This is a genomic window from Paracoccus sp. R12_2, assembly GCF_017744015.1.
Classification (GTDB): Bacteria; Pseudomonadota; Alphaproteobacteria; order Rhodobacterales; family Rhodobacteraceae; genus Paracoccus.
The window spans coordinates 1-50,106 of sequence record NZ_JAGHRA010000021.1; the positions used below are offsets into that span (position 1 = coordinate 1).

General features: G+C 62.3%; 47 protein-coding genes. 20 read left to right on the forward strand and 27 right to left on the reverse strand.

Translation table 11 applies throughout. From position 1 onward, the window contains the following. Positions 1 to 123: phosphate acyltransferase (locus tag J7359_RS17950; RefSeq protein WP_280637529.1), on the forward strand; the 123-nt coding region annotated here is incomplete at its 5' end. 10 nt (positions 124 to 133) lie between these two features. Here the strand turns inward: J7359_RS17950 and J7359_RS17955 are convergent. Beyond that, positions 134 to 1,537 (reverse strand): ATP-binding protein, encoded by a 1,404-nt coding sequence (locus J7359_RS17955; protein WP_209058678.1) that lies wholly within the window; start codon positions 1,535 to 1,537, stop codon positions 134 to 136. Next, positions 1,530 to 2,234 (reverse strand): response regulator transcription factor, encoded by a 705-nt coding sequence (locus J7359_RS17960; protein WP_209058679.1) that lies wholly within the window; start codon positions 2,232 to 2,234, stop codon positions 1,530 to 1,532. Before J7359_RS17960 ends, J7359_RS17955 begins: the two co-directional genes overlap by 8 nt. 188 nt (positions 2,235 to 2,422) lie before the next feature. Here J7359_RS17960 and J7359_RS17965 point away from each other — a divergent pair, with 188 nt between their 5' ends. From J7359_RS17965 to ugpC, 4 genes are all read left to right on the forward strand, one after another. Next, entirely contained in the window at positions 2,423 to 3,664 is a 1,242-nt protein-coding gene (locus tag J7359_RS17965; RefSeq protein WP_247740511.1) for an ABC transporter substrate-binding protein, read from the forward strand. Between the two features lie 67 nt (positions 3,665 to 3,731). Next, complete coding sequence (locus tag J7359_RS17970; protein ID WP_209058680.1) at positions 3,732 to 4,604, forward strand: sugar ABC transporter permease; 873 nt, start codon at positions 3,732 to 3,734, stop codon at positions 4,602 to 4,604. Positions 4,605 to 4,611: 7 nt separating this feature from the next. Next, a complete protein-coding gene (locus J7359_RS17975; protein WP_209058820.1) occupies positions 4,612 to 5,451 on the forward strand; it encodes a carbohydrate ABC transporter permease in 840 nt (279 codons plus the stop codon). 4 nt (positions 5,452 to 5,455) lie between these two features. Beyond that, complete coding sequence (ugpC, locus tag J7359_RS17980; protein WP_209058681.1) at positions 5,456 to 6,562, forward strand: sn-glycerol-3-phosphate ABC transporter ATP-binding protein UgpC; 1,107 nt, start codon at positions 5,456 to 5,458, stop codon at positions 6,560 to 6,562. 43 nt (positions 6,563 to 6,605) lie between these two features. Here the strand turns inward: ugpC and J7359_RS17985 are convergent, their stop codons facing one another. From J7359_RS17985 to J7359_RS18015, 7 genes are read right to left on the reverse strand one after another with little or no spacing between them, the layout of a single operon-like run. After that, a complete protein-coding gene (locus tag J7359_RS17985) occupies positions 6,606 to 7,658 on the reverse strand; it encodes a glycosyltransferase family 4 protein (protein ID WP_348524418.1) in 1,053 nt (350 codons plus the stop codon). After that, entirely contained in the window at positions 7,655 to 9,211 is a 1,557-nt protein-coding gene (locus tag J7359_RS17990) for an ABC transporter permease subunit (RefSeq protein WP_247740512.1), read from the reverse strand. Before J7359_RS17990 ends, J7359_RS17985 begins: the two co-directional genes overlap by 4 nt. Continuing rightward, positions 9,208 to 10,002 (reverse strand): ABC transporter ATP-binding protein, encoded by a 795-nt coding sequence (locus tag J7359_RS17995; protein WP_209058682.1) that lies wholly within the window; start codon positions 10,000 to 10,002, stop codon positions 9,208 to 9,210. The genes J7359_RS17990 and J7359_RS17995 overlap by 4 nt, the downstream gene beginning before the upstream one ends. After that, on the reverse strand, positions 9,995 to 10,981 hold the full coding sequence (locus J7359_RS18000; protein WP_209058683.1) for an ABC transporter substrate-binding protein: 987 nt from the start codon (positions 10,979 to 10,981) through the stop codon (positions 9,995 to 9,997). Before J7359_RS18000 ends, J7359_RS17995 begins: the two co-directional genes overlap by 8 nt. Next, positions 10,981 to 11,931, reverse strand: a complete 951-nt coding sequence (locus J7359_RS18005; protein ID WP_209058685.1) for a lysylphosphatidylglycerol synthase transmembrane domain-containing protein — start codon at positions 11,929 to 11,931, stop codon at positions 10,981 to 10,983. Before J7359_RS18005 ends, J7359_RS18000 begins: the two co-directional genes overlap by 1 nt. Beyond that, positions 11,928 to 13,469 (reverse strand): sulfatase-like hydrolase/transferase, encoded by a 1,542-nt coding sequence (locus J7359_RS18010; RefSeq protein WP_209058687.1) that lies wholly within the window; start codon positions 13,467 to 13,469, stop codon positions 11,928 to 11,930. Before J7359_RS18010 ends, J7359_RS18005 begins: the two co-directional genes overlap by 4 nt. After that, the gene (locus J7359_RS18015; protein WP_247740513.1) at positions 13,466 to 14,173 is read right to left on the reverse strand and encodes a CDP-alcohol phosphatidyltransferase family protein; all 708 of its coding nucleotides are present in this window, start codon (positions 14,171 to 14,173) and stop codon (positions 13,466 to 13,468) included. Before J7359_RS18015 ends, J7359_RS18010 begins: the two co-directional genes overlap by 4 nt. A 136-nt stretch (positions 14,174 to 14,309) precedes the next feature. Between J7359_RS18015 and J7359_RS18020 the strand changes: the two genes are divergently transcribed. Together J7359_RS18020 and J7359_RS18025 are read left to right on the forward strand one after the other, a co-directional pair. After that, the gene (locus J7359_RS18020; protein ID WP_209058691.1) at positions 14,310 to 14,864 is read left to right on the forward strand and encodes a cytochrome b/b6 domain-containing protein; all 555 of its coding nucleotides are present in this window, start codon (positions 14,310 to 14,312) and stop codon (positions 14,862 to 14,864) included. 99 nt (positions 14,865 to 14,963) lie between these two features. After that, positions 14,964 to 15,722, forward strand: coding sequence for a gamma-glutamylcyclotransferase (locus J7359_RS18025; RefSeq protein ID WP_209058695.1), 759 nt, complete (start codon positions 14,964 to 14,966; stop codon positions 15,720 to 15,722). A 13-nt stretch (positions 15,723 to 15,735) separates the two neighbouring features. Here the strand turns inward: J7359_RS18025 and J7359_RS18030 are convergent, their stop codons facing one another. The 5 genes from J7359_RS18030 to J7359_RS18050 are packed head-to-tail and all read right to left on the reverse strand — an operon-like array spanning position 15,736 to position 21,302. Continuing rightward, positions 15,736 to 16,695 carry an ABC transporter substrate-binding protein gene (locus J7359_RS18030; protein ID WP_209058698.1) on the reverse strand — a complete coding sequence of 320 codons (960 nt, stop codon included), beginning with the start codon at positions 16,693 to 16,695 and terminating at the stop codon, positions 15,736 to 15,738. A 17-nt stretch (positions 16,696 to 16,712) separates the two neighbouring features. Further along, positions 16,713 to 17,681 carry an ABC transporter permease gene (locus J7359_RS18035; RefSeq protein ID WP_209058699.1) on the reverse strand — a complete coding sequence of 323 codons (969 nt, stop codon included), beginning with the start codon at positions 17,679 to 17,681 and terminating at the stop codon, positions 16,713 to 16,715. Next, positions 17,678 to 19,162 (reverse strand): sugar ABC transporter ATP-binding protein, encoded by a 1,485-nt coding sequence (locus J7359_RS18040; protein WP_209058702.1) that lies wholly within the window; start codon positions 19,160 to 19,162, stop codon positions 17,678 to 17,680. The genes J7359_RS18035 and J7359_RS18040 overlap by 4 nt, the downstream gene beginning before the upstream one ends. Then, on the reverse strand, positions 19,159 to 20,253 hold the full coding sequence (locus tag J7359_RS18045) for a Gfo/Idh/MocA family oxidoreductase (RefSeq protein ID WP_209058712.1): 1,095 nt from the start codon (positions 20,251 to 20,253) through the stop codon (positions 19,159 to 19,161). Before J7359_RS18045 ends, J7359_RS18040 begins: the two co-directional genes overlap by 4 nt. Further along, positions 20,250 to 21,302 carry a sugar phosphate isomerase/epimerase gene (locus J7359_RS18050; RefSeq protein ID WP_209058714.1) on the reverse strand — a complete coding sequence of 351 codons (1,053 nt, stop codon included), beginning with the start codon at positions 21,300 to 21,302 and terminating at the stop codon, positions 20,250 to 20,252. Before J7359_RS18050 ends, J7359_RS18045 begins: the two co-directional genes overlap by 4 nt. A gap of 92 nt (positions 21,303 to 21,394) precedes the next feature. Here J7359_RS18050 and J7359_RS18055 point away from each other — a divergent pair, with 92 nt between their 5' ends. Next, entirely contained in the window at positions 21,395 to 22,411 is a 1,017-nt protein-coding gene (locus J7359_RS18055) for a LacI family DNA-binding transcriptional regulator (protein WP_209058717.1), read from the forward strand. On the opposite strand, the gene J7359_RS18060 is transcribed toward J7359_RS18055, so the two are convergent. From J7359_RS18060 to J7359_RS18075, 4 genes are read right to left on the reverse strand one after another with little or no spacing between them, the layout of a single operon-like run. Next, on the reverse strand, positions 22,412 to 23,041 hold the full coding sequence (locus J7359_RS18060; RefSeq protein WP_209058720.1) for an ABC-type transport auxiliary lipoprotein family protein: 630 nt from the start codon (positions 23,039 to 23,041) through the stop codon (positions 22,412 to 22,414). A 7-nt stretch (positions 23,042 to 23,048) separates the two neighbouring features. Beyond that, a complete protein-coding gene (locus J7359_RS18065; protein WP_209058723.1) occupies positions 23,049 to 24,284 on the reverse strand; it encodes an MlaD family protein in 1,236 nt (411 codons plus the stop codon). A 4-nt stretch (positions 24,285 to 24,288) separates the two neighbouring features. Next, positions 24,289 to 25,068 carry an ABC transporter ATP-binding protein gene (locus tag J7359_RS18070; protein WP_348524419.1) on the reverse strand — a complete coding sequence of 260 codons (780 nt, stop codon included), beginning with the start codon at positions 25,066 to 25,068 and terminating at the stop codon, positions 24,289 to 24,291. Further along, positions 25,065 to 26,099, reverse strand: a complete 1,035-nt coding sequence (locus J7359_RS18075; protein WP_209058830.1) for an ABC transporter permease — start codon at positions 26,097 to 26,099, stop codon at positions 25,065 to 25,067. The genes J7359_RS18070 and J7359_RS18075 overlap by 4 nt, the downstream gene beginning before the upstream one ends. A 321-nt stretch (positions 26,100 to 26,420) precedes the next feature. On the opposite strand from J7359_RS18075, the gene J7359_RS18080 reads away from it, so the two are divergent. The 4 genes from J7359_RS18080 to J7359_RS18095 all read left to right on the forward strand — a co-directional run bounded on the left by J7359_RS18080 (position 26,421) and on the right by J7359_RS18095 (position 30,451). Beyond that, entirely contained in the window at positions 26,421 to 26,660 is a 240-nt protein-coding gene (locus J7359_RS18080; protein WP_209058725.1) for a WGR domain-containing protein, read from the forward strand. Between the two features lie 52 nt (positions 26,661 to 26,712). Beyond that, positions 26,713 to 27,687, forward strand: a complete 975-nt coding sequence (locus J7359_RS18085) for a siderophore-interacting protein (protein WP_209058727.1) — start codon at positions 26,713 to 26,715, stop codon at positions 27,685 to 27,687. A gap of 509 nt (positions 27,688 to 28,196) precedes the next feature. Continuing rightward, entirely contained in the window at positions 28,197 to 29,288 is a 1,092-nt protein-coding gene (locus tag J7359_RS18090) for an AAA family ATPase (protein ID WP_209058729.1), read from the forward strand. A gap of 917 nt (positions 29,289 to 30,205) precedes the next feature. Further along, entirely contained in the window at positions 30,206 to 30,451 is a 246-nt protein-coding gene (locus tag J7359_RS18095; protein WP_209058732.1) for a DUF1413 domain-containing protein, read from the forward strand. A gap of 92 nt (positions 30,452 to 30,543) precedes the next feature. Here J7359_RS18095 and J7359_RS18100 read toward each other — a convergent pair whose 3' ends face one another. The 4 genes from J7359_RS18100 to J7359_RS18115 form a co-directional block, all read right to left on the reverse strand. Further along, positions 30,544 to 33,813, reverse strand: coding sequence for a DEAD/DEAH box helicase (locus tag J7359_RS18100; RefSeq protein WP_209058735.1), 3,270 nt, complete (start codon positions 33,811 to 33,813; stop codon positions 30,544 to 30,546). After that, on the reverse strand, positions 33,806 to 34,696 hold the full coding sequence (locus J7359_RS18105; RefSeq protein WP_209058738.1) for a hypothetical protein: 891 nt from the start codon (positions 34,694 to 34,696) through the stop codon (positions 33,806 to 33,808). Before J7359_RS18105 ends, J7359_RS18100 begins: the two co-directional genes overlap by 8 nt. Positions 34,697 to 35,111: 415 nt before the next feature. Beyond that, positions 35,112 to 35,255 carry a VOC family protein gene (locus J7359_RS18110; protein WP_209058741.1) on the reverse strand — a complete coding sequence of 48 codons (144 nt, stop codon included), beginning with the start codon at positions 35,253 to 35,255 and terminating at the stop codon, positions 35,112 to 35,114. An 858-nt stretch (positions 35,256 to 36,113) separates the two neighbouring features. Next, a complete protein-coding gene (locus tag J7359_RS18115; RefSeq protein ID WP_209058744.1) occupies positions 36,114 to 37,286 on the reverse strand; it encodes an MFS transporter in 1,173 nt (390 codons plus the stop codon). Positions 37,287 to 37,349: 63 nt separating this feature from the next. Between J7359_RS18115 and J7359_RS18120 the strand changes: the two genes are divergently transcribed. Next, a complete protein-coding gene (locus J7359_RS18120; protein WP_247740514.1) occupies positions 37,350 to 37,874 on the forward strand; it encodes an Lrp/AsnC family transcriptional regulator in 525 nt (174 codons plus the stop codon). Positions 37,875 to 38,062: 188 nt separating this feature from the next. Further along, on the forward strand, positions 38,063 to 38,272 hold the full coding sequence (locus tag J7359_RS18125; protein ID WP_209058747.1) for a hypothetical protein: 210 nt from the start codon (positions 38,063 to 38,065) through the stop codon (positions 38,270 to 38,272). A gap of 106 nt (positions 38,273 to 38,378) precedes the next feature. On the opposite strand, the gene J7359_RS18130 is transcribed toward J7359_RS18125, so the two are convergent. The 5 genes from J7359_RS18130 to iolD are packed head-to-tail and all read right to left on the reverse strand — an operon-like array spanning position 38,379 to position 44,166. Beyond that, positions 38,379 to 39,512: a Gfo/Idh/MocA family oxidoreductase gene (locus J7359_RS18130; RefSeq protein WP_209058837.1), complete on the reverse strand. Its 1,134-nt coding sequence runs from the start codon at positions 39,510 to 39,512 to the stop codon at positions 38,379 to 38,381. A gap of 20 nt (positions 39,513 to 39,532) precedes the next feature. After that, a complete protein-coding gene (locus tag J7359_RS18135; protein ID WP_209058749.1) occupies positions 39,533 to 40,594 on the reverse strand; it encodes a sugar phosphate isomerase/epimerase in 1,062 nt (353 codons plus the stop codon). A gap of 2 nt (positions 40,595 to 40,596) precedes the next feature. Further along, positions 40,597 to 41,409 (reverse strand): SDR family oxidoreductase, encoded by an 813-nt coding sequence (locus J7359_RS18140; protein ID WP_209058751.1) that lies wholly within the window; start codon positions 41,407 to 41,409, stop codon positions 40,597 to 40,599. Beyond that, positions 41,406 to 42,302: a myo-inosose-2 dehydratase gene (gene iolE / locus J7359_RS18145; protein WP_247740515.1), complete on the reverse strand. Its 897-nt coding sequence runs from the start codon at positions 42,300 to 42,302 to the stop codon at positions 41,406 to 41,408. The genes J7359_RS18140 and iolE overlap by 4 nt, the downstream gene beginning before the upstream one ends. Before the next feature lie 4 nt (positions 42,303 to 42,306). Continuing rightward, positions 42,307 to 44,166, reverse strand: a complete 1,860-nt coding sequence (iolD, locus tag J7359_RS18150; protein ID WP_209058754.1) for a 3D-(3,5/4)-trihydroxycyclohexane-1,2-dione acylhydrolase (decyclizing) — start codon at positions 44,164 to 44,166, stop codon at positions 42,307 to 42,309. A gap of 116 nt (positions 44,167 to 44,282) precedes the next feature. On the opposite strand from iolD, the gene iolG reads away from it, so the two are divergent. The 6 genes from iolG to J7359_RS20070 all read left to right on the forward strand — a co-directional run. After that, positions 44,283 to 45,290, forward strand: coding sequence for an inositol 2-dehydrogenase (iolG, locus tag J7359_RS18155; protein ID WP_209058776.1), 1,008 nt, complete (start codon positions 44,283 to 44,285; stop codon positions 45,288 to 45,290). Next, positions 45,290 to 46,720 (forward strand): NAD-dependent succinate-semialdehyde dehydrogenase, encoded by a 1,431-nt coding sequence (locus J7359_RS18160; RefSeq protein WP_209058778.1) that lies wholly within the window; start codon positions 45,290 to 45,292, stop codon positions 46,718 to 46,720. The genes iolG and J7359_RS18160 overlap by 1 nt, the downstream gene beginning before the upstream one ends. Positions 46,721 to 46,733: 13 nt before the next feature. Beyond that, positions 46,734 to 47,540, forward strand: a complete 807-nt coding sequence (locus J7359_RS18165) for an aldolase/citrate lyase family protein (RefSeq protein ID WP_209058792.1) — start codon at positions 46,734 to 46,736, stop codon at positions 47,538 to 47,540. After that, positions 47,540 to 48,508, forward strand: coding sequence for a hydroxyacid dehydrogenase (locus tag J7359_RS18170; protein ID WP_209058795.1), 969 nt, complete (start codon positions 47,540 to 47,542; stop codon positions 48,506 to 48,508). The genes J7359_RS18165 and J7359_RS18170 overlap by 1 nt, the downstream gene beginning before the upstream one ends. A 242-nt stretch (positions 48,509 to 48,750) precedes the next feature. Continuing rightward, positions 48,751 to 49,875 (forward strand): Gfo/Idh/MocA family oxidoreductase, encoded by a 1,125-nt coding sequence (locus J7359_RS18175; RefSeq protein WP_209058798.1) that lies wholly within the window; start codon positions 48,751 to 48,753, stop codon positions 49,873 to 49,875. 106 nt (positions 49,876 to 49,981) lie between these two features. After that, positions 49,982 to 50,106: biotin carboxylase N-terminal domain-containing protein (locus tag J7359_RS20070; RefSeq protein ID WP_247740256.1), on the forward strand; the 125-nt coding region annotated here is incomplete at its 3' end.

A 50,106-nucleotide genomic window follows, 5' to 3' on the forward strand; every position in this document is an offset into this window, starting at 1 on the left:
GACGCCATCGGACCCATCCTGCAAGGCCTCGCAAAACCCGCAAACGACCTGTCGCGAGGATGCACAACAAAAGACATCATCAACGCCGCAGTCATAACAAATATACAAACAATCAGGAAATGACGCGAGAACCTCAGGACCAGAACCGGCAAAGCTGAAGACGCGCAGAAAGGCCCGCGTCCGCGCGTTGAAAACGCAGATCGCCGCCATGCTGAGAGGCGACCGTGGACACGATGGCCAGTCCCAGCCCCACGCCCGATGCATCCGCACTGTTGCGGCCACGCTGGAAGGCGCCGGTCAGCCGGTCGAGATCGTCCCCGGTCAGGACCGACCCGCGATCCGTGACGGTGATCCACGCGTCGTCGGCATCGCCGTCCACTGCGACCTCGGCCTCGCGGCCGTATTTCAGGGCGTTGTCGATCAGGTTCGACAGCGCACGTCGCAGTGCGGTCGGCTGACCGCGCATCAGGATCGTATGGGGATCGGGCATCTCGCGCGACGCGGCACGCGCGAACAACGTGCCGGCGCCGGTGCGTCGCGCGGGCGGCGCGACCATCCGGACCGGCAGGCCGACGTCCTGATAATCGGCGACCACCGCCTCGACCAGAGAGTTGAGCGACAATTGCCGGAAGGGCTCGGATCCGATCTCGGCCCTTGTATAAGTCAGCACGCCGTCGATCATGCTGGTCATCTCGTCGATGTCACGTTCCAGCTTGGCGCGCAGCTCGTCGTTCTCGATCAACGCGCTGCGCAGCCGCAGCCGCGTCGCCGGCGTTCCCAGATCGTGGCTGACGCCGGACAGCACCATCGCGCGGTTTTCCAGCGCCGCGCGGTCCTGCGCGACATAGGCGTTCACCGCCTCGGCGGTCTGGCGCAGTTCTTCGACGCCGCCGACGGGCAGGGCCGCGGTGCGGGCGCGGTGATCGCGCAGGGCGGCGGCAAAATTGCTGAAGGCGGACGATACCTCGGCAACCCAGCCAAGCAGCAATCCCAGCCCGCCGATCAGGATGGCTGCGGCCAAAAGGCGCCGGTCCGGCGGCGCGGCGTCGCAGCCCCACACGGGGATGCCGTCGATCCGGCTCCAGATCCCGTCGTCCAGCTGCACGAACAGCCGCGGTTCGGTGCAGAACCGCGCCAGGGTGCGGGTGACCGAGGCAAGTCCCGCGGCCTGTGACCCGCCGCCGAAACTTTGCACCTCGGCGGCGGGATACTGGATATCCGGCGACTGGATCCGCACCGACAGGCGCGGACCCTGTGCCATGTCGGGGCGTCCGCCGGTCAGGCTGATCCGCGTCTCTCGCCAGCCTGCGGGCAGCACAGGTGGCACGGCAAGCTGCGTCACCTCCAGCCCGTCGGGCAGGGCGCCGCCGTTCAGCAGGCTGTCATGCAGCGCCAGCCCGGCGACATAAGCCTGCACCAGATGCGTGCGCCATGCCGTTTCCGAGGACATCCAGACCCAGACGCCGGCGCCGCCGACGATGATCGCCAGAACCACCCAAAGGCTGGCCAGCCAGCGCAGGCTGAGACGCCTAAACATCGCTGCGCGTCACCTCGGCCGCGAAAACATAGCCGGTGCCGCGTTCGGTCCGGATCAGCGCGGTATCGGTCTTCTGCCGCAACCGGCCCACCAGCATGTCGATCGCGCGGCCTTCGGCGGCCTCGTCATCGTCCAGCGCGGCGGCGATTTCCTCGCGGCTCAGCGGGATCAGCGGATTGGCCAGGAAGACGCGCAGCAGCGCCGTCTCGCGCGCGGACAGCGCGACCTGCCAACCGCCGGGCGCCGTGACCTCGTCGCGCCGGGCGTCATAGCGCCAGTCGGCAAAGCGGCAGACGGCATCGCGCCGGCGATGCGTCAGGCTGGGTGCGCGATGGGCGCGGCGCAGCACCGCCCGGATCCGCGCCAGCAGCAGTTCGGGGTTGAAGGGCTTGGCGATATAGTCGTCGGCCCCGACCTCGTATCCCGCCATCCGCTGATGATCCGCGGACAAGGCCGAGACCATGATGATCGGCACATCCTGCGCCGCGCGGATCTCGGCGCAGATCGCAACCCCGTCATCGTCACCCAAGGACACGTCCAGCAGGATCAGATCGACCCGGGCTGCGCTTAGCGCGGTCAGCGCGGCCGCGCGGCTTTCGGTGCAGGTCACGTGAAATCCCTGCCGTTGCAGATAGGCGGCCAGCATCGCCGCCATCTCGGCGTCATCTTCGACGATCAGCAGCCGGTGCAGGCTCATCGGGGTATCCTCCGCGCATTCAGGGCGTTCTTAGCAGCCACGCGCAAGGCTTCGTAACAGTTTGTAACGTGGCGCGGGGATTTCTGCTGCACGCATGGCTGATCCGCGTTGTCGTCATGGCTGTGGATTTGGCATGATGATCGCCGACGCGGACCGCGAGTCCGTGCAACAAAGATCTGGGAGGATCCATGTATATGAAATCCGTTCTGGCGGCTTCGACCGCCATGATGCTGGCTGGCCCGGTGATGGCCGAGCCGACAGCCGAGGTTCTGCACTGGTGGACATCGGGCGGCGAGGCGAAATCCGTCGCCGTGTTGCAGGACCAGTTCAAGGCCGAAGGCGGCACCTGGACCGACATGCCGGTGGCCGGCGGTGGCGGCGATGCCGCGATGACCGCCCTGCGCGCCCGCGTTCTGGCCGGCAACGCGCCGACCGCCGTGCAGCTGAAAGGTCCGGCGATCCAGGAATGGTACGAGGAAACCGGGCTGGCCGATATCGGCTCGGTCGCCGAGGAAAATGGCTGGGACGATGTTCTGCCCGCGCAGTTGGCCGAACACATGAAATGCGAAGGCCAGTGGTGTGCCGCACCGGTCAACGTGCACCGCGTCAACTGGATCTGGGGCAACAAGCAGATCCTGGATGAACACGGCATCACCCAGCCGACGACCTGGGAAGAATTCAATGCCGCCGCCGAAAAGCTGAAAGAGGCGGGCGTCACGCCGCTGGCGCATGGCGGCCAGAACTGGCAGGACGCGACGATCTTCGAAACCGTCGTGCTGGGGCAGGGCGCCGATTTCTACCAGAAGGCGCTGGTCGATCTGGACCCCGAGGCGCTGAAGTCCGACACCATGAAGGGCGTCTTCGACGAATTGCGCACCCTGCGCGGCTATGTCGACGACAATTTCTCGGGCCGCGACTGGAACCTTGCCACCGCCATGGTGATGAACGGCGAGGCGGCATTCCAGATCATGGGTGACTGGGCCAAGGGCGAGTTCCTGGCCGCCGGCAAGCAGCCGGGGGTGGATTTCGTCTGCTGGCCGACGCCGGGCAACGGGTTCCTTTACAACGTCGACAGCTTTGCCTTCTTCAATGTCGAGGGTGAGGACAAGCAGCAGGGTCAGAAACTGCTGGCCAAGCTGATCATGGGCCCCGATTTCCAGAAGACGTTCAACCTGAACAAGGGATCGATTCCCGCCCGCACCGATGTGGCGCTGGACGAGTTCGACGATTGCGCCAAGCAGTCCAACCAGGACATGAGCGCTGACGCCGAAGACGGATCGCTGCTGCCGTCCTATGCCCACGGCATGGCGCTGCGCGGTGCGCAGGCTGGTGCGATCACCGATGTCGTGACGAACTTCTTCAACAGCGACATGTCGTCCGAGGACGCGGTGCAGCAACTGGCCGACGCCGTCGCCGCCTCGCAGATGTAATCACGCAAAGACGGCCCGCGGCGATGCGTTTCGGCGCGGGCCTTATCATTTGGGGGGACCTCCGGACATGGAATGGCTTGAACGCAACGTGCCCAAGCTGGTGCTTGCGCCGTCCTTCGTCGCGATCCTGATCTTCGTCTATGGCTTCATCGCATGGACCGCATGGGTCAGCCTGACGCGATCCAAGCTGATGCCGCGATACGAGCTTGATGGCTTCGGGCAATACACCCGGCTGTTCGCCTCGCCGCGCTGGGACGTCGCGATGAACAACCTCTATATCTTCGGGGCGCTGTTCATCATCATCTCGATGCTGATCGGACTGATGCTGGCGATCTTCCTGGATCAGAAGATCCGGGCCGAAGGTGTCCTGCGCACGATCTATCTTTACCCGATGGCGCTGTCGTTGATCGTGACCGGCACGGCGTGGAAATGGATCCTGAACCCGGGTCTGGGTATCCAGGAAATGGTCCGCGGCTGGGGGTTCGAAAGCTTTGCCTTCGACTGGCTGATCCGGCCGGAAATGGCGATCTATACCATCGTCATCGCCGCCGTCTGGCAGGCTTCTGGCTTTGTCATGGCGCTGTTCCTGGCGGGCCTGCGATCGGTGGATACCGAGATCATCCGTGCCGCGCAGGTCGACGGCATCCCGACGCGCCGGATCTATTCGGCGATCATCATTCCGACCATGGCGCCGATCTTCCTGTCCGCCTTCATCGTGCTGGCGCATCTGGCCATCAAGGCCTTCGATCTTGTCATCGCGCTGACCAATGGTGGTCCCGGCTATGCCACCGACCTTCCCGCGACCTACATGTATGCGATGGCATTCTCGCGCGGGGATCTGGGTCAGGCGGCCGCCAGCGCAATGATCATGATGATGGTCATCTTCGCCATCGTCGTCCCGTATCTTTACAGCGAATTGAGGCCGCGCCGTGACCAGTAACACAACCATGCTGCGCTGGGGTCTGTACGGCATCCTGATCCTGTTCGCGCTGTTCTATCTGCTGCCGCTTTTCGTGATGCTGACGACGTCGCTGAAAAGCCTTGAGGAAATCCGTACCGGCAGCCTGCTTGCGCTGCCGCGCGGTCTGACCTTCCAACCGTGGATCGAGGCCTGGTCCAGTGCCTGTGCCGGTACCCAATGCGAAGGATTGCGGCCATTCTTCTGGAACAGCGTCCTGATGGCGGTGCCCGCCGTGATGATCTCGACCATCGTCGGCGCGCTGAACGGCTATGTGTTCGCCCAGTGGCGGTTTCCGGGTGCGAACCTGTTCTTCGCCGCGATCTTGTTCGGCTGCTTCATCCCGTTCCAGGTGGTGCTGATGCCGATGGCACGGATGCTGGGCCTGATGGGCCTTGCGGGGACGATTCCGGGGCTGATCTTCGTGCATGTCATCTACGGGATCGGTTTCACCACGCTGTTCTTCCGCAACTACTATGTCACCATCCCGCAGGAGCTGGTGCGCGCTGCCAAGGTCGATGGGGCGGGCTTCTTCCGCATCTTCTGGTCGATCTTCCTGCCGATCTCGCTGCCGATCATCACCGTCTCGGTCATCTGGCAGTTCACCCAGATCTGGAACGACTTCCTGTTCGGGGTCAGCTTCAGCGGACCGGGCAGCCAGCCCGTGACCGTCGCGCTGAACAACATCGTCAACTCCACCACCGGCGTCAAAGCCTACAATGTGGACATGGCCGCCGCGATCATCGCCGCGCTGCCCACGCTGCTGGTCTATGTCGTCGCCGGGAAATACTTCATCCGCGGTCTGACCGCCGGTTCCGTGAAAGGGTGATCCCATGCCGATCCTCGAAATCGACCAACTGCAGAAATCCTATGGCGAAACCCATATCCTGCACGACATCAATATCAGCATCGAGGAAGGCGACTTTCTGGTGCTGGTCGGCCCCTCGGGCTGCGGCAAGTCCACGCTGCTGAACTGCATCGCGGGGCTGGAACCGATCACCGGCGGCACCATCCGCATCGCCGACCGCGACGTGACGGGCGTCAGCCCCAAGGATCGCGACATCGCCATGGTGTTCCAGTCCTATGCGCTGTACCCGACCATGTCGGTGGCCAAGAACATCACCTTCGGCATGCAGGTGCGCGGCGTGGACAAGGCGACGCAGGACCGCAAGCTGAAAGAGGTGGCGGGTCAGTTGCAGATCGAACAGCTTCTGCATCGCAAGCCGGGCCAGCTGTCCGGCGGCCAGCGGCAGCGCGTGGCGATGGGCCGGGCGCTGGTCCGCGATCCGAAGCTGTTCCTGTTCGACGAACCGCTGTCCAACCTTGACGCCAAGCTGCGCGTCAGCATGCGGACCGAGATCAAGAAGCTGCATCAGGATCTGAACGCCAGCATCGTCTATGTCACCCATGACCAGATCGAGGCGATGACGCTGGCCACCAAGATCGTCGTCATGAAGGCGGGCGTGATCCAGCAGATCGGCACCCCGGCGGAAATCTATAACCGCCCGGCCAACATGTTTGTGGCCGATTTCATGGGCAGCCCGGCGATGAACCTGATCCCGGCGCGGGCGCGCCCGCAGGACGGCGTGACCCGGATCGAGATCGACCGTGACGGGGCCGAGCCGCTGGTCATCACCGATCCGGTCGCGCGCGATCTGCCGGCCGAAATCGTTCTGGGTGTCCGTCCCGAAGATATCCACGAGGCGACCGGACAGGCGCATCTGCCCGAAAATGCCCAAGGTGCGGGGGGCGATGTGATGATCGACGTGGTCGAGCCCGCCGGCGCGGATACATTTGCCGTCACGCATCTGGGCGGAAAACCGGTGACCGCGCGGCTGCGCGCCGAAAGCGCGGTGGCGGCGAAGACGCGATTTCCGTTGGCGTTCGACCTGTCGAAAGTGTCCTATTTCTCGCCACAGGACGGCAGCCGCCTGAACTGAGTGTCAGACATTCGCGCGGCGTGGATCGTCGCGCGATCTGCGCTCAGCGTTCCGAAGCTGCGACCGCCGCAATGACCTTGCTGGCGGTCGTCGCCGTGTCGCGCCAATCGGGCAGGGCCTGACCTGCCGCTTCAGCCGCCAGGGTCAGCCGTTCCCGCAGGGCCCCGTCAGACAGGATGCGGTCCAGCGCCGCTGCAAACGCCGCCGGATCGTCGGTCGGTGTCAGCAATCTTGTGCCGGTCGGCAGCGTCTCGGGCACCGCCCCGGTGTCGCAGCTGACGACCGGCAATCCGTTCAACAAGGCCTCGTCGAAGACGATGCCGTATCCCTCGTATCTGGTCGCCAGTGCAAAGACCGATGCGCGGGCGTAAAGGCGCCGCAGCCGGGTGTCGTCGACGCGGCCAGCAAGCTGGATCCGCGCCGCGACAGGGCTGGCGTTCACCATGTCCTGCAAGGCGGCGGCATGGGATCTGTCCCACGGATTGCCGACGATGACCGCCTGCCAGTCCAGATGCGCGATACGCGTCAGGGCCGCGATCAGCACGTCATGGCCCTTGCGCGGATGCAGGATGCCGACCGACAGGATCAGGGGTGGGCTAACCGGTGCGCGGGGCAGGCGTGTCTTGTCCACGCCGGGCCGGGCCACGGTGATCTTTGCGGGCGGCACGTCATAGCGGTCGATCAGGATCCGGCGCGTATGCGGGCTGGGAACCAGCACATGCCGCGACAGTCGCAGATTTTCCCGCTCGGTCTGCAGAAGCTGCGCGCGGCGCGCAGCGCTCAGCCCGCTTTCTTCCGCCAGCGGGTGGTGGACCATGGCGATCACCGGGGCACGAACAGTTGCCAGCCCGGAGGGGTCGATGGCGCCGGACACCAGCCCGTCAAGGATCAGCGGGCGGGCCGGGTCCAGAGACCGCAACATGCCGACCGCGCATGCCATGTCGTCGGGACCGGCATCCGGAAAACTGGCAGGCAGTTCCAGATGCTGCATGTCGTGTCCCAGTTCGCGCAGGCCCGACAGCAGCCGCTTTTCGTACAAATAGCCGCCGGTCAGGGTGTCGATATCCCCCGGGATCGCAAAGGCGGCGGGGATCACCGGCGGACCTGTTCGGGGGCATAGATGGACAGGATGCGCCGTTCGACGGCTGCGACACCGGCATAGCAGACGGCCGAAATCGTCGTGACCACGACGACCGCTGCCCAAAGCATGTTATAGTCCGACACCGAAGCCGAAAGCGCCATCAGGCTGCCCAGACCGCGACCGGTGGTCAGCCATTCGACCACCGTAACGGCAAGGATCGCGGCAGGAACGCTCATCCTGGCGGCGGCGAACAGCGCGGGCAGCATCGCGGGAAGACGGACATGCGCCATCTGGCGCAGCCGCCCGGCGGCATAGGTATGGAACACGTCAAGGATCTGCCCCGGCGCCTGGCGCAGCCCGTGCAGGCAAGCAACCAGCGTCGGAAAGAACACCATCACCGCGACCAGTGAAATCGTGCCAAGCGCGCCGCGCCCCAGAAACAGCACGATCAGCGGGGCCGTCGTGACGATCGGCACCGACCGCAGGGCGACGGCGATCGGCATGACCAGCGCCGACAGGTTCGGCACGATCACCAGCGCGACGGCCAATCCCGCGCCAAGGATCAACCCGGCCAGATAGCCGGGAAGCAGGAATACCGCCGTTTCGGCCAGTGCCGCCCACAACGTGTCGCGGGTCGCGGCGGCCTGGGGCGCCGTGGTCAGCGCGGCCATCACGTCCAGAGGAGACTTGGCGAAAAACGGATTCATGCCCGGCAGCGCCATGGCGCCCCACCACAACACCAGCACCACCGCGACCAGCAGGATGGGCTGCATGACCCGTTCCGGACGGGAACCCCCCATGATGCGCGGCGGTGCAAGGATCACCGGCGGCCGGTCGTGCAGGACCGCCCGCGCCAGCGCGCCGATCGCGGCATAGACTGCCATCGACACCGCCGCAGCCAGCGCCGCGATCGCCCACAGCGCCGGCACGTCCAGCGCGCGCATGAAGCGAATGGTCAAGACGCCCATGCCCCGTTCTGCCCCGGTGAATTCGCCCACCATCGCGCCAAGGAACGCGGCCGGTGCGGCGATCTGCAGACCCGCGAACAGATAGGGCAGGGCGGCTCGGGCGCGGACATGGATCAATTCGGACCAGCGGCCGCGCCCATAGCTGTGGACCAGGTCCAGCCAGACGGCGGGCGTCGCGCGCAGCCCGGTCAACAGCGGGATCAGGGTGGTGTAGTAAACTGCCAGTGCGGCAAGGACGATCTGCGGGCCGTCGCCCGGGCCCATCAGGACGCGCAGGATCGGGCCGGTCGCGATCAGCGGCAGGCAGAAGACCACCAGCGCCAATCCCGAAACAAGGTTCAGAAGGCGCGGCCAGATCATCGCCACCGCGGCCAGTGCGACGGCGACCAGATTACCCGCCAGAAACCCCAGCGTGGCATTGGCCAGGGTGGCGCTTAAGGCGCGTCCGATCAGGCCGGGATTGGTGGTGATCCACCTCGCGACCTCGGTCGGACCTGCAACCAGATGTCCGCCTTGCAGGGCGGCAGCCAGGGCAACCCAGCCAAGGATCAGAATGCCCCCCCCCAGAAGCGGCGGGCCGACGGCCGCCGCGCGCATCATTGCGCCGCCATCGGGGCGTTGTCGGCGTCGCCCTGCGCCAGCGCCTCGGAGGTTCGGGTCACCAGTGCGCGGAACTCGGCGCTGTCCGTCATTTCAGGGCCGCGCGGACGCGGCAGCGGCACGGCGATATCCGCGACGATCCGTGCCGGGCGCGGGCTGAGCACAAGGATACGGTCTGCCAGCGTCACGGCCTCGTGGATGGAATGGGTGACCAGCAATGTCGTCGTGCCGCGTGGCTGCCACAGCGGCGGCAGGTCGCGGGCCAGTTGCCGACGGGTCAGTTCGTCCACCGCGCCGAAGGGTTCGTCAAGCAGCAGGATCTGCGGCCGCGTCGCCAGCGCCCGGGCAATCGCGGCGCGTTGGCGCATGCCGCCCGACAGGGCGGCGGGTCGCGTTTCCTCGGACCCCGACAGGCCGACAAGACCGATCAGATCCTCGACCAGGACCGGGTCGGGCGGCTGTCGCGCCAGTTTCCGTGCCAGCGCGACATTCGCGCGGACGGTCAGCCATGGCAGCAGCGACGGATCCTGGAACGCCACCGAGATCGCGCCCCGCGACCTTTGGCGGTCGGGGGTCAGGTCGTCGATGCGCACCTCGCCCTCGCTGGGTTCCTCCAGCCCGGCGATCAACCGCAGCAGCGTCGATTTTCCGCAGCCCGACGGTCCGACCAGCGCCGTGGTGGCGCCTGCGTCGAAGGACACATCAAGCGGCGCGACGGCGCGCAGGCCGCCGGGAAACGCCTTGCCCAGTCCGGTGCAGACAATCCGTGCGCGGCCGTCGGTGTCAGCCATGGACTTCTTCGAGGATCGAGCGATCCCACAATTGGGGCGTGACCTCGCGCCCAAGAAGGGCCAGCGTTTCGATATTGGCCTGAACGCTGTCGTCGCTGAACCAGCCGAACCCGTACCGGTCGGTCTGGTCGGAAAACATCAGCGGCACCTGACGTTCCGCTTGAAGCTTCTGCGTGGGCAGGTCCAGACCGGCGTCCGGAAACATCTGCACCGTCAGTTCGGCCGCGGCGTCGGTGTCGCCGCGATAGGCGTCCCATCCGCGTGCCTCGCCCGACATCAGCGCGACCAGTTCCGCCCGGCGGTCGCGCAGGCTGTCTTGCGTCGCGATATAGGTCTGGGAATGGACCGCATAGCCGTGATCGGCCATCAGCATGGTCTGCGCGTCGATGCCGTTGATGGCCATCGCGACGGGCAGGTCGGTTTCCCAGCACAGCAGGCAATCGACCTCGCCGGACACCAGGGGTTGGGCGGAATACTGCGTCGGCACGATCTGGATCGCGTCGAAATCAATATCGTTCAGCGTGCACAGCGCCTGCAGGACCGGCGTGTTGGCCAGCGCCATGCCGATCTTGCGGCCTTCCAGATCGGCGGGTGTGGCGACCGGATTGTCGGCCAGCGAGGCGATTGCAAACGGGTTCTTCTGCATCGCGACGCCGATGATCTTGAACTTTGCCCCCTGCGCCACCGCCGCCGCGGTGTAGTCGGCCGCCGAAATCCCGACCAGCGCAGTTCCGGACACGACCGGGGGCTCGACCGGCGCGTTCGGCCCGCCCTGCAGCAGCGACACGTCCAGACCGGCGTCTTGCCACCAGCCGTTCTTCTGCGCCAGATAGCTGCCTGCGAACTGCACCGAATGCAGCCATGACAACTGCAGGCTGACCGGCGTCGCGGCGAAGGCGGCATAGCGTGTGAAGGGCAACACGGCGGCGCCGGTTGCCGCCGCCAGCAGCCCACGCCGCGTGAGGGTGGGGGAAGACATCACGAAACCTCCATCTTGGGTTTGTCCGGCGCAGAGCTTGAGGGGCAAACACCCCGATGCGCAGTTGCGTTCCCGCCGCGCCGCAATATGGGCGCAAGAAGGCCCGGCAGGCTGCTGGCCAGGAACAAGATGCCAAAGGCCACACTGGCGGCCAGACCGGCCCCGGCGCCAAGTCCTGCCAGCGGAAAGATCGCCGCCGCCGCCCCCTCTCGGATGCCCCAGCCGGCGACCGAGATCGGGATCATCATGGCGAACAGGATCGGGGGTATCAGGATCAGCGCGGTCAGCGGCGGCAGCGTGCTGCCGGTGGCGCGGGCGGCTAGCGCGAAGGCGGCGATATTGGTCAGCACCGTGCCAAGGCTCAGCAGGATCTGGCGCGGCAGAACGCCGGGGGCCAGCAGACCAAGCGATAGCGCATGCCGGACGTTCGCCGCGACGCGGCCCGAGGCGCGGGCGACGATCAGCGCCGCCAAGGCGGCGATCGACAGCACGGCGATCAGGATCGCGGGCAGATGGGGGGGCAGGGGCTGGTCCAGCGGCCATGCCCACGATGTGACGGCGGCGGCCAGCAGCACGATCACAAGCATCGCATTGCCCATGAACCGTTCCAAGATGACGGCCAGCGCGGCGGGTGTCTTGCGATTCCGGCCTGCGCTGCGCAAGGCGCGCCCGACATCGCCCACCATGCCGCCCGGTAGGATCTGGTTCACCAACTGACCAAGATAATATTCCATAAGCGCGTGAAACGCGCCCATCCGGATGCCCAGTTGCCGGGCCGTCAGCCGCCAGCGCCAGGCCGAAAGCCATGTCTGCACGCTGAGCGCGACGAACGCCGCCAGCGCCCATCCGGGGGACATGTCGGCCAGTCGCGCGTTGGCATCGGTGCCCCGCAGCGCCATCCACACAAGCGCCAGCATCGACAGGGCAATCGCTGCGCGCAGAAACCTCATGACGGCGCCGCGGCGCTGGTAAAGCTGGTTAGGATCAGGTCGCGCATCCTGTCCATCGGGATGGCGTCACTTCCCTCGGGCGGGATCAGTCCGGGGGTGAACCCCCAGTCGGACGTTCGCGCGACCAGGTTTTCCGGACCGATGACATGCAGCGCAACATCGGGGCGATCGTCCATCGCGATGCCTGGTGCTGCCTGATGGTCCCCCAGCAGAAAGATCAACGGACCGTCCGGCCCCTGACGTTCGGCATACTCCAAAGCCGTCTGCAGCGCATAGTCGACGGAATCGCGATAGTGCCGCCGGACCCGATCCCGATCGCGCCACACATCGCGGGGACTGTCCCCTGAAACGGCCATCGCGTTGAATTCGGTGCCGTCGCCGATTTCGTCCCAGGCCAGCAAATGCGGCACAGGCGTCCACGGCGCGTGAGAGGATACCAGCGCGATCTGGGCGAACAGATGCGGCCGGTCCGGGTCGCGTCGCAACATCCGGTCGGCGGCTGTCAGCGTGAACTGATCGGGCATGGTGACCCAGTTGAACGGCTTGCCGCGATAACCCAGATCCGCAGCGGGCAGGATATGGTCGAACCCCATCCGTTGCGCCTCGGGCCATGGCATGGTGATGGCAGGCATGACAGCGGCGGTCGCGAAGCCCGCGTCTCGGGCCAGGTGGAAGATGGATTGACGCCCGCTGGCCAGCACCGCGCGATAGCGGGTCTGGTCGCTGACCCACAGCCCGTTGGCGAAACTGGCATGCGACAGCCAGCTTTGCCCGCCCTGCGTCGGCGCCGACAGAAATCCCGACCGCATCGACAGCCCTGTGCCTTGCAGCCGTGCCTGCGCGTGGCGCAGCGTCTTCAGGTGGCGTTCGGCATGAAAGTCCACGTCGAAACTGGCCCGGCCATAGCTTTCGACGAAGATCACCAGCACGTCACGGTCGATCCGGTCCAGAAGCCCCGTTTGCCCTGCAAACGGATCCTCTGCCGCCGCCCGACGCAAGTTCCGCAGATCTGCGACGGTCTGGCGGGCGAGCTGCATTTTCGACAGTGCATAGGCCCCGTTATCCGCCGCGTGCAGCCCGGCCATCGGCAGGGCCAGCGTGACGATGCAGACGGCCAGCGCCGCCAGACGGGTTTGCGGCCGCCAGTCGCGCGAGGCCCAAGGCCCGGTCGCCCGCCAGATCGACCAGATGATGCCGCACGCCGCAACTGCGGCGATCAGCGCGACCCCGACCGCCGCCACCTGCCCGAAACTGCCCGTGATCAGGTTCATCGAGGCGGGGATCAGCGGCAGGTCTGCCACCGTGTTGAAACTGCGCCCCAGCGCCTGCTGCATCGCCAGATCGGCGATTTTCTGAACGACCAGCAGCGACAGCGCGACTGTCACGACGACCCGCGTGACCCCGCCGATCAGACACAACGCGGCCAGCAGCAATGGCAGTTCGATCACCAGGATGCCGGGCCCGCTGACCGGCGGCAGCGCCAGAACGGCTGCCAGAACGGCGGCGGCCAGTGTCAGACGCAGCGGGGCACGGGTCATGCATGCCTCCACAGCCATCGGATATCGACGGCAAATGACCACAGCAGCGCGGCCCCCGTCAGCCGGGCCAGCCAGATCGTCAGATCCGCGGGCAGTGCCGGCAATTGCAGCAGAACCAGTGTCGCCAGCTGAACCACGCAGATCAGCTTGCGCCGGAACCGTGGTGGCAGCGGTGCAGTCAGCGCAGGCCAGACCACACCCGCTGCCACGAACACATAGCGCGTCAGCCCCAGCAACAGGATCTCGGCCCCGACCTTGGTGCCCGACAGGATATGCAGCGACAGGATCAGCGCCAATGAGGCATCGACCTCCATGTCGAACCGCGCGCCGAACCCCGAGGCAAGACCGCTGCGCCGTGCCAGCCAGCCATCCACCCCGTCCAGCGCAAGGGCAGCCCCCCCGATGACGGCAACCGTCAGTCCCGCGGCCTCGCCCGCCGCCAGAGGCGGCAGCAAAGCGGCGACCAGCGCGGCGCGCAGCAATGTCACGGCGTTACAGCCACCGATCCGGGAATGTGGATAAAAGCGGCGCATCAGCATCAGGACAGCACCCGATCCCGCCAGATACAGGGCCGAAGCGATCCACCAGCCCGTCGCGTTACCCGCCGCGCCGCCATGGCGACACAGCTGCATCACCGCGACCCCTGTCAGCGCGCAGATGGCCAGCTGCAGCGACAGCGGCAACATCGAAGCGGGGGGCCGCATGAGATCAGAAGTGGCGGGGCGGGTTGCACACATTCGGCCAAGCCTATGCGAAGCCCGTGCAGCGTCAAGCAGAGCCTTTGTCGCGCTAGGCAGAACGGTTCGCGGGCGCTAGACTGACGTCGCAAGAGGAAACATGATGACCCGGCATTCGAACAGCTACCAGACGCCCGCGCGGCTTTTTCACTGGATCATCGCGGCTGCGGTGCTGCTGATGATCCCCGCCGGGCTGATCATGACGCAAGAGGGGATCGCCCGGCCGCTTCAGGACACGCTGTTCCTGTTTCACAAGAATATGGGCGTCATGCTGATCCCGCTGATCCTGTTGCGGCTGATCTATCGTCTGCGCCACCCCGCGCCGCCCTTGCCATCATCCCTGCCCGGCTGGCAGCGCAGCGCGGCGGCGGTGTCGCATTGGCTGTTGTATCTTCTGCTGATCGTGATGCCGATCAGCGGTTTCGTCAGGGTCCGCGCGGGCGGTTTCCCGATCGAGTTGCTGGATCGTCTGGGTGCGGGGCCGTGGCTTGCCAAGTCCGAGGCGCTGGCGGATGCCGCGAAGGGTCTGCACTACGCTGCCGCATTGCTGCTGATCGCGGTGCTTGCGGTGCATATCGGCGCGGCACTGCAGCATGGGTTGATCCGCCGCGATGGCGTCTGGTCGCGGATCTGGCCGCCTGTGCGACCGCGTGACTAGGGCACAGCCGCTGCGGGTGAAATCGCCGCCCATGCGGGGCTGGCCTGTCACGGCATGATCGTTAGAGTAGGGGCAGGACAGGAATGTGACGGACCCTAGATGGCCAAGGACAGCATGGACGACCGGCAGGTGGCCCGCCCTGCGCAAGAGGCGATGGATCTGACCCCCGAACTGGTTCGGCGCAGCTTGCGGGATGAACCGGATCTGGGCCCCGAGCCGGGCTGGACCCATCTTGAAGAGGACGAGGTGGATCAGCTTGCCGCAAGATACGAGCGTGAATGCGGCGATGATCCGCTGTGGCTTTTCGCCTATGGGTCGCTGATCTGGAAACCGGATTTCGACGCCGTGGACCATCGCCGGGCGACGGCCTATGGCTGGCACCGGTCGTTCTGCCTGCGCATGACGCGCTGGCGCGGATCGCCCCAGCAGAACGGCCTGATGATGGCGCTTGAACGCGGGGGACGCTGCGACGGGGTGATCTATCGGCTGCCCGATGAAGACCGTCATGCGCAGTTGCGCCGGCTTCTGCTGCGCGAGATCCGGTTTCACCAGAATGTGGACATGATCCGCTGGATCCCGGTCCATACCCGGCAAGGGCGCGTGCGGGCACTGGTCTTCTGGGCAGGTCCGCGCGGCGACCGGGTGGAAAGCCGCAAGCCGCTGGATCAGGTCGCGCCGATCCTGGCCCGAGCCTGCGGGCCGGTCGGATCATGCGCGGAATACCTGCACAACACCGTGCTGCATCTGCGAGAATTCGGAATCAACGATCGCAACCTGTGGCGGCTGCAATCGCTGGTGGCTGACGAAATCCGTGCGATGGGCCCGGCCGACGCCGAAAATGGCGGGCGGCCGGGCTGACCAACGCGGGTTCTCAGAACGGGCTGTCGGGATAGTAGAACTGTTCGGCGTTCTCGGGCGTGATCAGCTGGCTGCCGATGATGTAACGGCCTGCCATCGGTGCGTTCGACACGAAGTTCAGCGCCGTCATCTCGATCGCGGACGAAATCAGCGCCGGCGGATAGGTCACGTTCACCGGCAGTTGCGGATCGTTGTTCATGATCCTTTCGACGATCTGTTTCATGCCAGCGCCGCCGATCACCCACATCTCTTCACTGCGCCCGGCTGCCGAGATCGCTTCCAGAACGCCGATCGCCATGTCGTCATCGGCGGCCCAGACCGCGTCGATCTCGGGGTATTTCGACAGGAAATCCTGCATGACCGTGAAGGCATCGTCGCGGTTCCAGTTGCCGTGTTCCATATCGAGGATCTCGATCTCGGATCCCTCAAGGGCGGCCTGGAATGCCTCCACGCGCTCGTTGTCCAGCGTGGTCGGGATACCGCGCAGGACGACGACCTTGCTGCCGGGCTCAAGGTTCTCGCTGAAATATTCGCCCGCGACGCGGCCGAAGGCGGTGTTGTCACCGGCCACGTAAAGATCCTCGATCCCGTCCTGCGACAGGCCGCGATCGACGACTGTGACGAATTTTCCCGCGTCCTTGACGGCGGCGACAGGCGCGGTCAGCGGTTCGGATTCGAAGGGCAGGACCACCAGCGCGTCGATGTTGCGGGTGGCCATCATGTCTTCGATGTCGCTGACCTGGCTGGCCGCGTCGCCGGCGGTGGACAGCACGAATTCCAGCTGCGGATAGGTTTCGCCCAGCCTTTCGATGCTGTCCTGGGCGTGCCAGTTCAGGCCGCCCATGAAGCCGTGCGTCGCCGAAGGGATCGACACGCCGATGATCTTCTTGTCGGCGTCCTGCGCATAGGCCGCGCCAGCGCCGCCCAGGATTGCGGCAAGCGCGGCCGCCTTCATGAGGTTTCTGCGTTGCATTGATTTTCCTCCCTGTATTACCGCTCGTCGGCGGTGCGTTTCTCTCGCTGCAAGACGACGGCGAGAACGATGATGACGCCCTGGATCGCGCCGTTCAGATAGGGGCTGACCAGATCCGCCAGATTGAGGATGTTGTCGATCAGCGACAGGATCAGCACGCCGACGACGGTGCCCCAGACGCGACCGCGGCCGCCTTTCAGGGCGGTGCCGCCGATGATGACGGCGGCGATCGCCTCAAGTTCCCACAGGACGCCGGTCGAACCCGAGGCCGAGCCGAGGCGGGGCACGTAGAGCACGGTCGAAAGTCCGACCAGCAGACCCAGCAGCATATAGGTCAGCAGCCGGACGCGCCCGACATCGATGGCCGAATAGCGCGCCACGCGATCATTCGAGCCGATCGCCTCGACATGGCGGCCAAAGCGTGAATGCCGCATGATCCATTCGCCCGCGAAGGCGGTCAGCGCGAAGGCGATGATCGGCCATGTCACCCATCCGATGCCGCCGTAATAGACCGGCCGGTACAGCGTCCGCAGGCCGTAATCCAGGCTCAGCGTGCCGCCGTCGGCCAGCCATGTGACCAGCGACCGGAAAATCCCCATCGTCCCCAGCGTGACGATGAATGGCTCGATCCTGGCCTTGGTGATCAGCGCACCGTTCAGATAGCCTGCGGCGATGCCGCCCAAGATCGCGACGCCCATCCCGATCAGGATGGTGCCCCAATTCTCGCCCAGGCCCGGCAGGGCGGCGTTCATGGCAATGATCGCGATGCCGGCAAGGAACGCGGCCATCGACCCCACCGACAGATCCAGCCCGCCGGCGGTGATGACGAAGGTCATGCCGACCGCGATCATCCCGATGAAGGCGGAACGCGCCAGGACATTGGTGATGTTGGCCGGCGCCAGAAAGGCCGAATTCAGAAGCGCGCCCAGAACGATCAGCGCGATCAGTGCGATCAGGGGGCCCAGTGTGTGAAGGTCAGGTTTCATGCGGCCTCTCCGCTGACGCCCATCGCGAGACGGACGATCTTGTCTTCGGTCATGTCCTTGCCGGTCACTTCGCCCGCGATGCGCCCCTCGCGCATGACCAGCACACGGTCGGCTATGCCGATCACCTCGGCCATCTCGCTGCTGATGACGATCAGGCTGCGGCCTTCGTCGGCAAGACGGCGAATAAAGGCGTAAATCTGCTGCTTGGTGCCCACGTCGATCCCCCGTGTCGGTTCGTCGATGATGATGATCTGCGGGTCCGGCAGCATGGTCTTGGCCAGCAGCAGTTTCTGCTGATTGCCGCCAGACAGCTTGCCCGCGATCATCGCAGGGTCGGGGGCGCGGATGTCGAATTCCTGCGTCGCGTGGGCCAGGGCTTCCGTTTCGGCCCGCTGGTCCAGCCTCCAAAGACCGAAGCGCGGCAGATCTGCCAGCGTCAGGTTCTGGGTCAGCCCCTTGTCCAGCAGCAGCCCGGCCTCTTTCCGGTCCTCGGTCAGATAGGCCAGCCCCGCGTCGAAGGCGTCGCGCAGATTGCGGATCGCGACCTTCTGGCCGTTCACGCAGATCTCGCCGGTCGCGGAACGCAAGCCGACGATCCCTTCGGCCAGTTCGGTGCGGCCCGAGCCGACAAGCCCCGCAATGCCCAGAACCTCGCCCCGGTGCAGGGTCAGGCTGACATCGTGGACCCTGCCGGGAACCGACAGCCCCTGCAGATCCAGCGCGGGATCCTGTGAGGGGCGACCCTTGGGCGGATAGAAATCCTGCAATTCGCGGCCGACCATCGCGGCGGCCATGTCGTCCTCGGTCATCTCGCCCCGCATCGCCTGACGGACAACGAGACCGTCGCGCAGGACGGTGATCCGGTCGGCCAGATGCGCCACCTCGTCCAGCCGGTGCGAGCAATACAGGATCGCCACGCCATCGGCGCGCAAACGGTCGATCTGGTCATAAAGCGTGCCCACCTCGCGATGGGTCAGGACGGCGCTGGGTTCGTCCATGATCAGGACGCGGGCGTTGCGCGACAGGGCCTTGGCAATCTCGACCATCTGGCGATCCGGCACGGACAGGTCGCGGATCAGCGTGTCGGGCGAAATCTGAGTGTCCAGTCGCGCCAGCAGCGCGGCCGTATCCCTGCGCATGGCCTTGTGATCAAGCCGCAGTCCACCCGGCTCGCGGCCCAGAAAAACATTCGCGGCCACGCTGAGATCGGCGGCAAGGTTGAATTCCTGATGGATGACGACGATGCCCTGCGCCTCGGCCTCGGGGCCGCTGGAAAAGCGGACGGGCTTGCCGTCCAGCAGGATCTGGCCCTCGGTGGGATCCAGAAACCCGCCCAAAATCTTCATGATCGTGGATTTGCCTGCGCCGTTCTCGCCGATCAGGGCGTGAACCTGACCGGAATCCAGCGCCAGATCGACGTCGTGCAGAACCTCGATCGGACCGAAGCTTTTCGAGACGTCATGCAGGGCCAGAACGGTCATGTCGCGACCTCGACCCAGGCGCCGTCGGCTGAAGACGATGCTTGCGCCGCCGCGATGAACGCCATACCCGACAGGCCATCAGCCAGCCCCGGCACGCGGCCGGCGAGCTGGGTATCGCCCCGGATGATCGTGGCGATGTCGCTGTAGAGATTGGCGAACCCCTCAAGATAGCCCTCAGGATGACCCGGCGGGGTGCGATAGGACTGACTGCGATCCTGTGCACGGGTCAGGATGCGCGCCGGCTCGTCCTTGGGTGTCAGAATCAGCCGTTCGGGCGCGGAAAGCCGCCATTCCAGCGCGGCGGCCGTGCCGAACAGCCGCAGGGACAGGCCGTTTTCCTGCCCGACCGCGACCTGGCTGACCCACAACCCGCCCTTCGCGCCGGAGGCATAGCGCAGCGTGCAGCGCGCGTCGTCATCGATGGGCCGGCCGGGCACGATGCTGGACACCTCTGCCGACAGGTGCGAGGGCGTCTGCCCGGTGACGAACTGTGCCAGCTGCCAGGCATGCGTTCCGATGTCACCCAGCGCTCCGGCGCCCGCGCGGCCGGGATCTGTGCGCCATTCGGCCTGCTTTCCCTGCGCCGGGTCGGACAACCAGCCCTGAAGATATTCGACCTGCACCAGGCGCAGATCGCCCACGCCGCCCTCGGCCACGATCGCGCGCGCCTCGCGCAGCATCGGCAAGGCGCAATAGTTGTGCGTCAGGAAGAACCGCGCGCCGCTGCGCCGTGCGGCATCGGCGATGCGGGCTGCCTGTTCCTGCGTCGCGGCCAGCGGCTTGTCGCAGATCACGTGAATGCCCGCGTCCAGAAATGCCACCGCAGGGTCCGCGTGCATGTGGTTCGGCGTGACGATGGCGACGGCCTGGATCCCGTCATCGCGCGCAGCTTCGGCCTTGGCCATGTCGGCGAAATCGTCATAGCCGCGAATGCCCAGATCTTCGGCGCTGTCCTGCGCCCGCTGGGGATCAGATGACAATGCACCCGCGACCAGCGTGAAATTTCCATCCATCCGGGCGGCGATCCGATGGATCGCGCCGATGAACGCTCCGCTGCCGCCGCCTACCATGCCAAGCCGGATCGGTTTCATAGTCCCAAAGCCCTTCTGATCGCTGCGGGGTCGACATCGCTGGCGGCAAAATCGTCGAAGGCGTGCGGCGTGACCCGGATGATCTGGTCGCGGACAAAGCGCGCGCCTTCCCTTGCGCCGTCTTCGGGGTGCTTCAGCGCGCATTCCCATTCGACAACCGCCCAACCGTCGAACCCGTAGCCGGTCAGTTTCGAGAAGATGGCGCCGAAATCCACCTGACCATCGCCGGGGCTGCGGAAACGCCCCGCCCGGTCGACCCAGGACTGGAAGCCGCCATAGACGCCCTGCCGGCCGGTCGGGTTGAATTCGGCATCCTTGACGTGAAACATCCGGATCCGGTCGTGATAGATGTCGATATTCTGCAGGTAATCAAGCTGCTGAAGCAGGTAATGGGACGGATCATACAACATGTTCGCCCGCCGGTGCCCGCCGACGCGGTCAAGAAACATCTCGAACGTGATGCCGTCATGCAGGTCTTCGCCGGGATGGATCTCGAAGCAGATATCGACGCCCTGATCCTCGGCCAGATCCAGCAGCGGACGCCAGCGTTCCGCCAACGTGTCGAAGGCGGTCTCGACCAGCCCCGGCGCGCGCTGCGGCCACGGATAAAGATAGGGCCATGCCAAGGCCCCGGAAAATGTCGCCATCCGGTCCAGACCCAGAAGATGGCTGAGGCGGATCGTCTTGGCCACCTGATCGACCGCCCATTCCTGGCGGGCGCCAGGGTTGCCGCGCACATCGGCGGGGGCAAATGCGTCGAAGCCTGCATCATAGGCTGGATGCACGGCAACAAGCTGACCCTGCAGATGGGCTGAAAGCTCGGTCACCTCGACGCCGTTGTCTTGCGCGACGCCCAGGAACTGGTCGCGGTAAACGCGCGATTCGATGGCCTTGTCCAGATCCAGGATCCGCGGATCGGATGTCGGAACCTGCACGCCCGCATAGCCGCAATCGGCGGCCCACCGGGTGATCCCGCCCCAGCTGTCGAATGGCGCGGCGTCACCGATGAACTGCGCCAGAAACAGCGCCGGTCCCTTGATCGTCTGCATGATTCCTCTCCCTTGCGACTAGGCTGCACTGCCCTGCAATCGATTGCAAACAAATTCTTGCGGTGCCGTCGCCGCGGGCATAACCTCTGGCGATGGACAAGCGCGCCCCGCCCCCCGGCCGAGCCCGGCTTTCAGATGTCGCAAGATTGGCAGGGGTGTCAGCCTCGACCGTCAGTCGCGTGCTGTCGAACCCGGCGATGGTCGCCGAGCCGACCCGCGAGGCCGTGATCGCGGCGGTGTCCGCCACCGGCTATCGCATGAACCATGCGGCGCGAAACCTGCGCAAGCAGCGGACCGGGACGGTGGTGGCGCTGGTTCCGAATCTGGGCAATCCGTTCTTTGCCAAAATCCTTGACGGGATGGGCCGCGAACTGGCCGGGGCAGGCTATGACCTTCTGGTGGCCGATACGCTGGAGGGTGAGGGCCGAGATACCGCACTGCAACGATTCATGGATCCGTCGCGTGCCGATGGGATCATCCTGCTGGACGGTCTGGTCACGATGCCCGATGATCCGACCGGCTGTGATCTGCCGCCGGTGATAACCGCCTGCGAATGGGTCGAGGGCCTGGCGCTGCCCGGAGTCATGCTGGACAATCAGGAGGGCGCACGGATCGCGATGCGGCATCTGCTGAAGCTTGGCCACGCCCATATCGGTGTGATCGGCGGCCCCCCGGCCAATGTGTTGCACCAGGCGCGCCTGCGCGGCGTTCGCGATGTTGTCGGCGCGTCGCGGCTTACCATGTTTCCCGGCGATTTCACCCTGCAGGCAGGGCAGGACGCGGCGCGGATGTGGCTGGATCTGCCGGTCGGGGATCGGCCCCGCGCGATCTTTGCCTTTTCCGATGAGATGGCCTGTGCGTTCATGGCCGGGCTGTTGCGCGCAGGCATTCATACGCCGCGCGACGTGTCGATCATCGGGTTCGACGATATCGAGATGGGATCGCATCTGACCCCCGCGCTGACGACGATCCGCCAGCCCAAGCGCGACATCGGTCGTCAGGCCGCGCAACTGATCCTGAACCGGATCGCCGGTCGTGACATCATGCCCGTGACCCTTGTGCAGCCGCGCCTGATGCTGCGTGAAACGACAGCCGCACCAACGGGGTGATCAGCGGCACATGCCCGGATCGACGCCGATCCCGCGCAGTGCCCATGCACTGATCTGGCGGACCGTATCCTGAGCTGCCGCGTCGAAGGCCGGGATCAGGTCCGACGTGCGGGTGCTGGCGGCTTCGGCGCTGCTGGCGAAGCGGCCGCGCGACACAACCGTGGCGTCGCTTTCCCGCACAAGCTGGGCATCCACCGCGATGCGGATCAGCGCGCCGTCGCCAGCCAGTTCGGCATTGAAGGCGCCGATCTCGCTGATCAGCGCATAGTCGCCGGCAATCCCCAGCGGGGCGCGGCCGACATGGGTAAAGGCATCGTATCCGCCAAGCGTCTCGACCAGCAGCCGTTGCAAGGTCGCAGGGACCGGATCGCCCCAGATCGCATCCGGAAGATACTGGGTCTGCAACGGAGACGGGCGGATCATGATCCGGTTGCTGTCCAGCGTGCCACGCGCCTTCGGCGGCTCGACCACCAGCTCTGCCAGCCGGCCCCGACCGCATTGCCCCGACCCGACCGACGGGGCCCGCAATTCAAACACGTCGCGGTTCGGCTCACCCTGCAGCGCGGATAGGGCCGCGCAACCGGGCAGGAAAGCGGTCAAGGACAGAAGCAGGGCGGCGGAACGAAACATGGGCACCTCAGCGACGGAATTCTGGCGTGGGCTGACCCCGAAGGATCTGCGCGGGATTTCGTTTCAGCGACGAGACAAGCTGATCCATATTCGCGACAAGTCCTCGCAATTCCTGCGACAGGCGCGAGAATTGCGGCAGCGCGTCGCGCGTGAAAGCCTGCACCGGCCGGCGCGAGCTGTCCAGCATGGCGCGCAGGGAATCGAAGGCGCCGGCGGCAGATTCCGCCGCATCGCGCAACCGCGCTGCGATCAGCGGAACATCATCCGGCAGGCCGGCCAGCGCGTCGTCCAGACGGCCAAGCGTCTGGCGCAGATCCGCAAAGACCGGACCCAGATCCGCAATCACCGCACCCGCGGCATCAAAGGTTCCGGTCGTGGTATCCAGCGCTCGGTCCAGCTTGTCGATCGTCGTATCGGCACGGCCCGCAAGCCGGGACAGATCGCCCTGCAGAGCCGCCACGCTGACCTGCAACTGATTGGTCAGCGGTGTCAGATCTTCGCTGACATAGCCATTGACGCCGGCCAGTGCGGTTCGCGCCTCTTCCGCCGCGCCAGAGACCTGGGTCAGCGTCTTGTCGGCGGACTGACTGAGATCCTGCAGCCGATCGCCGAAGCCAGCCAGATCTGTCGCGGCTGCCGACACGGCCTCGGTCGCCTTCGACACATCCGCCATGGTCTGGTCCAGATTGCCGGTCGATCGTTCGACATTGGTCAGAATCTGGGCGACCCGCGCCTGGTTTTCGTCCCCCAGCAGCGTCGTCAGCTGCGCGGCAAGCACGTTCAGCCGCGTCAGCAGTTGCGGGGCCTGTTCGCCCAATGTCTGCAGCGTCGAACGACCGGACAGGATCACCGGCACCGATTCCGACGACGCCTCACGCAGCAACGGGGCGGTGCCGGTTCCCGGCGTGATCGAGACGGTCGAGATGCCGGTGACCGCCGAGGATTCGATCGAGGCCCGCGAATCCGCGCGAACCGGGGTGTCCTCGTCCATCTCCAGCCGGACACGCACCGATGCCGAATTGTCCGGCGCCAACTGCATATCGACCACCGTGCCGACATTGAGGCCCGCGAACAGCACCTGAGAAGACACGGTCAGCCCCGTCACCTCGGGGAAATAGGCATCATAGTAAGCAAACTGGCGGTTCAATTGCAGGTTCGAAAACCACATCAGGAACCCGATCATGCCCAGGAAGCCTGCAATCGCGAAGGCGCCGATCAGCACGTAATTCGCCTTGGTTTCCATCCGCCTAATCGCCTTTCGGTCGCGACGACATCGCCGCGCGGGCGCGCGGCCCGTGGAAATATTCATGCACCCATGGATGCTGGATCCGCAACATCTGGGCCATGGTACCGCTGGTCAGCACACGCTTTTCCGCCAGAACCGCGATCCGGTCGCAACAGCTGTGCAGCGTATCAAGGTCGTGCGTGACCAGAAAAACCGACAGGTTCAGCGCGTCGCGCAAGGCGACGATCAACCGGTCAAAGGCATCCGCGCCGATGGGGTCCAGCCCGGCGGTCGGTTCGTCCAGAAACACGATCTCGGGATCCAGGGCCAGCGCGCGGGCAAGACCGGCACGCTTGCGCATGCCGCCCGACAACGCGGACGGAAAGGCATCACAGGCCTTCACGGGCAGCCCCGCCATCGAGACCTTCAGCCCGGCCAGCGCGCGGCGATCCGCGTCCGCAAGACCCGGCACCGCGCGCAGCGGAACCTCGACATTCTCGCGCACGGTCAGGGCCGAAAACAGCGCGCCGTCCTGAAACATCACGCCCCAACGGCGTTCCAGTGCCTCACGCGCGGGTCCGGACAGCGTGCCGACATCACGCCCCAGCACGCGGATACTGCCCGCACGGGGTCGGATCAGCCCCACGATGCTGCGCAAAAGGACGGATTTTCCGGTGCCCGACCCTCCGACCACGCCAAGAATCTCGCCCCGCCGCAGATCAAGGTCCAACCCGTCATGGACGACGTGATCGCCGAACTGGGTCCGCAACCCGCGCACCTCGATGACATTCGCGGCGCTCACAATCCGATCTCGGCAAAAAGGATCGAGAATAGCGCGTCCGCGACGATGACGGCAAAGATCGCGTTGACCACCGCGGCCGAGGTCATGCGCCCCAGGGATTCCGCGTCCTTGCCGACCTTCATCCCCGCATGGCATCCGATGACACCGATGATGACGGCAAAGACCGGCGCCTTGACCAGCCCCGCGATGACATTGCCGACCCCGGTATCCGATAGCCTGGACAGGAACATCGGAGGCGAAATGCCAAGCGTGATCCACGACATCATCGCACCACCCAGCAAACCCGACAGATCGGCCAGCAGTCCAAGGATCGGCAGCATCAGGATCAGCGCCAGGATGCGCGGCAGGATCAGAACCATGTCCGGGTCCAGCCCAAGGGTTCGCATCGCGTCGATTTCCTCGCGCATCTTCATCGACCCGATCGAGGCTGTCAGCGCCGAGGCCGTACGCCCGGCGACGATGATTGCGGTCAGCAGAATGCCCAGCTCGCGCAGCACCGAAATCGCGATCAGGTCCACGACGAAAACCTCGGCCCCGAATTGCCGCAGTTGCGTGGCGCCCTGGAATGCCAGCACCACACCGATCAGGAACGACATCACCGTGACGATGGGCACGGCCCGCAGGCCGGTCTGCTCGCAGTGATGGATCAGCGAGGTCAGGCGGAACTGCGAGGGATGGCGGATGCCGCGCCAGAATGCGGCCAGAAAGCGGCCCAGATATTCTGCCAGTTCGCGAAAGAAGACCAGCGCGGCGATCACGTTGCGCCCGGTCTCGGCCAGTGCCCGTCGCAGGCGCGGTGTCGGTGCGGGAACGTCATCGGCGACGGGCAGCGCCTTGGCCACGGTGTCGATAAGTCCGGCCTGCGCGGCGCTGCCCCCGTGAAGGCGGCTGCCTTGCTGTCGGGCGCGGGCCAGATACCACGCACCGGCAGTATCCAGGCGTTCCAGCATGGCGATCGAAAGCTGCGGCGGCGCACGGCGTGGCAGCTGTGGCAAGGTCCAGACATTCAGGGAACCGGCCAGTTCCAGCATGTCTCCATGACGCGACTGGGTCAGGGTGGATCGGTCTGGATCGTCGCTGGCAGGGGACTCTGCAGGTTTCACACCTTCGGTGCCTGCTTGGTGCCCTGCGTCGGAATTTTGGTGACTCGTCAGCGCCTTGATCCCGCGTTGCATTCTTGCCGATCTGTGACGACTGCCATCCTAGCCAATCGCCGCGGTCACGCAAACCCGGATTTCAGCGGTCGCGATGCAGTTCCACGCGCCCAATTCATCACGTTCCGGAATCGATTTGTGGGTAACGATTCAGGATCGTCGTTGGACGATCGAATCGGCGCGATCCACAATTCTTCCATGGAACATGCACCTGAACTGCCCCTGTGCCTGACCCGCCGCGATGCGTCGCTGAACATGGCGCGCTTCTACAGCCTGGACATCGCGGCGGATCTGTTCGGCGGTGCGGTTCTGGTGCGCCATTGGGGTCGCATCGGAAAGACAGGCCAGGAGCGGCGCGAATGGTTTGCCGATCCGGTCAATGCGCGCAGGCAGGCGCTGATGTGGCGCGACCGAAAGCTGCGGCGGGGCTATTGTTGACGGAAAGACTTTGTTATAGCGATGACATCCTGACCGCGTTTCCGGGGGACCGATGGCAGATCTGCAGAAATTCCGAAGCACCGGCCTGATTGCACAAAGCGCGGGCGCGGCTGCTGCGGCACTGAAGGCGCGCGCCGCTGAATGGGATGCGCCGTTGTCTGAGACGCCTGAACGGCTTTCCTTGATGCTTTGGGGGTGTGAACTGCATCTGATCCTGCAGGATCAGGGGCTTCGGGTCGATCTTGCCGGGCCCGAACGGCGATTGATCGGAAGTCTTCGCGATACCGCGACCCAGATCTTCGCCGAGGCCGGGCTGGAGGTGAGATGGGACCATGTCGATACTGGCGCGCTTGCGCCGGGATTGTCCCTGATGCGCGTCAGTCAGGTCCGGCCGACGACGCCGAATTTCCTGCGTGTGCGGCTGACCGGCCCCGATGCGGCGCGGTTCGGCACTGGCAGCCTGCATTTTCGGCTGCTTCTGCCGCCCGCCGGTCGAAGCCCCGTCTGGCCACGCGTTGCCGCCAGTGGCCGCACCGTCTGGCCCGAAGGGCCTGACGCGCTGCACCGACCTGTCTATACAGTCGCGGCGCAGGAGGACGACTGGCTGGAGTTCGACATTTTCCGCCACGCCGGCAGCCCCACCTGCGATTGGGCCGACAGCGATCCGGTGGGCGCAGAGGTCGGCGTCCTCGGCCCCGGCGGCGGCTGGTGCCCTGATGCGCGACGGCTGTTCCTGTTCGGCGATCAGACTGCGCTACCCGCCATTGTCAGAATGCTGAGACTGGCGCGTGGCGAGGTGCGGGCAGTCCTGTCCTGTGCTGCAGACGATCTTGGCGATGCCGTGACTGATCCCCGCGTGACGCGCAGCGATGATCTGTTGGATGGTGTTCGGAAGCTGCAGGATCTGACGCATGACGATTTCGTCTGGTTCGCGGCCCGGGCCGATCAGGCCCGGGCCGCGCGTCAGCACCTTCTTGAACGTGGAATACCGAAACAAGGATTCGTCGCGGCCGCATATTGGGGCTGACCGAATGATGCTGACGTACGGCACTTGAGTTCCATAATTCAGATTATCCCGATTTAAGATGTAGAACCCAGATAGAATTGTCGGACCTACGATATATTGACCATTCGGGCAGATTTCTGACCATTCCACGCGCAATTAGTGACCACTAGCTCTGCCCTCATTCGAGATATGCTATAGTCTTCAGTCATTTAAATAGTTTTGCCGCGTTCTGTCTTTACGGCAATCCTCGGCTACCCACTGGATTTGCCGGCCTGTTGACGTCTCAGCATCTTCACGGCACCCCAACCGCAGCAACATCAGTTCGCCTGATAGGACGTCACATGCGGCAAGAACAGAAACATCAACAAATGCGATCCCATCTGAGCTCTTGGACCGTGAAGCACGACGCAGTTCCCGGCACCAGCAGCTCCTAGTCACGCCTCCTCCGCCTCCAGAGAAATACAGCTGAGCGACTTCCAACCCCGGGTGATCACCTGGCGGGAGGATGAACTTTGCCGAAAGGTCTAAAAATGTCGACGATCGCCTTTACAGAAGCTCGCTTTTTCAACCCTCTTGAGACCAGATATGCCGTTGAGAGGCGTTTTTCCGAACATCTTGAGAAACTGCGCCGGACGCGGAAATCGGCGTCTGGTGCAGGAGCTGCACAACTGTCCGACGAAGCCGGTTTTCAACTCCCTGACTTGTTGTCCGATCACGATGACGGGCGCATCCAACGTCGTGCACACCGTTTGATGGAGCGTCGCGAAGCGGCCACCGGCCTTTCCCATCTCAAGAAAGAAGATAGAGCACGTCTGGAAATTCTTCGCGATGGTGTCCGCTTGATCGCCATTGCCTCTGAGCACCGGGCTGACGAACTAGCCGCCCAACTTCACGCCGAGATGCCATGGATGGCCGCAGTGAATGAGGTCGTCTGGCATGCGATGCGTCGATCCGTGCGCGAAGGCTGGCCTGGGTTCCGGGCGCCGCCATTACTGCTCGACGGGCCTCCGGGCATCGGGAAAAGCCACTGGGCGCGGCGATTGGGGGAGCTCTTGTCAGTCCCCACGACTGTCATTGAAGCCACGGGCGAGAATGCCAGCTTCAGTATCGTTGGATCACAGCGTGGCTGGTCCGGAGCTTATCCGGGGCGAGCACTCGAAACAGTTCTGCAGACCCAAGTCGGCAATCCGGTGATCGTCGTGGACGAAATCGAAAAGGCCGGACTAGTGGTTTCGAGCAAGGGCCAAGCGTTTGGTCTGGCAGAAGGCCTCCTGCCTCTCTTGGAGCCGATGACTGCCAGGCGCTGGAGTTGCCCCTACTTTCAGGTGAAGTTTGACATGAGTTGGATGTCGTGGATCCTGACAAGCAACAACTTCCGGCAGCTGCCGATGCCCCTACTCAATCGATGCCCCCCAACGAGGCTTCAAGAGCCGACGGCGACAGATCTGGACAGATTTGTTCGACGACAGGGAACTCGAGACGCCCTCTCCGACGCGAGCATCGAAGCAATCGTGTCTGCGCTTGCCCATGCGGTGCGTCACGGACAGCGACCGACCCTACGTGCCGCCGTTCGTCTGCTGCGCTATGCAAGGGACTTAGAGAGCAGGCCGATGCTGCATTGAGCAGGCCCCTACCCCGGACAAAGACAACTATGCATCACTTCGCGTTGATGAACTCTGACCTATCGTTCAGGCCGCCAACGTGACACCTCATGAGGAGTTTAAGGACCCTGACCGATCTCACGCTGGATCCGCCAGACGCGACTAGAGACTAGGCTGGGGTGCCGCGGAAGAACGAAGATTATCTGATCCTCTTGATGATCCATACGGCCAAGGGAGGAATGGAAGTCCGTCTATCTGCTGAACGCTCTGGACGGCTGCATTCCCTCGGACCTTGGGCAGCCGCACGACGCTCGGCTTGCCGCTGCGCTTCCATGTCACCCAGCAAAGCCGAAGTGGCGACCGGCACATTTATGCGACGCGGACGCGGTTCATCCCGGCGGCAATCCTGGTTCTGTTCGAGAGCGTAAGGTGGGGGCCACAGCTGCAACTGGCTGACGCGCGACATGCGCCGACACCGATAGAGGTGCCAGCCAAGATGCGGGGGTGGTGGGAAAGTTTGAGCGCCCTCAATCTGCTGCACTTGAAATTCTATACATAACTCGCGACAAAGCTGACCCCGTGGCATCTTGAAGTGTGAGGGCATTGAGCGATGGAGCACTCATTCGTGGCGAGCAAGACAAACGTTCAGAGTGGGCGAGGAAGGGTCGGAGCCGACCTTCGCTGCGCCTTGGGCGAACGGCAGCGGTGCGCAGTGAAGCGGACATTGGCGGCAGAAGCGGCCAACAAGGGCGCCAGATCGACGCGAAGAGCCCAAACTACTTCGGAAGGCTAGGGCAGCATTTCGCAGTCGCAGAACGAAGGCTTCGGTAGGGGCGGCCCACAGCTGCCATTGGCCAGTTCTTGGGACGCTGCTGCGCCGCTTTCGCATTGCGGACATTCACCCTATAGTCATCAGGACTACCGAGGAAGATAAAACGATGACCATACTCGACGAGTTGAACAATGACATACGGAGAAAGGTCGGGACCCTGCAAGCAGGCCAACAATTTTCACTTCGAACGCTCTTTGGTGGAAGTGAAGAGTTCGAGAAATGCGGCAGCTCTGGTCAGCGAAAGGCACTGGGAACTCAGTTCCGTAGAGCGGTAACAGGTGGGGAGTTCAAGGACGTCGAGTATTCACACCACAACCAATCGCCATCCGAGCACTGGTATCGGCGGGTTTGACGGCCCAAACCGGCAGTTGCTGATAGCGTCATTTGCTCAGGCGCAGCTTCACAAGAGCTGACCTACATTCTTATCAGTCAAAAGTCACCAATTTATGAAAAGCTTCTTATGGCTAATGCTTGTCTAACCTCATTTAGGACGGTCTCAAGTTCAGCACTGGAGTCCGTGGAAAAGCCGTCCGATATCGTTTGGAGCTCCTCATATGAACCCACACGTGTAGTGCTGTTCGTCTCCATTCGAAGGCAATAATGATGTCGATTGAAGTCTCCAGCCTTGACCATCTGTTGAAGCATTTCGATTACGGGATTTGGTGCAATCCCAGTCTCAAGTTCCATTGCGTTAACAATTTGGCTTAGTATTCCGCATATAAAGCCAATGTCAGGAAGTATCCTAATAGAGAAACGTCGAGCACGGTTCGCGTGCTTCTGAATGGGAGCTTGCTGTATGACGGGTCGTTCATGTTCGCGAATGAAAGCAAGGAGCCAAGTCTCAATCTCGACAAGTGTTTTGCCTTCACACCACATCCCGATCAATGCTTTCAAAGCACCTAAGATGATTAGCGAGCTTGCATCCTTGTCCACTTGATTTGTGTAAGCACGCCCAAATACGGTCTTTAGAGACGTTTCTCGAACGAGTAGCATTAAGTCTGCGGATGATGTTACACAGACATCCAGAAGCCAAGTGACCCAGGCGACCGTTTCGGCTTTGTCGACTGGAGCAGACCCCATCTGGCTGACAATGCGAACAATCAGCTCAGGCGGAACGCCATTCCGAACCGCCAATGACTCCTGCCAAGGAAGCACAGGAGGGTCCTGCAACATTGCTGTCGCTGCGATGAGCGCCGTCCGCCGAGACTGGAGCCACGAATCGGCAGAGGCCGCATCTTGCGACTTGCGCACAAAATACCCGAACGATCTTCCCGCGATGTCATCAAAACCCGATTGACCATCAATCGTGACCGAGGAGAGGCGCCTTATCATTGCCTGAGTTTTGGGGTCGGAACTGGCTGTTGCTTCTACAGTATCCAGTAGTAATTTGACTGGATCTATAATGTTCTGGCACGCATCTTTATCAGAAAATACAATATTTAGCGGGTTTTGATTCTGACCGAAAGAAAATGTCGAAAAGTCGACTCTAATTGGATTGGCTGGCACAACAATAGAGAGTCCGGTTGCGGAATAGGCTGCCCGGCCAGCTCGGCCCAATGCATTCAAAATCTCATGGGGAAGCAGGTCTTTTCTCGGGTTTCCACCTGGGTCATCTTGAGCGCTTCGATCGGTTCCTGCCAGAATGACCACGTCGCAAGGTAAATTGAGACCTTGAGCGATTGTAGAAGTTGCAGCAATTACCTCTAATCCCAGGCTTGGCCCCGTCAAGGCGCGGCCGCTGCGAAAGACAGATTCCATCAACCTCCGTTCCAAAGGAATCAAGTCACCATGATGGACACCCGCGCGTAGCCCGGTGGGTTCATAGGCTGCCTCGGAAGTGCCAACATCTTTCAGTATTGAATCGCGCATTACTTGTTGATCAATGTTCAACGCGATGTCGGCAGTCTCAATTTGATCATTTACGGAATCGGCAATACTGCCGCATGCTCTCGCGTCGGCGCAAAAAACAATAACGCGCTTGCCTTGAGCTGCATAATCAGAAGCCAGTTGTGCCGCGACAGAATTTCTATTTGACGTATGACGTCCGTTCGATTTGCGCTTCAAAGGCGGCGCTGCTGACGTTAATCTACGCACCGCAAGTTTCTCCGGCCGTTTTGGATGCCAGCCAGACAAGAGAGAAAACAACCCATAGGGTTTAACTGGAATCGAGTTTCTCTCCGTTTGTGTGGGAAGCTTTGCAGTCTCGTTCGCCGAACTTCGGACTTCGGCGTCGTCATATATCACACATGAGCGTAGCTGACGTGTCGGCTTCCAGGGGTCATCGAAGCAGTGGACTGTTGATCCAGTGGTCGAGCTAAGCCAAGCGGCAATTTCCTCGCCATTTGCGACCATTGCGGAAAGTAGAAGAAGGTCAGCATCCTGTCGGCAACTGATGAAGCTCAACAGTGCCAACATAGCATCGATTGCGCGTGAGTTGATTTTGGGCGACGCCAAGTTGTCTGCGCTAATTAAGTGAAATTCATCAAAAACAAGCAAGCCAACATTTTCGAAAAGCTCCGGAGCCGACCCTAATAGTGCGAGACATCTTTCAGGGGTCATCACGGAGAGTTGCGGGAGCCGATCTCCAATCTCCTCCAACAATGTCTCTTCGACGCTTTCAGGTTTGATATCTCCAACTTCACCCGACAGGTCATATTCCACCTGATCCACAAGTGCGTGGGTCGGCGCGAGGTAAACAACACTCTTGTCGGCGCACAAGACAGCTGCAATTTTCAGAACCGATAACGTGGTCTTCCCAGAGCCAGTAGGAGTTGTCATCACCATTGAGGAGCCACTGTCAAGGTATCCAGTCGCGATTGCGCGCAAGTGGTTAGTCCAAAGGAATGGCCTTTTTTCGGCTTGAGGCAGCAACCACTCTCTCCAAGTGACTGGTTTGGCCCCTGCGGGAGCCGGCGTGCGCACAAGCATGGTTTGCCTCACTCTCGGCAATAATCGCAATAAGAGGGTAGCAACATGATGTGGCCCCGCATATTGTTCGTGCATGAGGCCATAGATCCCCTCCGGAAGTTCAGTGCCGTGTGGTTGTGCGAGAGAAATGACCCGAGTCAACTTCTCTTCCAAGTCTTCCGAAATCTCTGTTCTACCCAAGGCTTCTACAGCGAGACCTTGAACGCAGTAAGCACACTCGCGAAACAATAGATTTGTTGCATGCTGTCTGGCGTCGTCCGCTGCAATCCATTCTCCCTCCAAATCTCGTTCAGCGACCTTGAGGAGCTCGCCCCTCGCAAATTCCCGTATCGAGATTATCAACGCTCGCCGAATTGCATGATCTTCACCTACCGCAATGAGTTTGGAAGCAGATTCCGCTGCATCCGCCGCGCGATCTGCGATCAGGAAAAGCAGTGTGCTCGAAATGGAAGATGATATTGCGTCGCTGGAGAGCAGTGTTGGACCTTCTGTTCGGGCGTCTGTTGCTCCAGCTATGAGCTGATGTGCGCTCGCTGCTACAAATGCTGCCGCTTTTGCCCGATCTGGCTGCAAGCCGAATGCTACATAAGCTTCAAAGGTGGCAGCCAAACGGCGAATCCTATCAAGGAGAATTTCCCGCCGAGTTTCGTCTTCTCCAATATTTTCTATTCGGATCGTAGCAATCTCGATATGAGCTTCTGTGAGCAGTTCATCAAGCACGTTGGCATCAAGGCCTGGCAAACTTGGCGCAGAACGGATCAGCTGCCGTGAACTTTCATCAAACAACGCTATCTCCTGTGGCCGATCCGATTTCTTGCAATTTCGTAATCACATCTTCAGCCAACTCCGCGAGGCCAGTTCTAACGTCAGTAAAGGGAAGGATGCCTCCAATCCTGCTTTCAAGTGCCCCCAACGCAACATCTTCAAAGCCGGAAAAGAGTTGCGCAAAATCGCTCTTCCCTCGCTGGTCTTCTCCAGTAGCTACGGAGACACGGAAGTGCCTAATCTTCTCCCAGAAGATCGTATCGACTGCGTCCTCCAATTCTTCTTCTGAAAGACCTGGAACAGCTTTGAGAAGAGTATTTAGTGAAGAGTGAACCTCGTCTTCACGATCACCTTCGCAAATAGAGCTTATCTCCTTCCAGACGCTCGATGTGATCAGGTTACGTGGGGCCTGTGATGCTTTGTCCTCACACAGAACGACTCTCATCACTTTCTTCTGTGCGTCATCCAGATCGATTATGAAGCCATCAAATCCCTTGTCTGCTTGGCGCACATGTGGCGGGGTAAGTATACTTGTCGGACTTGCCAGCCGAGCGGCCACCCATGACAAATACTGAAAGAGATGGCCGTCTCTGTGTTCAATAGATACCTTTATGCTATTCTTAGCTTTCTCTCGCTCTTCCTCATTGCCGTGCTCCATCAGTTCGAGGTCCCCTGGTTTGGGGGCTGTGAGTTTATTGATCGCGTTCGGAAGTGCTCTCTTTGTCGATGATCGCGCCCGTGGGTCAAGAGCTGCGACGACGCGTTGAGCATTCATTCCTTGCTGTAAATATAGATAGGCTAAGATCGTTAAAAGCTGCTCTCGTTTATGCGATTCGATACACCACTCACTCAGATCGCATTCGACCGACGAGCGCTTAGATTGAGCCAACGGCAAGATACGCACTCCAATGTTCTATACTGACGACATATGGCAGAAAGCATCTTAAAGATGAAGCTCCGCCAACGACGTCTGTTCACGAGGAGGTGCTCTTGCGAGCTCTCACACGTAGCGAACGTCCGCAAACCGCCCACCTTCCGGGTGACTTCGCCAAAGCAGCGTAAATTGAGCACGCGCGGCGAAAGGCGGGAAGGTCCCGCATAGCTGGCTTTCCCTAGTCAATTTCGCCGGGTCAGGCACGAACGTCTGGTTTGGAGAAGTGCGCGGCGGCACCGGTCGTGCGTCGAGCGGCCGTTTTGGGCCGAAGGGCTGTGTAGTCACTCCCGGTTCGTCACGCGACTAGCCGCAGCGCCGCATGACAGGTTCAAGCCCGAAAGGCTCGCTGGATCAAAGACGGTCAGCGAGTATTCGTCGATGCGACTCAGTCGGCTGGCAACATCTGCGGGTTCCAGACCACTTCCCACAGATGCCCGTCGGGATCGGTGAAATACCCTGGATAACCGCCGTAGAATGTATCCTGCGGCGTCCTAATTATCTCGGCCCCCGCGCTCTCGGCCGTGCGCATGATGCCGTCGACATATGCCCGCCGCAGCACGTTTTGTCAGATGCTCACGGCGGTGGAGCGGATCGAATGCTTGGGCAGCCCGGTGTCATGCACTAGGCGCATCCTGCGCCCAGATCGCGAGCTTCAGCCCTACTGAGAGATCGAAGAAAGCGACCGCACCATGCTCGAACTCGCGCCCTATGATGCCGATAGTCGGCAGTCCCCGTGCATCGCGGCAAAGGGAAAGCGAATGCTCGATATCGGCAACGGCAAGTGTCAAAACAGAGATACGTCCATACCCTTTCTATCGGCGTCCGCACGATGCGAACACCTCGATAGGCTCGGGCCGCCACATTCACGATGGAAGGACCCACTGAGCGGGGGCCGGGCCAACCTTTCGGCACCTAACCTGTTTCAGCCAAGACGGCGATAAATGCAGAGTTGCGTGTCGGTCAACGACCGCTTCTCTACTCGGGCATTTGCGTCAAGCTCTATTCCATCTGTTCTCTCGCATGGGATCGATGTCTCTCATCCGGGTCGCGCTTATCTTCGCAGTCTGATCCGGCCCATGATTATTGCGGGCCGTTGCACGCATATGTCGGATTGGCGCTGTAGCACCCCTCTCCGTCTCGCGGTCTTTGGCACATTGGGCGTCATCCACGGACCTCATCCGGCGAGGGTGATCCCGTCGTGGTCGTTGAGGGTGTCTGATCATGCGGTGCCCTCCTACAGCTCACGGCGGAGCTCGGTGCCATCGGTCCTCATGCGATGCATCACGAAGGCACGTGACAGATCGGGATCGGCTTCAAAGAGGGCGCGGACTCCTCCACCGAAGAAGCCTAGATCGACGCGGTGCGGCAAGCGCTTTCGACACCGAGGCTATTCCGCCAGAACCGCAGTATAGCCTCCTCCGCTCGTCGCCCACGCGACAACTGCCAAGCCGAGGGCCACGAGCGAAAGGAGTGCGCCGGCCCAGTTTGGCGAGGACAGGCCGAACCCGGCAGCGATGGTCGCGCCGCCTGCCCAGGCTCCGATCGCATTCCCGAGGTTGAACATGCCGATATTCACCGACGCGGCCATGGTGGGCGCGCCGGCTCGGCTGGCACGCTCCATCACCAGTTTCTGGATCGGGGACACGGTGGCGAAACCGAAGGCTGCCATCAGGAACACCGAGAGCGAAGCCACGGCCGGGCTTTCGACGCCGAGCCAGAAGATGACCAGCACCGCAGCCTGCGCCACAAGCGTCACGAACAACGTTCCGAACAGCGAACGGTCGGCAAAGCGGCCGCCAATCCAGTTGCCGACTACCAGCCCCAGACCGAACAGAACCATGATCCGCGAGACACCCGACTCTGAGAGACCGGTCTCCTCGACCATCATCGGCGCGATATAGGTGATTGAGGTGAAGAACGCGGCAGGGCCGAAGATCGTAATACCCATGGCCAGAAGCACCTGTGGGTCCATGAAGGCGCGCAACTCGGCCTTCAGTGCAATGGCCTTGCCCGCCTCAATCCGCGGCACCAATAGTGCGACGCTCAGCGCGGTGACGAGGCCGATCCCCGCGATCAGCCAGAACACCAGCCGCCAGTCGTAGACCTGCGCAAGCCAGGTGCCGGCCGGCACGCCGATCAGGTTCGCCATGGTCAGCCCCGAGAACATGAAGGCGATGGCGCTCGCCTGCCGATCCCTCGCGACCAGTGACGCAGCGATGATCGAACCGATGCCGAAGAAGGTCCCGTGGTTGAACGCCGTTAGGATGCGGCCCGCCAGCGCGATGGGCAACGAAGGTGCAAAGGCGGTCACGGCATTGCCCAGGGTGAAGATGACGGCGAGGCCGATAAGCATCGTTTTACGTGGAACTTTCGCACCCAAGATGGTCAAGATAGGTGCGCCCACGAACACGCCCAGGGCGTAGGTGGTGGCCATGAGCCCGGCGGCGGGGATGTCGACGCGGAAATCCCGGGCGATCTGCGGCAAGATGCCGGCGACGACGAATTCGGTCAGGCCGATACCGAATGCGCCGATCGCCAGCGCGAACAATGCGACTGGCATGGAAGGTCTCCGATTGCGATGTTTCAACCCGAACAATGTTCGGCTATATTGCCCAGATAAGACATGACGTTCGGAGATAAACCCCATATGGCGGTCTTAGATAAAGAAACAGATGTGGTTCGGCAGGTGCGTCACCATCCGGCCGAACTGGACGCGATCGACCGAAGGATATTAGGCGCGCTGGCCGAGGATGCCTCGCGCAGCTATGCCGAACTCAGCAAGATCGTGCATCTATCCGCGCCGGCCGTGCATGATAGGGTAAAGCGCCTGAAACGCGACGGCGTCATCAAGGGCACCATCGCCGTTCTGGACGGCTGCAAACTCGGCCGCACGCTGCTGACCTTCCTCTTGGTCGACACAAGCAGCTACAAGGCCACACGCGAATTGCTGACCTTCGCAGACAGGCCGGAAGTCGAGGAACTCCACACCGTCGCGGGGGACGGCTGCGTTCTGGTGAAGGTGCGTGCGGCCGATACCGAATCGCTGGAGAACTTCCTGATAGAGATCCAGAGCCTCGAAGGCGTCCGCTCCGTGCGCAGTTACATCGCCCTCTCGACGTTCCTCGAGCGAGGTCCGTCGCCGGATTAGGCGAACGTCCCGGGCACGTGTGGACAGGAGCCAGCCATGCCAGCCAGATGGTGGTTGCTGGGCATTCTCCCACTTGGCAGGCAACTGTTTCCCGCACACAAGGAAATGGTTGGCCCCTGCGGGTGGCTGTGCTGGGCATGTGAACCGTCCAGCGTGCGAATGGGATTCAGGTCAGCAGCAGGGTGGAGATGTTCTTTGACAAGGAGCAACGCGTATTATGGCTTGGGCAAGTTCGCTCGGTCCCGTTCCGCGAGCGAGTCGAACTCGCCGCGCAAAACGGCTACGGGATACTCAGCACATCACCCGCCGATTTCGTCCGCACCGTCGCAAGAGGAATATGGGCCTCAGGCTGGCGGATGATCGCCAGCGATCATGGCGTGACGAGCGTTTCCGCCTGATATTGGAGGATGCCACCGTCGCGCGAGCGAACGCGGTCCTTAAATGTAGCGCGATGCAGAGACCCCAAGCCGGCTGATCAACTCAATTTCTTGAAGGCCGCCTCATTCAAACCGCCACAGGTGTCAACCAAGGTTGATTGGGTGACTCGTGACTGTCGACGACTGCCTCTACGAAGGCCACTCCCTTCAGACCGTCATATGCCAGCGGCAGGTTCTGTCCGAGCAAACCCACCTCCCGCCCCTCTTGATGGGCACGGATAGCTTCAGCGAAACCAGCATACAGGTTAGCAAAAGCCTCAAGATAACCCTCGGGATGCCCTGGTGGTGTGCGAGTGCGAAGTTTAGCATCTTCGGACAAATTGTCAGCGCCGCGCTTGATAAGTCGAACGCACCCGTCCAGAGGCGTAAAGACAAGTTCGTTCGGTTGTTCCTGGAACCACTGTAGCGAGCCTTTATCTCCAAATATGCGCAGACGCACGCCGTTGGAGTTACCAATGGCGACCTGCGAAGACCAAAGGAGGCCTCGCGCACCTCCTTGATAGCGCATCATTACATGCGCGTTGTCATCTAGTGTGCGGCCGGGAACGAAGGTTGAGAGATCAGCAGTTAGGCTTTCCAGCTTCAGCCCGGTAACAAAACCCGCCAGATGGTAGGCATGGGTTCCGATATCTCCGATTGAGCCACCGCGACCATTCTTTTTGGGGTCTGTGCGCCAAGCTGCCTGGGCATTGCCCGACTGCTCGACGGCGTTCGCCATCCATTCGAGCGGATACTCTACTTGCACCGTGCGGATTTCGCCCAACTCGCCATTGCAAATGCGAACGCGGGCCTCATGCACCATCGGATAGCCGGAATAGGTATAGGTCACGCCGACGAAGCGACCGCTGTCGCGGGCAAGCTTTTCCAACGCCACGGCATCCGCCAGCGTCGCGGTCAGGGGCTTTTCGCAGATCACGTCGAAACCCGCATCGATTAGCGCCTTGGCGATCGGGTAATGGGTGAAGTTCGGTGTGCAGATCGCCACCGCGTCCACCTTGTCCTCACGCCCAGCCTCGCCCGCGATCAGTTCGTGATATGTGCCATAGCTGCGCGCTGGATCAAGCCCCTGCGAGATCGCGAAGGCGCGGCCGCGCTCGGGGTCCACATCGAACGCCCCGGCCATCAATTGCCACGCGCCGTCCAGACGCGAGGCAAGCCGGTGAATGTTGCCGATATAGGCGCCCTGTCCGCCGCCCACCATTCCAAGACGCAGAACCTTGCTCATACTTCCCCCAGTCCGAGCATCGCCTGGTTGGCGCCGCGATTGGCGCCGGATTTCACGAAATCGTCGAAGGCGCGGTCCGATACCCGGATGATATGGTCCGCGATGAATTGCGCGCCTTCACGGGCGCCGTCCTCGGGGTTTTTGACGAAGCATTCCCATTCCAGGACTGCCCAACCGTCGAAACCATAGGTGGTCAGCTTGGTGAAGATCGCTCGGAAATCGACCTGCCCGTCACCGGGGCTGCGGAAACGACCTGCGCGCTTGCTCCACGGCTGATAGCCGCCATAGGCGCCGGACTTGCCGTCCGGTCTGAACTCGGCATCCTTGACGTGGAAAGCACGGATGCGGTCGTGGTAGTGGTCGATGAAGGCTAGGTAATCCAGCGCCTGCAGCACGAAGTGGCTGGGGTCATACATGATATTGGCGCGGGGGTGGTTCTTCACCTTATTGAGGAAGAACTCCCAGCTATGGCCGTCGTGCAAATCCTCGCAGGGATGGATCTCGTAGCAGACATCCACGCCATACGTATCGAAATCGTCGAGGATCGGCGTCCAGCGTTTTGCCAGCTCGTCGAATCCCTCCTCGACCAGCCCCTCTGGCCATTGCGGATAGGGGTAGAGATAGGGCCAAAGCAGTGCTCCCGGAAAGGTCACGTGCCGGTCCACGCCTAACCGCTTCGAGGCCCGCGCAGCGTAGCGCAGCTGTTCCTCGGCCCAAGCCCGGCGCGCCGTGGGGTTGCCGCGCACATGTTCAGGTGCGAAGCTGTCCATGATAGCGTCATGCGCCGGATGCACCGCCACGAGCTGCCCGGTGATATGTGAGGCAAACTCGGTGATTGTGAGGCCGTGATCGGCCAGCAGCCCCTTTATCTCGTCGCAATAAGCATCGCTTTCGCCCGCCTGCATCATGTCGATCAGGCGGGTGTCCCAAGTCGGAATCTGGACCCCCTTGAAACCTTTGTCAGCCGCCCATTTCGCAAGGCTTGGCAAGGAATTGTAGGGGGCGTTGTCGGCTGCGAATTGGGCCAGAAAAACGCCTGGCCCCTTGATGGTCTGCATCGTCATGCCTCCAGTTTCGCCGCCGGCACCGGCGCATCGTCGTAGCCGCCATGGATGGACTGGTCGAAGGGGATCACTGCTCCCGTCATCATGCCGCTATCGTCGGAGGCCATCCACAACACGGCGCGTGCGACCTCGGCGGGGTCGAGGATCCGACCGAAAGGCTTCTGCGCAGCAGCACGATCGATGAAATCGGCATCTCCTGTTTCAGACAGCACCAGCGCGCGTTCGTGATCCGAGTTCATCCAGCCGATATCCAGCTGGTTAACATGGATACGATGCCGCATCAGCGCGAAGCCGGCATGGCGGGTCAAAGTCGCCAAGGCCCCCTTTGACCCAGCATACGGCGCGAGGAAGGGCTGACCTACCAGCGCCGACATCGACCCGATATTGACGATGCGGCCTTCGATCCCCTCGCGGATCATTACCTTGGCCGCATCCTGCATCAAGAAGAACGGCGCGCGGGTGTTGACGGCGAACATGCGGTCGAAGAGATCGGGCGTGGTGTTGAGCAAATTGCCACGATCGGTCAAACCGGCGGCGTTGACCAGGATGTCCACGCGGCCAAAACGCTTTTCGGCGGCGGGAATAACAGCCTGCACGTCCGCGATCTTGCCCAGATCGGCAGCGATCATCTCGACCGGGACGCCGGTTGCCTCGGCGATTCCGGCGGCGACCGCCTGCCCTTTTTCGAGGCCACGCCCAACGATCACGACGCCTGCCGCGCCGGCCTCAGCGCTGAGCCGCGCGATGGACGCGCCAAGTCCCTGGGTGCCGCCGGTAACAACAGCGACTTTTCCATCAATGCGGTTCATTTCACCACCTCGTAACCTGCCGACGCCATCACGCGCAGCAGTTCCTTTTGTCCCTTTTTCGCCATATCCAGCGGCGGATTCGCCACCGGGTCCTGCTCGGCCTCGACAACGAACCATCCCTCATAGCCCTTTGCCCCCAATGCAGTGACAATCGCCTCAAAGTCCAAGGAACCATCTCCTGGCACGGTAAAGGCTCCCTTGATCACCGCGTCGAGGAAACTCTCTTGCGACCTATCCAGCCCATCAAGCACCGAACGCCGGGTGTCCTTGGTATGGACATGGCTGATGCGGGCATGGTGATGCTCGATTACTCGCATCACATCGCCGCCGGCAAAGGCCATATGTCCCGCGTCATAGAGCAGCGGCGCCGAGGAATGCTTCATGAAAAGGTCCAGCTCTTCCTCGGTTTCGACCACTGCCGCCATGTGGTGGTGATATGAGATCGGCATCCCCTGCTTTGCGCACCAATCGGAAAAGTCGCTGATCTTGCGGCCGTAGATGGCCATCTCAACCTCGGTCAGCTTCGTCTTGGCGGCCAGTGGCAGGGAACGCATACCCTGGATCGAGCGCGCGGTTTCGCCATAGACGATGCAGGGCGCTCCGGCAGCGATGAAGAACTCCATCTGCTCTGCGATCCGGTCCTTTTCCGCTTCAATGTCGCCGTCCAGTAGCTGCCCCGAGAACCAGCCACCACAGACCGACATGCCATACCGCTCTAGAATTGGACCTAGTTCTGTCATGTTCATGGGGAAGCGGCGCCCAGTCTCCATCCCGGTAAACCCTGCCTCTGAAGCCTGCCGTAGACATTCCTCAAGGCTGACGTCGTCTGACAACTCTTCCAGATCGTCGTTCCACCACGCGATCGGAGCAATCCCAAGCTTGCAGCGCAGCATTTGATCAGACCCCCAGCCGCTGTTTCTGGCGGAATGCGACTTGTGCATCCCGGGCCTTGCGAACGTCGTCGCGCTCCGAGACCTCCGGCACGCCCACATACCAATCAGCACCTCCTGGCGTCCATGCATAGGCGTCAGACGCAATGCAAAGCACGGTTGTCCTGTCGGTGCCTTGCGCCCATTCCATAGCCGCCTCCAGATCCGCAAGGCTGTCGCAGCGTTTGGCATAGGCCCCCATCGATTCAGCGTGCTTGACGAAGTCGACATGTAGCGGATCATGCTTGTTCAGCACGCGGCTGTCCTTGAGCAGGTTGTTGAACCCTGGAATACCGTTGTTCGTCTGCAAGCGATTGATAACCCCGAAACCACCGTTGTCGCAGACCACAACGATCATTTTGTGGCCGGAAAGCACCGAGGAATAGATGTCCGAATTCATCAGCATGTAGGACCCATCTCCGACCATTACGATCGGGGTTCCCTCACCGTCCAACGCCATGGCATGTCCCCAGCCTCCGGCGATCTCGTATCCCATGCACGAAAACCCGAATTCGCAGTCGAAGCTGTGCGCCCCCTTAACCCGCCAGTTCTTGATGGTCTCTCCGGGGAGACCACCGGCGGCGGCAATCATCGTGTCGTTCGGACGCGCGGCCTTGTTTACCACGCCAATCACTTGAGCATAGCTTGGCACGGCGGCGTTCGTCGGAGCCTGACCTTGGTCCACGAGATCGTTCCAGTCGGCGTAAAGGGACTTCGCATGATCCGTATGGGCCGGATCACAGCGCCAGTCACCCAGAGCCTCGTCAATTTCGGTCAACGCCTCAAGTGCATCACCCACCACCGGGAGAGCAAGGTGCTTATAGGCATCAAATCGAGCGGCGTTGATTCCGATAAACTTTGCATCTTGAGCGAAGGTGGACCACGAACCAGTTGTGAAATCCTGAAGCCGTGTGCCGACAGCGACCACAACATCAGCCGCTTCAGACAATTCGCGAGCGGCCTCGGTTCCTTCGATCCCCATCGCGCCAACATAGGCGGGATGATCGTGCAGAACCGCGCCCTTGCCGGCAATCGTTTCAGCCATCGGGATTCCACGAGCTTCGGCGAAGCGCGCCAGCGCTTCCCCTGCGCCGGAATACCTAACGCCTCCGCCAGAAATGATTAGCGGCTTCTTTGCCGCGGTCAGCATTTCCACCGCCGCCTTGATTTGCTCTCGATCGGGTCGAGGGCGCGGAATGGACCAGTCGCGTTCCTCGAAGAATTCAAGGGGGTAATCGTAGGCGATTTCTTGGATATCTTGAGGCAGGCCGATGAACGCCGGGCCACAATCGGCCGGATCTAGCATGGTTGCGATTGCCTGCGGCAACGATGAGATAATTTGCGCGGGATGAGTAATCCGGTCCCAGTAGCGCGAAACCGCCCGGAAGCTATCGTTGACGCTGATCGACGGATTGTTGAAGTGCTCGACCTGTTGAAGAACTGGGTCCGGCAGCCTGTTGGTAAAAATATCCCCGCTGAGTAGCAACACTGGAAGCCGATTGGCGTGCGCCACTCCTGCCGCGGTCACCATATTGGTTGCGCCCGGTCCAATCGAAGTTGCGGCGATCATCATCTGCCGGCGTCTCTTCGCCTTGGCATACGCCACTGCAGCCAGAGCCATCGATTGTTCGTTCTGCCCGCGCCAGGTCGGCAGCTGGTCTTGAACCTGTTCTAGGGCCTCGGAGAGACAGGTCACGTTGCCATGGCCGAAGATGCCGAAGACACCGGCGAACAGCGGAACACGTTGACCGTCGATCTCGGTGAACTGATTACAAAGGTAACGGACAAGGGCCTGAGCCATTGTCAGGCGCACGGTCTTGCGGGTCATCTCGCCTCCTCCTGCGGATGGTGTTTTTCGAACGATACGGAATGATGATTGACAATGCAATAGTTCTGCAATGATTATTGCGAGAAGAGATTGGAAGGAATTCCGGGAGGAGCCCCATGACAGGAATCGCCGTCATTGGCATCGGCCGCATTGGCCGCATGCATGCCGAGAACATCGTCGCCCATCCACGCGCCAGACTGGCGGGTGTCTATGACATCCACGCGGCCGCCGCCGCCGAAGTGGCGGCAAGCCTAAGCGTGCCGCAGTTCGATTCGGTCGAGACCTTGCTGGCATCGCGCGAGGTGGACGCGGTGCTTATCGCCAGTTCGACCGCCACTCATGCTGACCTGATCGAACAAGCGGTCGCGGCGGGTAAGGCCATCCTGTGCGAAAAGCCTATCGACCTGTCGCTTGACCGGGTGAACGCCTGCGCCGCGAAGATCGAGGGCGCCAGGTTGCCGGTCATGTTGGGCTTCGTGCGCCGCTTTGACAGCGGTCATGCCGGGGTGCGGCGGGCCATCAAATCGGGCCGGATCGGCGAATTGCACCAAGTGACCATCATTTCGCGCGATCCAGGCATGGCGCCTGATGCCTATATTCAGGCTTCGGGCGGCATCTTCCGCGACATGACCATCCACGATTTCGACATGGCCCGCTTTATCTTGGACGAGGAGGTGACCGAGGTCGCCGCTACGGGCTCGCGCTTGGTCGATACTGCGCTGATGGAGCGCTACGATGACTACGATACCGTGACGGTGGTATTGAAGACCGCCACCAGCAAGCAGGCGCTGATCACAAACTCGCGCCGTGCCGTCTATGGCTATGACCAACGCGTCGAGGCCTTCGGAAGCGAGGGCATGGCTATCTCCGAAAATCGGACGTTGGATCAGGTCCGGCTTTACGGCGCGGAATTCACCGACCGCGCCGCGCCGCTGAAGAATTTCTTCATCGACCGCTACGCCGACGCCTTCGCCGCCGAAATCGGTGCCTTCGTCGACGCCATCGAGCAAGGCAAGCCGGTGCCAGTCGGGTTCGAGGACGGTAGGCAGGCGCTGATTTTGGCGGAGGCCGCAATCCGTTCCGCCGCTGCAGGCCGCACCATCAAAACTTCGGAGATCGGTTGATGTATTCGCAATTCGGACTTTTCATCGACGGCAGTTGGAGCCGTAGCACCGCCGCCGCAGAGGTGATATCCCCGGTCACCGAAAAGTTGCTTGGGCAGGTGGCCCTGGCCACCCCCGAGGATACGAAAGCTGCGCTGGACGCGGCCGCTCGCGCCCTGCCTAAACTGCGTGCGATGGGCGGATTCGCCCGCGCTGACGCGCTGCACAGGGCCGCCGACGAGATGATTCGCCGCACCGATGAGGCCGCGCGGATGATCGTCTCCGAAACCGGTAAGCCTATTGCGCAGGCCGACCGGGAATGGACCTTGGCCTGCGACCAGTTTCGCTGGTTCGCCGAGGAGGCTCGTCGCATATATGGCCGCATTGTCGAGAGCCGCGTGCCGGGTGGCCGGTTCGAGGTAACGCGCGAACCGGTGGGCATCGTGGGCGCATTCACCGCCTGGAACTTTCCCGCCGCCCTGCCCGCCCGCAAGTTGGCCCCGGCGCTGGCCGCTGGCTGTCCGGTGGTGCTGCGCCCATCCTCGCAGACACCGGGCGTGGCGATGGTGATGGTCGACTGCCTGCGCGCAGCGGGTATGCCCGACGGCGCGGTCAATCTAGTGGTCGGCTCAACCGCGGACACCTATGGGCCGATCATGGCCGATACTCGGGTGCGCAAGGTCAGCCTGACTGGCTCAACCCGCGTCGGCCAGCAGATGATTCGCGACGCCGCCGATACGGTCAAGAAGGTCAGCATGGAACTGGGTGGCAACGCACCCGTGATCGTCTACGATGACTCCGACCTGGAAGGCACGTTGGACCTGATCGTGCCGACCAAGTTCGCCAATTGCGGCCAAGTCTGCGTGACGCCCGACCGGATTTTCGTCCATGACAGCCTGCATGACGCCTTCGTCGAGGGCTTCGTTTCGCGCGCGGCAAAGATCAAGTTGGGCGACGGGCTAGACATGGAAACCGGCATGGGACCGCTCATCAATGGCGGCAGACTGGCCGAGATTGAATCCATCGTCGCGGACGCCATCCGCAGCGGCGCGACGCTCGCCCATGGTGGCAGGCGCCCGGCGCATCTCGACGGCGGCTTCTTCTTCGAACCGACGGTGCTGACCGATGTGACCGACGACATGAGGGTGTTTGCCGAAGAAAACTTCGGCCCCATCGCCGCCATCACCCGCTTTTCGAAGGAAGAAGAGGTGCTGGCACGCGCCAATGCATCCGACATGGGCCTCTCAGCCTATGCCTTCACCCGGTCGCCCGACAGAGCGCGGCGGACGGTGGCGGCGCTGAAGGCGGGCATGGTCGGCATCAACAGCTTTGCGCTTGCCTCGTCGGAGGCACCTTTCGGCGGCACCAACCATTCCGGCATGGGCCGGGAAGGTGGCATCGAGGGAATCGAGGACTACCTCGACACCAAGCTTGCGCAGATCGTGTTCTAGGGGAGGAATCGCGATGTTCATCAACAAGTTAAAACAACACTGGGCCGACGACCGCCCCGCCATCAATGGTTGGTTGTCCATTGGCAATCCTCTGACTGCCGAGATCATGGCGGCACAAGGCTATGATAGCATCACTATCGACGCTCAGCACGGAGCGCTGGACTACAGCGCGATGCTGCCCATGTTGCAAGCGATGCGTGCCTCGGGCGTGACGCCCATGGTCCGCGTGCCATGGCGCGAGCCGGGCGCGATCATGAAGGCGCTAGATGCAGGCGCGCAAGGCATCATCTGCCCGATGGTCAACTCGGCCGACGAGGCGGCGGAGTTCGTCAGCTACATGCGCTATCCACCGCAGGGCCAACGTAGTTTCGGGCCTACCCGCGCCACCTTCGCATATGGCGGCTATGGCGTGGCGGCAAACGAGCAGCTGCTTGCGCTGGCCATGGTCGAGACTCAGCAGGGCATGGACAATCTTGAGGCCATCGCAGCAACGCCCGGTCTCGACGGCCTCTATGTTGGTCCCGCAGACCTGACACTTGGCACACAGGAAGGTCGTCTGCCCCCCGCCTTTGACCGCGAAGAGCCCGAGATGATCGCGCTGCTTCAGCAAATCAAGGATGCCTGCAAGACGAACGGCATTCGTGCCTGTCTTCACTGCGGCTCTCCGGAGTATGCCGCGAAGGCTATTGGTTGGGGGTTCGACCTGACCACGGTCGGCGGCGATACCCGCCTATTGGCCGGCGCGGCCAGTGCCACGGTTGCGACTTGGCGCAACCTGACCGGTTCCGCCCCCGCCTCCGCAACGAAAGGAGCCTATTGATGCCGCATCTTCTTGTTGCTGGAAAACTTCATCCTGCGGGAGAAGCGTTGCTGCGTGAACTCCCCGCCCGCGGTATAACCGTGGATTATGTCGAGGAAATCTCGGAACCTTCCTACGCGCCGCTGATAAAAAAGGCCGATGCGCTGGTGATCCGCACCCAGCCGCTGTCTGCTGCCACAGTGGCGCTCGCCGAGAAGCTAAAGGTCGTCTCGCGACATGGCGTTGGATACGATGCGGTCGATCTCGACGCGCTGAACGAGCGCGGCATTGCTCTGTCCATCGTCGGCGACGTAAACTCGATCTCGGTTGCCGAGCATGCGATGATGCAATTACTGGCCGGCGCCAAGCGGGTGTTGCTGGCTGACCGCGCGGTGCGAGAGCCCGGCCGATGGGGCTGGCGCAACCGGCTGGAACAGCAGGAAATCTCAAGTAAAAAGCTACTAATCATTGGCTATGGCCGCACCGGACAACGCCTTGCCCGCATGGCCGCGGGGTTTGAGATGACGATTCGTGCCCATGACCCCTATCTTTCGCGCAAGGGTTGGCCGGAAGGCCCAGTCGCCGAAGTCGCCGATCTGGACGAGGGTTTGCCTTGGGCCGATTGCATCTCGATTCATGTGCCCAGAGCCGACAGGCCGGTGCTAGGGGCAAGGGAGATCGCACTAATGAAGCCGGGAGTAGTTCTAGCAAATACGGCGCGCGGCGGCGTGGTGGACGAAGTGGCGCTTGCCGAGGCGCTTGCCTCGTGCCAAGTCGGTGCCGCAGGCGTCGATGTGTTCGACGAAGAGCCACCCGAGAGTTCGCCCTTGTTCGGCCAGCCGACTGCAGTTCTGTCTCCCCACATTGCCGGACTGACCGCCGAATGTGGAGAACGTATGGCCATCGCATCCATACAGAACGCACTCGACTATCTGAACGGCACGGTTGATCCAGGCCTCATCGTCAATCCCACATTCGCCTATGTTTGAGAAACTGCGTTACCGGTTCAGCATTTTCTGTGAGCAAGTCCGACAGGCAACGCTTCTTTGTTACGGTGGTGGAGCAATTCTGACGGACTTGGCACAACGCCTTGAGCAGGATCTGCCGGAGCCTCGAGATGGTTATCGACCGCGGCCTGCGCACCCTCAAGTTGAATTCTCCTCAATCGGCTCACGTGTCCGCGATTTAGATGGCACTTAAGCCCACCTCAGGTTCAAAACGGATAAAATTCATGTCTGACAAACCCCTCATTCGCATCGGTCTGATCGGCACCGGTTTCATGGGAAAGGCCCATGTTTTCGGCTTCGCCAGCGCCCAAAAGGTCTTCGACCTGCCATATCGTCTGGAACTGCATACCGTCGCCGATGTGAACACTGAAGCCGCCGCCCGCGCGGCCGCCGATTTCGGCTTTGGTCACGCCACTGCCGATTGGCGCACAATGATCGAAAACCCTGACATTGACGTGATTGATATCACCGCCCCAAACTCGCTGCACAAGGAGATGGCGTTGTCCGCGATTGCAGCTGGCAAACACGTCTACTGCGAAAAGCCGTTGGCTCCGCTTACTTCGGATGCGCGTCAGATGGCGGACGCAGCAACCGCCAAGGGAGTTAAGACTCAAGTCGGTTTCAACTATCTCTGTAACCCCATGCTGCGGCTTGCGCGTGAGATGATCGGGGCGGGCGAACTGGGAGAAATCCGTGGCTATCGCGGGCTGCATGCCGAGGATTATATGACCAATCTCGACGATCCCTGGAGTTTCCGGCATGATCCGTCGGGTGGTGGAGCGTTGGCCGATATCGGCAGCCACGCGTTGGCCACGGCTGAATTCCTGCTCGGCCCGATCGCTGAGGTGATGGGTGATTGTATCACGATGATCAATCAGCGCCCTGATGGAAAGGGGGGCATGCGTGCCGTGACCGTGGACGATGTGGGCCGCGCATTTCTGCGCTTCGCGAATGGGGCGCAAGGCTCTATCGAGGGAAACTGGATTGCTACCGGTCGGAAAATGCAGCATGACTTTGAGGTCTATGGCACGAAGGGCGCGTTGGCCTTCAGCCAGGAGCGCTTCAACGAGTTGCACTTCTATTCGACCGCAGACGCGCCCGGTCGGCGCGGCTTCCGCCGCCTTGAAGCGAGCCCCGACCATCCACCCTATGGTCGCTTTTGCGTGGCCCCCGGCCATCAGATCGGCTTCAATGACCTGAAGGCAATCGAGATCGAGGGCTATCTGCGTGCCATTGCGGGCGAGATCCCCGAGCCTTTCGGCTTTGCGGCCGGTCTGCGTATCCAGCGGTTGGTCGAGACAATCCAGCGCTCTTCCGCCGCGCGGCAGTGGATGGCTATAACAGCCTGAGAGGAGACATCCGTCTACCTGCTGTGGCACAAGGATGGGGCCGACATCGCGTCTATCCGTGTTAGCTCGGCTGTTCGCCGAGCACCGACCTTCGAGAGAAATAGGCATGTTTCAGAAAATCCTTGTGGCGAACCGTGGCGAGATTGCCATTCGGGTCATGCGGGCGGCGAACGAGCTGGGCAAGCGCACGGTCGCGGTCTTTGCCGAGGAGGACAAGCTGGGCCTGCACCG

Coding starts and splice junctions, on each gene's coding strand:
- J7359_RS18030 (WP_209058698.1), bottom strand. CDS start 16,695: ATGCAACGCAGAAACCTCATGAAGGCGGCCGCGCTTGCCGCAATCCTG.
- J7359_RS17975 (WP_209058820.1), top strand. CDS start 4,612: ATGCTGCGCTGGGGTCTGTACGGCATCCTGATCCTGTTCGCGCTGTTC.
- J7359_RS17965 (WP_247740511.1), top strand. CDS start 2,423: ATGTATATGAAATCCGTTCTGGCGGCTTCGACCGCCATGATGCTGGCT.
- iolD (WP_209058754.1), bottom strand. CDS start 44,166: ATGACCCGCAAGACCGTGCGCCTGACAATGGCTCAGGCCCTTGTCCGT.
- J7359_RS18085 (WP_209058727.1), top strand. CDS start 26,713: ATGGCAGATCTGCAGAAATTCCGAAGCACCGGCCTGATTGCACAAAGC.
- J7359_RS18075 (WP_209058830.1), bottom strand. CDS start 26,099: ATGCTGGAACTGGCCGGTTCCCTGAATGTCTGGACCTTGCCACAGCTG.
- J7359_RS18045 (WP_209058712.1), bottom strand. CDS start 20,253: ATGAAACCGATCCGGCTTGGCATGGTAGGCGGCGGCAGCGGAGCGTTC.
- J7359_RS18025 (WP_209058695.1), top strand. CDS start 14,964: ATGGCCAAGGACAGCATGGACGACCGGCAGGTGGCCCGCCCTGCGCAA.
- J7359_RS18020 (WP_209058691.1), top strand. CDS start 14,310: ATGACCCGGCATTCGAACAGCTACCAGACGCCCGCGCGGCTTTTTCAC.
- J7359_RS17990 (WP_247740512.1), bottom strand. CDS start 9,211: ATGATGCGCGCGGCGGCCGTCGGCCCGCCGCTTCTGGGGGGGGGCATT.
- J7359_RS18040 (WP_209058702.1), bottom strand. CDS start 19,162: ATGACCGTTCTGGCCCTGCATGACGTCTCGAAAAGCTTCGGTCCGATC.
- J7359_RS17960 (WP_209058679.1), bottom strand. CDS start 2,234: ATGAGCCTGCACCGGCTGCTGATCGTCGAAGATGACGCCGAGATGGCG.
- J7359_RS17970 (WP_209058680.1), top strand. CDS start 3,732: ATGGAATGGCTTGAACGCAACGTGCCCAAGCTGGTGCTTGCGCCGTCC.
- J7359_RS18120 (WP_247740514.1), top strand. CDS start 37,350: ATGACGTTCGGAGATAAACCCCATATGGCGGTCTTAGATAAAGAAACA.
- J7359_RS18115 (WP_209058744.1), bottom strand. CDS start 37,286: ATGCCAGTCGCATTGTTCGCGCTGGCGATCGGCGCATTCGGTATCGGC.
- J7359_RS18095 (WP_209058732.1), top strand. CDS start 30,206: ATGACCATACTCGACGAGTTGAACAATGACATACGGAGAAAGGTCGGG.
- J7359_RS18000 (WP_209058683.1), bottom strand. CDS start 10,981: ATGTCTTCCCCCACCCTCACGCGGCGTGGGCTGCTGGCGGCGGCAACC.
- J7359_RS18010 (WP_209058687.1), bottom strand. CDS start 13,469: ATGACCCGTGCCCCGCTGCGTCTGACACTGGCCGCCGCCGTTCTGGCA.
- J7359_RS18055 (WP_209058717.1), top strand. CDS start 21,395: ATGGACAAGCGCGCCCCGCCCCCCGGCCGAGCCCGGCTTTCAGATGTC.
- J7359_RS18090 (WP_209058729.1), top strand. CDS start 28,197: ATGTCGACGATCGCCTTTACAGAAGCTCGCTTTTTCAACCCTCTTGAG.
- J7359_RS18110 (WP_209058741.1), bottom strand. CDS start 35,255: ATGCGCACGGCCGAGAGCGCGGGGGCCGAGATAATTAGGACGCCGCAG.
- J7359_RS18080 (WP_209058725.1), top strand. CDS start 26,421: ATGGAACATGCACCTGAACTGCCCCTGTGCCTGACCCGCCGCGATGCG.
- ugpC (WP_209058681.1), top strand. CDS start 5,456: ATGCCGATCCTCGAAATCGACCAACTGCAGAAATCCTATGGCGAAACC.
- J7359_RS18165 (WP_209058792.1), top strand. CDS start 46,734: ATGTTCATCAACAAGTTAAAACAACACTGGGCCGACGACCGCCCCGCC.
- J7359_RS18050 (WP_209058714.1), bottom strand. CDS start 21,302: ATGCAGACGATCAAGGGACCGGCGCTGTTTCTGGCGCAGTTCATCGGT.
- J7359_RS18175 (WP_209058798.1), top strand. CDS start 48,751: ATGTCTGACAAACCCCTCATTCGCATCGGTCTGATCGGCACCGGTTTC.
- iolG (WP_209058776.1), top strand. CDS start 44,283: ATGACAGGAATCGCCGTCATTGGCATCGGCCGCATTGGCCGCATGCAT.
- J7359_RS18140 (WP_209058751.1), bottom strand. CDS start 41,409: ATGAACCGCATTGATGGAAAAGTCGCTGTTGTTACCGGCGGCACCCAG.
- J7359_RS18130 (WP_209058837.1), bottom strand. CDS start 39,512: ATGGTGGGCGGCGGACAGGGCGCCTATATCGGCAACATTCACCGGCTT.
- J7359_RS18135 (WP_209058749.1), bottom strand. CDS start 40,594: ATGCAGACCATCAAGGGGCCAGGCGTTTTTCTGGCCCAATTCGCAGCC.
- J7359_RS18170 (WP_209058795.1), top strand. CDS start 47,540: ATGCCGCATCTTCTTGTTGCTGGAAAACTTCATCCTGCGGGAGAAGCG.
- J7359_RS17995 (WP_209058682.1), bottom strand. CDS start 10,002: ATGGCTGACACCGACGGCCGCGCACGGATTGTCTGCACCGGACTGGGC.
- iolE (WP_247740515.1), bottom strand. CDS start 42,302: ATGCTGCGCTGCAAGCTTGGGATTGCTCCGATCGCGTGGTGGAACGAC.
- J7359_RS18065 (WP_209058723.1), bottom strand. CDS start 24,284: ATGGAAACCAAGGCGAATTACGTGCTGATCGGCGCCTTCGCGATTGCA.
- J7359_RS18160 (WP_209058778.1), top strand. CDS start 45,290: ATGTATTCGCAATTCGGACTTTTCATCGACGGCAGTTGGAGCCGTAGC.
- J7359_RS18015 (WP_247740513.1), bottom strand. CDS start 14,173: ATGCGGCCCCCCGCTTCGATGTTGCCGCTGTCGCTGCAGCTGGCCATC.
- J7359_RS18125 (WP_209058747.1), top strand. CDS start 38,063: ATGTTCTTTGACAAGGAGCAACGCGTATTATGGCTTGGGCAAGTTCGC.
- J7359_RS17955 (WP_209058678.1), bottom strand. CDS start 1,537: ATGTTTAGGCGTCTCAGCCTGCGCTGGCTGGCCAGCCTTTGGGTGGTT.
- J7359_RS18060 (WP_209058720.1), bottom strand. CDS start 23,041: ATGTTTCGTTCCGCCGCCCTGCTTCTGTCCTTGACCGCTTTCCTGCCC.
- J7359_RS18005 (WP_209058685.1), bottom strand. CDS start 11,931: ATGAGGTTTCTGCGCGCAGCGATTGCCCTGTCGATGCTGGCGCTTGTG.
- J7359_RS18035 (WP_209058699.1), bottom strand. CDS start 17,681: ATGAAACCTGACCTTCACACACTGGGCCCCCTGATCGCACTGATCGCG.